Here is a 57,671-nt window from a genome sequence, read left to right on the forward strand (position 1 = left end):
CACCAAACCAGACCGGTTCCGGGCGAAAACCCCCGCGACGAAGAGGGCGGGGTGGGGGGGGGGGATCTCGCGCCGGCGGGGCGGCAAAGAACCAAAAAAGCGGGGGGACCCCCCCCCCTCGCCACAGGATCAGACTGCCAGTCCGTGCCCTTTCAGGAACGCAACAAACGCCTCTTCATCCATCACCTTCACGCCCAGTTCATTGGCTTTGGTCAGTTTCGAACCGGCACCCGGCCCAGCGACCACGCAATGGGTCTTGGCCGACACGGAACCGGCAACCTTGGCGCCAAGGCTTTCCAGATGCGCCTTCGCCACATCACGGCTCATCAGCTCGACCTTGCCGGTCAGTACCCAGGTTTCGCCGGCCAGTGGCAGGCCTTCGACGACTTTTTTCTCGCTCTGCCAGTGCATGCCGAAATCGCGCAACTGCTGCTCGGCAGACTCCGCCAGCTGACGATGCTCAGGCAAGGCGAAAAACTCCCGAACCGAGTTGGCCTGTTTCTCCGGCAATGCCTGACGCATGTCCAACCAGTCGGCGGTCATCACCCCTTCCAGCGTTTCGAACTTGTCAGCCAGCTTCTGCGCCCCGCCCGGCCCGACCGAAGGAATGTGCAGCTTGTCGAGCAAGCCGCCCAATGTGGTACTCGCGGCAAACTCGGCCCCCAGCTCTCCCTGATCCTGAATCTGCAGACCGTGGCCCAACAGTTCGGTGATCACCTGCTGGTTGTGCGCATCCTCAAAGAAGCTGTGGATCTCGTGCGCCACTTCCAGGCCGATGTCCGGCAGGTACGTCAGCACTTGCGGCAAGGCTTGCCGGACACGCTCCAGCGAACCCAGCGAACGTGCCAGCACCTTGGCGGTCTCCTCACCGACATCCGGGATGCCCAGCGCATAGATGAATCGCGCCAGACCCGGCTTCTTGCTGTCTTCGATGGCGGCCAGCAACTTGTTGCTCGACACCTCGGCAAAGCCTTCCAGGTCGACGATGTCTTCGAACTTCAGCGCATAAAGATCCGCTGGCGAGCTGACCAGGCCTTCATCGACCAGTTGCTCGACGCTCTTGTCACCGAGGCCTTCGATGTCCATCGCCCGACGGGAGACGAAGTGAATGATCGCCTGCTTGAGCTGCGCACCGCAGGCCAGTCGGCCTACACAGCGATACACCGCACCTTCGCTGATGGTTTCCTTGCCCTTGCTGCGCTTGACCAGTTGCGTGCGCTCGACGTGAGAGCCGCACACCGGGCAGCTTTCGGGAATCTGCACAGGTCGTGCGTCCTCGGGGCGGCGCTCGATGACCACTTGCACCACTTGTGGAATCACGTCGCCGGCGCGGCGAATGATCACCGTATCGCCAATCATCAGGCCCAGTCGTGCGACTTCGTCCATGTTGTGCAGCGTGGCGTTGGCCACGGTAACGCCGGCAACCTTCACCGGCTTCAGACGTGCCACCGGGGTCACGGCGCCGGTACGGCCGACCTGGAACTCCACGTCGAGCAACTCGGTGAGTTCTTCCATGGCCGGGAACTTGTGCGCGATCGCCCAACGCGGTTCGCGTGCGCGAAAGCCGAGTTCGCGCTGGTCGGCAATGCTGTTGACCTTGAACACCACACCATCGATTTCATAGGCCAGCGCATTCCGGCGCTCACCGATATCGCGGTAGTAATCAAGGCACTCGCCAATGCCTTTGGCCAGTTTCAATTCATGACTGATCGGCATCCCCCAGGCCTGCAGTTGCTTGAGGTTGCCGATGTGGGTGTCGGCGATGTCGTGGGACACCTGGCCGATGCCGTAGCAACAGAACTCCAGCGGACGGTTGGCGGTGATCTTCGAATCCAGCTGACGCAGGCTGCCGGCCGCGGCGTTCCGCGGGTTGGCGAAGGTCTTGCCGCCGACTTCCAGTTGCGACGCATTGAGACGTTCGAAACCGGCCTTGGACATGAACACTTCGCCGCGCACTTCCAGCGTCGCCGGCCAGCCGCTGCCGTGCAGCTTCAACGGAATGTTGCGCACGGTGCGCACATTGACGCTGATGTCTTCGCCGGTGGTGCCGTCGCCGCGTGTGGCGCCACGCACCAGCAGGCCATCCTGATACAACAGGCTGACTGCCAGGCCGTCGAGTTTCGGCTCGCAGCTGTATTCCACCGCCGCGCCACCACCGAACAGATCACCGGCCGGCAGATCCAGGCCCTCGGTCACCCGGCGGTCGAACTCGCGCATGTCGGTTTCTTCGAAGGCGTTGCCGAGGCTGAGCATCGGCACTTCGTGGCGCACCTGCGTGAACGCGGTCAGTGCCACGCTGCCGACGCGCTGGGTCGGCGAATCGTTGGTGACCAACTCCGGATTGGCCGCTTCCAGCGCCTTGAGCTCGTGAAACAACCGGTCGTACTCGGCATCCGGAATGCTCGGCTCATCAAGGACGTGGTAACGGTAGTTGTGCTGATCGAGTTCGGCACGCAGCTCTAGAATGCGGTCTTTGGCGGCAGTCATGGGTGTTCTCTCATAAAGCAAAAGAGCAGCCGAGGCTGCTCAATCTGTTTGCCGATTGCCTCTTTGTCGCGAGGCAACCTTTTCAATCAACGCTTCTGGGTCAGGGCGCGGCGTTCGAATTCGACGATGCGCTGACGATAGTGCTCGATGGTTTGCGCGGTCAGGACGCTGCGCTGGTCATCTTTCAATTCGCCATTCAGTTCCTGGGACAGCTTGCGGGCTGCCGCAACCATCACGTCAAACGCCTGCTTCGGATGGCGTGGACCTGGCAGACCGAGGAAGAAGCTCACCGCCGGCGTGCTGAAATGGTCGATGTCGTCCAGATCGAAGATGCCCGGCTTCACCGCGTTGGCCATGGAGAACAGCACTTCGCCGTTGCCGGCCATGCTTTCGTGACGGTGGAAGATGTCCATCTCGCCAAAACGCAGACCGCTTTCCAGAATGTTCTGCAACAATGCCGGGCCTTTGAAGCCGGCCGGGTCGCGGCAGATCACGCTGATCACCAGCACTTCTTCGGCCTGTGGCTGATCCTTGTCGGCAACGGCCGGCGACGACTTGGCGACAGGCTCGACGAAATCTTCGTCACGACTGCTGAAGCTCGGGCCGCCATCCAGGTCCAGATCAAGGTTCAAATCACCCTGGGCCGGACCGCCGCTGGAACGTTTGCTGCGCTTGGAGCCGGATTCGCGAGGCTCGCGCGGTTCGCGGGCCGGCATGCTCACCGATGGCAGGTCGTGTTCATCCAGCTGCGGCTCTTTATGGGTATCCAGTACGCGGGCCGGGCCCAGCAACTCGGCGCTGGTGTCCTCGTCCGGCAGGTTGGACAGACTTCGGTCAAGACGGAATTTCAGTTTTCCCTTGCCGCCGCGCATACGGCGCCAGCCATCGAAAAGAATACCGGCTATCACAATGATGCCGATGACGATCAGCCACTCGCGCAGACCGATTTCCATGTAATCCCGTGCCTCTATGAAAAATGCTGAAAAATAAGGGGTTTACATTGTGCAAACCGCTTTAAAACGTGGCGCCAACTCTATGTTCTGACAGGCGTTTTGCCCACGTATACGAAAAATTGACATTAAACTAGCACGACCAAAGACAACTTTACACCGTCTGTCGAAATCGCCGCGCAAATTGTGGGCTCGCTTCGTTCAAGCTTCGAGTTGCAGGCTTCGAGCTGACAGCTTGAAGCTCGTCGCGCGAAGCTGAGCCGCTAGGCGTCCACCATCGCCATCGCCTCCTCGACATCCACGGCCACCAGTCGCGAACACCCCGGTTCGTGCATCGTCACGCCCATCAACTGGTCGGCCATTTCCATGGCGATCTTGTTGTGGGTGATATAGATGAACTGCACGGACTGCGACATCTCTTTGACCAATCGTGCGTAGCGTCCAACGTTAGCGTCATCCAGTGGCGCGTCAACCTCATCGAGCATGCAGAACGGCGCCGGATTCAACTTGAAGATCGCAAAAACCAGTGCCAGTGCGGTCAGGGCCTTTTCGCCGCCGGAAAGCAAATGGATGGTGCTGTTCTTCTTTCCGGGCGGTTGCGCCATGATCGTCACCCCTGTATCGAGTAGATCTTCGCCCGTCAGTTCCAAATACGCGCGCCCGCCACCGAAAACTTTCGGGAAAAGCGCCTGTAAACCGCCATTGATCTGATCAAAGGTATCTTTGAAACGATTGCGGGTTTCCTTGTCGATCTTGCGGATGACGTTCTCGAGTGTCTCAAGAGCCTCCACCAGGTCGGCGTCCTGAGCATCCAGATAACGTTTACGCTCTGATTGTTGCGTGTATTCATCGATCGCCGCGAGGTTGATCGCGCCCAGGCGCTGAATGCGTGCGGCGATGCGTTCCAGTTCTTCTTCGGCCTCCTTCTCACTGGCCTCGGCGCTCAAGGTTTCGAGCACGCCGTGCAAATCGTAGCCGTCTTCCAGCAGTTGATCCTGCAAGGCCTTGCGGCGCACGGTCAGGGCCTGCCATTCCATGCGTTGCTGTTCGAGCTGGCCACGGATCAGTTGCGATTGCTGCTCGGCCTGGCTCCGGCGTTTTTCCGCGTCGCGCAGTTCGCGGTCGGCGTCTTCCAGGGCAATCTGGGCGGTCTTGAGTTCATCGTCGACGCTCATGCGCTTTTCAAGCAACTCTTCGAGTTTGAGGCGCAGCTCTTCCAGCGGCGCCTCGCCCTCCTCCAGATTCAGGCTGAGCTGTTCACGTTTTTCAGTCAGGCGCTCGGCCTGCATTTCCAGACGCTCCAGCGCCTGGCGTGTCGAATCATGCTGCGCACGCAACGAGCCGAGGCGCACGGCCAATTGATGGGCATGATCCTTGTGCTGACGCGCTTCCTGACGCACGCGGTCGAGGCGTTCGCGCAGACTGTCACGCTGGGCCAGCAGCAACTCGCGCTGTTCGGTGTCGAGGGCCATGGCGTCGAGAGCGTCCTGCAACTGGATCCGCGCTTCGCCGATGTTTTCGTGCTCCAGCTCGCGCTGCTCGGCGAGCTCGACCAGTTCTTCATCAAGACGAGTACGACGCAGGTTCAACTGCTCGGCTTTGGCTTTGCCGGCAGATAACTGGGCTTTCAGTTCACCCTGCTGACGGGCTTCGTCTTGCAGCAAACGGCGCAAATGTTCGCGGCCGTTTTCCTGCTGACGCTGTTGCGCGCGCAAGGTTTGCAAACGGGCTTCCATGGCCTCGACCGTCGCTTCGCGTTCTTCGCGCTCCAGATGCAGCGCTTCGATTTCCTGACCACGGGCGAGCATGCCGCTTTCGGCTTCGCTGGCACGGCGCACCCGCAGGAAATGCCGGCCGACCCAGTAACCGTCGCGGCTGATCAGGCTTTGCCCGGCGCCCAATTGGCCGCGCAGGGCCAGCGCCTGCTCGAGGTTGTCGACCGGTTTGACCTGAGCGAGCCACGGTGACAAATCAACCAGCGCCTCGACCTTATCCAGCAGGCTGCCGGCCACGCGCACGCCATCGTTGCCGGGGCTGAGCAAACGCAGATCACCCTGGGCAAAACCGGACAGGTCGAAACCAGCGAAATCATCCACCAGCACCGCTTGCAGGTCGGCGCCGAGCACGGTTTCCACCGCCAGCTCCCAACCGGCCTCGACCTTCAGGCCTTCGGCCAGGCGCGGGCGCTCGGCGAGGTTGTGTTCCTTCAGCCATTCGGCAGTGCCGGTGCCTGGATCGAGCGCGGCCTGTTGCAAGGCTTCGAGGGACGCGAGGCGACCGTTGAGGCGCTGCAGATCGCCCTGCGCCTGTTGTTGTGCGGTCAACGCCTGCTGCAACTCCTGGCGCAGTTGCTCAAGTTTTTCGACCTGAGCCTCTTCACTGGTCTGCAAATCTTCGAGAGTGGCTTCGGACTCGGCGAGTTGTTCGCTGAGCTCCATCATCGCCGCGTCTTCCGGGTCGGCCGACAGCAACGCCCGCTCTTCAGCCAGACGCTTTTGCCGATCGGCCAGACGCTCCAGGCTGGTTTCCAGCTGTTGAATGCGTGACTGCTGCACTTCAGCCTGACGACGCGGTTCGGCGGCGGTCAGGTTGAAGGCGTCCCACTGTTCCTGCCAGCCATGCATGACGGATTCGGAATCTTCCAGCGCCGCAGCGGCTTCCTCGGCGGCAGCGTTGGTGACTTCCTGCTCGGGAGTCAGCTGATCGAGTTCTTCACCGAGGGTCAGCAACAGCGTGCGGTCGTGCCCCAGGTGCGATTCGGTTTCGAGGCGTGCACGTTCGGCTTCCTTCAGATCATCCTGCAATTGGCGCAAGCGCTGCTGGCCGTGCTGGATGCTCTGTTCGACCCGGGCAATGTCGCCACCGACCGAATAGAAGCGCCCCTGCACCAGATTGAAGCGCTCGGACAGGTCATGGTGACCGTCGCGCAGGCGCTCAATCGCCGCGTCGGCGTTGCGTTGCTCGGCGACCAGCGCTTCGAAGCTGATTTCCTGGTTGCCGATGATCGATTCGCGCTGGCCGACCTGATCGTTCAGGTCCTGCCAGCGCAAGGCCGACAGTTGTGCCTTGAGCTGGCGCTCTTCGGCCTTGAATTCCTGATACTTCCTGGCCGCCTCGGCCTGACGGTGCAAGCGTTCGAGCTGGCGCTCGAGCTCTTCGCGCAGGTCGGTCAGACGGGCAAGGTTTTCGTGGGTGCGACGGATGCGGTTTTCCGTTTCGCGCCGGCGTTCCTTGTACTTGGAGATGCCGGCGGCTTCTTCGATGAAATTGCGCAGGTCTTCCGGCTTGGATTCGATGAGCTTGGAGATCATCCCCTGCTCGATGATCGAGTAGCTGCGCGGACCGAGGCCGGTGCCGAGGAAAATGTCGGTGATGTCGCGACGACGGCATTTGGCGCCGTTGAGGTAATAAGTCGTCTGGCTGTCGCGGGTCACTTTGCGTCGGATCGAAATTTCCGCATATGCCGCCCACTCGCCCAGCAACGTGCCGTCGGAGTTGTCGAACACCAGCTCGATGCTTGCCTGGCTCACCGGTTTGCGGCTGGTCGAGCCATTGAAGATGACGTCGGTCATCGACTCGCCACGCAGGTTTTTGGCCGAACTTTCGCCCATCACCCAGCGTACGGCGTCGATGATGTTCGACTTGCCGCAACCGTTCGGCCCGACGACTGCCGCCATGTTGCTGGGGAAATTCACCGTGGTCGGGTCGACGAAGGATTTGAACCCCGCCAGTTTGATGCACTTGAGGCGCAAGGTCAGGCAACCGTCAGGGCGGACACCACCAGATCGCAGCTGCGCTGGGCGTAAGCCGTCAGCACGATGCGGATCTGCGGCAGGTCACGGGCGAGGACGGCGGCCAGCAAGCGCTCGAACAGCTCGAGGAACTCGCTCATCTCGGCCTTGCGCTGTTCCAGCGCGAGGAAATACGCACGGCTCATGGCCGGTTGCAGGTTTTCGACGGTTTCCTGCAGGTACGGGTTGTTGGCGAACGGATACGCGGCGCGCATCACGTTGAAGCTGTCATCGACGAAGGTGCGGATGTCCTGACGCTCGTAGCTGGCAGTCAGGCGCTGCTGGATCTGCACGAACGGCGCCATGTCGGCCTGGACTTGCCAGCCGTTGGCTACTGCGTTGCCGAGCAGGATGTACAGCTCGCTCATCAACGTGCACAGGCTCTGCACCTTGTGCGCCGTCAGCTCGGTGACGTGGGCACCGCGGCGCGGCAGGATCGCGATCAGATGACGGCGTTCGAGGATCAGCAAGGCTTCGCGAACCGAGCCGCGGCTGACGTTCAGCGCCAGCGTGACCTTCTGTTCCTGGATGCGTTCTCCCGGCTTCATTTCGCCGCGAATGATCCGTTCGGCGAGGTGGTGAGCGATTTGCTCGGCGAGGCTGTCCGGCGCCTTGAACGTCATGGTTGTCCTTCAAACTCTTCGATCTGCACAAGCGGCGCAGTGTAGCGCAATGCGCGTTCATGGCGGAGTGCCCGCACAGCGGTTTTTGGCACGAATCCCGCAAAAAAGCGCTTGATCCCATGTGGGTCAATACTGAAGAGAACGGTTGTAAAGCGACAAAACGTCTTTTCCTGACCTTTAAGTCAGAAAACCATTGACCGAAAAGTCAGACCTGCTAAATTCGGCTCAAGTCGCTTAACAACAATAATGAGTCTGCGAGGCCTTCCGTGATCCAGTTTTTACTCAACCAGGAACTCCGTAGCGAGCACGCCCTGGACCCGAACCTGACTGTGCTCAACTACCTGCGTGAACACGTGGGCAAACCCGGCACCAAAGAAGGCTGCGCCAGCGGAGACTGCGGCGCCTGTACGGTGGTGGTCGGCGAGTTGCAGACGGATGACGACGGCCGCGAGCATATTCGCTATCGCAGCCTCAACTCCTGCCTGACGTTCGTTTCGTCGCTGCACGGCAAGCAACTGATCAGCGTCGAAGACCTCAAGCACAAGGGCGAATTGCATAGCGTGCAGAAAGCCATGGTCGAGTGCCACGGCTCGCAGTGCGGTTTCTGCACCCCCGGCTTCGTGATGTCGCTGTTCGCCCTGCAAAAGAACAGCGATGCACCGGATCATGCCAAGGCCCACGAAGCGCTGGCCGGCAACCTCTGCCGCTGCACCGGCTACCGGCCGATTCTGGCTGCCGCCGAACAAGCCTGCTGCGGCAAGCAACCGGACCAGTTCGACACCCGGGAAGCGCAAACCATCGCTCGCCTCAAAGCCATTGCCCCGAGCGATATCGGCGAACTCAACAGCGGCGACAAACGCTGCCTGGTGCCGCTGACCGTGGCCGATCTAGCCGACCTCTACGACGCCTATCCACAAGCCCGGTTGCTGGCCGGCGGCACCGATCTGGCGCTGGAAGTCACGCAGTTCCACCGCACCCTGCCGGTGATGATCTACGTCGGCAATGTCGCCGAAATGAAGCGCATCGAGCGTTTTGATGATCGCCTCGAAATCGGCGCGGCCACTGCCCTTTCCGACTGCTATGAAGCGTTGAATGCCGAGTACCCGGACTTCGGTGAACTGCTGCATCGCTTCGCCTCGCTGCAGATCCGCAACCAGGGCACCCTGGGCGGCAACATCGGCAACGCTTCGCCGATCGGGGACTCGCCACCGCTGCTGATCGCCCTCGGCGCGCAGATCGTCCTGCGCAAGGGCGAAACCCGCCGTACGTTGAACCTGGAAGATTACTTCATCGATTACCGGGTCACCGCACGCCAGGAAAGCGAGTTCATCGAGAAAATCATCGTCCCTCGTGCCACTGCCGAGCAGCGTTTCCGAGCCTATAAAGTCTCCAAGCGCCTGGACGATGACATCTCCGCCGTTTGCGCCGCGTTCAACCTGCGCATCGAGAACGGTGTGATCACCGATGCCCGCGTCGCCTTCGGCGGCATGGCCGCGATCCCGAAACGCGCCGCACACTGTGAAGCCGTGCTGCTCGGTCAGCCGTTCAATAACGCCGTTATCGAGCGTGCCTGCACCGCGCTGGGCGAGGACTTCACCCCGCTCTCGGACTTCCGCGCCAGCAAGGAATACCGCCTGCTCAGCGCGCAGAACCTGCTGCGCAAATACTTCATCGAACTGCAAACACCGCACATCGAGACTCGGGTGACCGCTTATGTCTAACCATCACGGCGTAGAGAAAACACAAGCTGAACTGGCTGAACTGTTCGCCAGGGACCTGACCACCGGCGTCGGCCGCAGCGTCAAGCACGACAGCGCCGCCAAGCATGTGTCCGGTGAAGCGCAGTACATCGATGACCGCCTGGAATTCCCCAATCAGCTGCACGTTTACGCACGGCTGTCGGATCGCGCCCACGCGAAAATCATCAGCATCGACACCAAACCCTGCTACGCCTTCGAAGGCGTACGCATCGCCATCACCCACGAAGACGTGCCGGGTCTGAAAGACATCGGCCCGCTGCTGCCCGGCGACCCGCTGCTGGCCATCGATGACGTGCAGTTCGTCGGTCAGCCGGTACTGGCCGTGGCGGCCAGGGATCTGGAAACCGCACGCAAGGCCGCCATGGCCGCGATCATCGAATACGAAGACCTGGAACCGGTGCTGGACGTGGTCGAAGCCCTGCGCAAGCGCCACTTCGTGCTTGAAAGCCACACCCATCAGCGTGGCGACTCGACCAATGCGCTGGCTACGGCTGAACATCGCCTGCAAGGCACGCTGCACATCGGCGGACAGGAACACTTCTACCTGGAGACGCAGATCTCCTCGGTGATGCCGACTGAAGACGGCGGCATGATCGTCTACTGCTCGACCCAGAACCCCACCGAAGTGCAGAAACTGGTGGCCGAAGTTCTTGACGTGTCGATGAACAAGATCGTCGTCGACATGCGCCGCATGGGCGGTGGTTTCGGCGGCAAGGAAACCCAGGCCGCGAGCCCGGCGTGCCTGTGCGCCGTGGTCGCGCACCTCACCGGCCAGCCGACCAAGATGCGTCTGCCACGGGTCGAAGACATGCTGATGACCGGCAAGCGTCACCCGTTCTATGTCGAGTACGACGTCGGTTTCGACAGCACCGGGCGCCTGCACGGGATTGCGATGGATCTGGCCGGCAACTGTGGCTGCTCGCCTGACCTGTCGGCTTCTATCGTCGACCGGGCCATGTTTCACTCGGACAACTCGTACTACCTCGGCGACGCCACTATCAACGGTCACCGTTGCAAGACCAACACTGCGTCGAACACTGCGTATCGTGGTTTCGGCGGCCCGCAAGGGATGGTCGCGATCGAAGAAGTGATGGACGCGATCGCCCGCTATCTGAATCTCGATCCGCTGGCCGTGCGCAAGGCCAACTACTATGGCAAGACCGAGCGCAATGTCACCCATTACTACCAGACCGTCGAGCACAACATGCTCGAGGAAATGACCGCCGAGCTGGAAGAAAGCAGCCAGTACGCCGAGCGCCGCGAAGCGATCCGTCGCTACAACGCCAACAGCCCGATCCTGAAAAAAGGCCTGGCGCTGACCCCGGTGAAATTCGGCATTTCCTTCACCGCCAGCTTCCTCAACCAGGCCGGCGCCCTGGTGCACGTCTACACCGACGGCAGCATTCACCTGAACCACGGCGGCACGGAAATGGGTCAGGGCCTGAATACCAAAGTCGCGCAGGTCGTGGCCGAAGTGTTCCAGGTGGAAATGGACCGCGTGCAGATCACCGCGACCAACACCGACAAGGTGCCGAACACCTCACCGACAGCGGCGTCCAGCGGTGCCGACCTCAACGGCAAGGCCGCGCAGAACGCAGCGGAAACCATCAAGAAACGTCTCGTCGAATTCGCCGCGCGGCACTACAAGGTCAGCGAAGAAGACGTGGAGTTCCACAATGGTCATGTCCGCGTTCGCGACCACATCATGACCTTCGAAGCGCTGATCCAGCTGGCGTATTTCAATCAGGTCTCGCTGTCGAGCACCGGGTTCTACAAGACCCCGAAAATCTACTACGACCGCAGCCAGGCCCGTGGCCGGCCGTTCTACTACTTCGCCTTCGGTGCGGCGTGTTGCGAAGTGATCGTCGACACCCTGACCGGCGAATACAAGATGCTGCGCACCGACATCCTGCACGACGTCGGCGCCTCGCTGAACCCGGCCATCGATATCGGCCAGGTCGAGGGCGGCTTCGTCCAGGGCATGGGCTGGCTGACCATGGAAGAACTGGTGTGGAACAACAAGGGCAAGCTGATGACCAACGGCCCGGCCAGCTACAAGATCCCGGCCGTGGCAGACATGCCGCTGGATTTGCGGGTGAAGCTGGTGGAAAACCGCAAGAACCCGGAAGACACAGTGTTCCACTCCAAGGCTGTGGGTGAGCCGCCGTTCATGCTCGGCATCGCCGCGTGGTGTGCGATCAAGGATGCGGTGGCCAGCCTTGGCGACTACAAGCACCAACCGAAGATCGACGCGCCGGCGACCCCGGAGCGGGTGCTGTGGGGGTGCGAGCAGATGCGTCAGCTCAAGGCGGTCAAGGCCGTCGAGGCTGAAACCGAGCTGGCTCCACTCTAGGACAGAGGCGCGGCCATCGCGAGCAGACTCGCTCCCACATTTGGAATGCATTTCCCTGTGGGAGCGAGCCTGCTCGCGAAGAGGCCCGAACAGACAACGACGTTGTAGGGGTGAACTATGTACAACTGGATCGACGCCCTCGCCGACCTGCAGAACCAGGGCGAACCCTGCGTTCTGGTGACCATCATCGAAGAGCTCGGCTCGACGCCGCGCAATGCCGGCTCGAAAATGGTCGTCAGCGCCCGCCAGACGTTCGACACCATCGGTGGCGGGCACCTGGAATACAAAGCCATGCAGATCGCCCGCGAGATGCTCGCCAGCGGCAGGCAGGACACCCACCTGGAGCGCTTCAGCCTCGGCGCCAGCCTCGGCCAGTGCTGCGGCGGCGCCACGGTATTGCTGTTCGAGCCGATGGGCCAGGTGCAGGCGCAGATCGCCGTGTTCGGCGCCGGTCATGTCGGTCGCGCACTGGTTCCCTTGCTCGCCAGTCTGCCGTGCCGGGTACGTTGGATCGATTCCCGGGAAGAGGAATTTCCCGCACAGATTCCCCACGGCGTGCGCAAGATCGTCGCCGAGGAACCGGTGGACGAAGTCGACGACCTGCCCGCCGGCAGCTACTGCATCGTCATGACCCACAACCATCAGCTGGACCTGGAACTCACCGCCGCGATCCTCAAGCGCAACGACTTCACCTGGTTCGGCCTGATCGGCTCGAAAACCAAGCGCGCCAAGTTCGAACACCGCCTGCGTGACCGTGGTTTCGACGCCAGTGTCGTGCAACGCATGCGCTGCCCGATGGGCATCAGCGAAGTCAAAGGCAAGTTGCCTGTGGAAATCGCCATCTCCATCGCCGGCGAAATCATCGCCACCTATAACGCCAATTTCGGCCAGCACACCGCCAGCGCCGAACCGATTGCCAAACTGCTGCCGGTTTCGCGCCGCAGTCAGGCCGCCACACTCAAAGCCTCAAACTGATTAGAGAAATCTCATGCCTCTGACTCGCAAAGCCTACCGCGCCGCCATCCTGCACAGCATCGCCGACCCCGCCGAGGTCGGCATCGAAGCCTCCTACGAGTATTTCGAGGACGGCCTGCTGGTGGTCGATGGCGGCAAGATCAGCGCCCTCGGCCACGCCAGCGAACTGCTGCCGACCCTGCCGGCGGACATCGAGATTGTTCATCACAAGGATGCGCTGATCACCCCGGGCTTCATCGATACCCACATTCACCTGCCGCAGACCGGCATGGTCGGCGCCTACGGCGAGCAACTGCTGGACTGGCTGAACACCTACACTTTCCCGTGCGAAAGCCAGTTCGGCGACAAGGCCCACGCCGATGAAGTGGCGGACATCTTCATCAAGGAACTGCTGCGCAACGGCACCACCACCGCCCTGGTGTTCGGCAGCGTGCACCCGCAGTCGGTGAACTCGTTCTTCGAAGCGGCCGAGAAACTCGACCTGCGCATGATCGCCGGCAAGGTGATGATGGACCGCAACGCGCCGGACTACCTGACCGATACCGCTGAATCCAGCTACGTCGACAGCAAGGCACTGATCGAGCGCTGGCACGGCAAGGGGCGTCTGCACTACGCCGTGACCCCGCGCTTCGCCCCGACCAGCACCCCGGAACAACTGACCCTCGCCGGTCAATTGCTCACTGAATACCCGGATCTGTACATGCAGACCCACATCAGCGAGAACCTCAAGGAAATCGAGTGGGTCAAGGAACTGTTCCCGGAGCGCAAGGGTTACCTCGACGTCTACGATCACTACCAGTTGCTCGGCGAGCGCTCGGTGTTCGCCCATGGCGTGCACCTGTGCGACGACGAATGCGCCCGCCTGGCGCAAACCGGTTCGGCAATCTCGTTCTGCCCGACCTCGAATTTCTTCCTCGGCAGCGGCCTGTTCAACCTGCCGATGGCCGAGAAGCACAAGCTGAACGTCGGTCTTGGCACGGATGTGGGCGGCGGCACCAGTTTCTCGCTGCTGCAGACCCTGAACGAAGCCTACAAGGTGATGCAGCTGCAAGGCGCGCGCCTGAGCCCGTTCAAGTCGCTGTACCTGGCCACCCTCGGCGGCGCCCGGGCACTGCGTCTGGAAGACAAGATCGGCAACCTGCAACCGGGCTCCGACGCCGACTTCCTGGTGCTGGACTACAACGCCACGCCGCTGCTGAGCTATCGCCTGAAGCAGGCCAACAACATTGCCGAGACGTTGTTCGTGCTGATGACACTGGGCGATGACCGCACGGTTGCCCAGACCTATGCAGCGGGCGCGCTGGTGCATCAGCGCTGAGTTTTCCGCAGACAAAAAAATCCCCCGGTGGCGTTCAGCTCCGGGGGATTTTTATTGCCTGTCAGAAAGTCTTCGCGGGCAAGCCCGCTCCCACAGAGGAATGCATTTCAAATGTGGGAGCGGGCCTGCCCGCGAATGCCGCGACTCGGTGCCAGTTAGAGCTTGGCCGCCGGACGCCCCGGCTTCCGGGTCTGCAACAGGTGCGAGAACACTGCGTGCAGATCATCCGAAGCGCTTTCCTCATCGAGGTTGAGCTTGCTGTCGATGTGATCCATGTGGTGCATCATCAGGTCCACCGCCAGTTCGCCGTTGCGCGCTTCGATGGCGTCGATCAACTGGGTGTGTTCGTCATAGGAACAGTGTGAACGGTTGCCGCTTTCATATTGGGCAATGATCAGCGAGGTCTGCGAAACCAGGCTGCGCTGGAAGCTGATCAGAGGCGCATTCTTCGCCGCTTCGGCCAGTTTCAGGTGGAATTCGCCCGAGAGACGGATGCCGGCGCCGCGATCACCACGGGAGAAACTGTCACGTTCGTCGTTGACCATCTGCCGCAGTTCGGCGATCTGTTCGGCGGTGGCGTGTTGCACCGCCAGCTCGGTGATCGCGCGTTCCACCAGACGCCGGGCGAGGAACACCTGACGCGCCTCTTCGACGCTCGGGCTCGCCACCACCGCGCCACGGTTCGGCCGCAAAAGCACCACGCCTTCGTGAGCCAGACGCGAGAGCGCTCGGCGAATGATGGTGCGGCTGACCCCAAAAATTTCCCCCAGCGCTTCTTCGCTCAACTTTGTACCGGGCGCCAGGCGCTGTTCGAGGATGGCCTCGAAGATATGCGCATAGACAATATCGTCCTGGGTTCCGCTGCGGCCGGCTTTGCCTGCTCGCGGTTGTTTCTTGAGGGGTTGCAACTGTTCGTTCATGGGCACTCGAGTCGGAAGAACTGCGGCGAATTGACCGTGACTGTAATACGGCACAGTGGGTCGCTGGCAAGTATCGCGTAAAAAACAGCGCGATTGTACACAATGGAAGGTGGCAACACGACTGTACGGCTGTTTGTGACTTCGGCTGTATTGCAACGCATCGTTACGTTTGAGTTTAGGCTTAAACCCGAAATCCGTGGCTTGAACAAGGAACGCCGCTGTCATGAACGAAATCACCCACACCCGACTGCGCCCCTTCGCGGACACATCGCCCTCCGCCATCGTCGCCGGATTCATCGCGATGATGACCGGCTACACCAGTTCGCTGGTGCTGATGTTCCAGGCCGGCCAGGCGGCGGGCCTGAGCAGCGGGCAGATTTCTTCGTGGATCTGGGCGATCTCCATCGGCATGGCGGTGTGTTCGATCGGTCTTTCCCTGCGTTATCGCACGCCGATCACCATCGCCTGGTCGACACCCGGCGCGGCCTTGCTGATCACCAGTCTCGGCGGCGTGACCTATGGCGAAGCCATCGGCGCCTACATCACCTGCGCGTTGCTGGTGACGATCTGCGGCCTGACCGGCAGCTTCGAACGGCTGGTGAAAAAGATCCCGGCTTCCCTAGCCGCCGCGTTGCTGGCAGGGATTCTGTTCAAGATCGGCAGCGAAATCTTCGTTGCGGCGCAACATCGTACCGGCCTGGTACTGGGGATGTTCTTCACTTACCTGCTGGTCAAACGCCTGACACCACGCTACGCCGTGCTCGCCGCGCTGCTGATCGGTACTGCGCTTTCGGGCTTCATGGGGCTGCTGGACTTCAGCGGTTTTCACCTGGAAGTGGCGACACCGGTCTGGACGACACCGCACTTCTCGCTTGCCGCGACCATCAGCATCGGTGTTCCGTTGTTCGTGGTGGCGATGACCTCGCAGAACATGCCGGGCGTCGCCGTGCTGCGTGCCGACGGCTACAACGTGCCGGCCTCGCCGCTGATCACCACCACCGGAATCGCTTCGCTGCTGCTGGCGCCGTTCGGCTCCCATGGCATCAATCTGGCGGCGATCAGTGCGGCAATCTGCACCGGCCCCCATGCTCACGAGGATCGCAACAAACGCTACACCGCAGCGGTGTGGTGCGGGATTTTCTACGGGATCGCCGGGGTGTTCGGCGCCACGCTGGCGGCGCTGTTCGCCGCGCTGCCCAAGGAACTGGTGCTGTCGATTGCCGCGCTGGCGCTGTTCGGCTCGATCATCAACGGCTTGAGCATTGCCATGACTGAAGTGAAGGAACGGGAAGCGGCGCTGATCACCTTCATGGTCACGGCATCGGGGCTGACGCTGTTTTCCATCGGTTCGGCCTTCTGGGGGATTGTCGCGGGGGTGTTGACCTTGCTGATCCTGAACTGGCGCAAGGCATAAAAAAACGGCGACCCTCGGGTCGCCGTTCTTCATGTCGGAATCAAGCCTTGTTGATCGGCTTTTCCGGGTACCACACGTCCAGCAGCGGGCTGATTTCAGTATTGGTCAGCTCGGTGCGGGTTTTCAGCCAGGCTTCCACGGCAGCGCGCTGCTCTTCGGTAACCGAGCCACGCTTCTGCAGGCAAACCAGACCGAAGCCTTCGCCGCCGACATAGCCCAGACCGTTGGCGTCCAGAGCTTTGATGAAGGCTTCGAGGAAAGCATCAATGGCTTCTTCGGACAGATCTTCTTTGAAGTCCAGGTTCAGTTCGAAACCCAGCTCCTGGAATTCATCGACGCACAGTTTTTTGCGCAGACGCTGGGAACGGTTAGTCGCCATTGGAACAATCCTCTCAATAAATAACGGCCGGCACTTTACCAGTTTAAGCCGGCGATTGCCTGCCTATCCGGGACGAGCGTGCGACCACCCGTAAAAAAATAACCCGTTGGCCGCTTCGGGAAAGGCACAAGCCGTTACACCTTGGGGCATAATGCCGACACTTTCATGACCACTGAGGGCCTTTTCATCCATGTCCTCATCTTTTTTCCCCTCGACTGCAGGGTTTTATTTCATATGATCAAATCGTTGCGTCCTCTTTTCCTGGCCGGCCTTATTTTGCCTCTGGCCCTGCCCGTCTCCGCCGCTACCCTCAACACATCCCTGACGCCCAATGTCGAAAAAGCCCTGAAGGCCAGCAAACTGCAGCCCAGCGCCTTGTCGCTGGTGATGCTGCCGCTGGAAGGCCCGGGCACCCCGACCGTGTACAACGCCGACGTATCGGTCAACCCGGCCTCGACCATGAAACTGGTGACCACTTATGCGGCGCTGGAAATGCTCGGCCCCAACCATCAGTGGAAAACCGAGTTCTACACCGACGGCGACCTGAGCGGCGGCATTCTCAACGGCAACCTCTACCTCAAAGGTGGCGGCGATCCGAAGCTGAACATGGAAAAACTCTGGCTGCTGATGCGCGACCTGCGCGCCAACGGCGTAACCCAGGTCACCGGCGACCTGGTGCTGGACCGCAGCTTCTTCATTCAACCGCAGCTGCCTGAATTCAACGATGACGGCAACGACGAAAACAAGCCGTTCCTGGTCAAGCCGGACTCGCTGCTGGTCAACCTCAAGGCCCTGCGCTTCGTGGCCCGCAACGACAATGGCCGGGTGCTGGTTTCGGTGGAACCGCCAATCGCCAGCATCAAGATCGAGAACACCGTCAAGGCGCTCAACTCCAAGCAATGCACCGGTGGCGTGCGCTACAACCCGGTGACGCAGGCCGATGGCAGCGTGACCGTGACCGTTGCCGGTCAATTGGGTGAAGGCTGCAGCTCCCAGACTTATCTGTCTCTGCTCGACCACGCAACCTACACCGCTGGCGCCGTGCGGGCGATCTGGAAGGAGCTGGGCGGCAGCATCCAGGGCAAGGATCGTCTGGCGCCGACACCGAGTGGCGCCAAAGTGCTGGCCCGCGCGTTCTCGCCGGATCTGGCGGAAATCATCCGTGACATCAACAAATACAGTAACAACACCATGGCCCAGCAGTTGTTCCTGAGCCTCGGCCAGAAATACCGCAACGAGGCCGACGGCGATGACGCCAAGGCCGGGCAGCGTGTAGTGCGTCAGTGGCTGGCGAGGAAAGGCATCACCGCGCCGCATCTGGTGATGGAGAACGGTTCCGGCCTGTCCCGTGCCGAACGGGTCAGCGCCCGGGAAATGGCTGCCATGCTGCAAGCTGCGTGGCACAGCCCTTACGCGGCCGAGTACATCAGTTCGCTGCCGATCGCCGGCATGGACGGCACCATGCGCAAGCGCCTGAAAACCACCGCCGTGCGCGGCGAGGCCCACGTCAAGACCGGCACCCTGAACACCGTGCGCGCTATCGCCGGTTTCAGCCGCGACGTCAACGGCAACACCTGGGCGGTGGTGGCGATCCTCAATGACAAGGCGCCGTTCGGTGCATCATCGGTGCTGGATCAGGTGCTGCTGGATCTCTACAAGCAGCCGAAACTGCCGCAGACTGCTTCGGTTCTGTAACCACCGCCCGAACCTGTGGGAGCGAGCAGGCTCGCTCCCACAGGCGGTCAGCGGCAAACCGGATCAGTTCATCTGCCGCTCGACCCGATCCCGCCCGGCCTGCTTCGCCGCGTAGACGCCCGAATCCGCCCGCAGCAACAACGAATCGGCACCCTCCCCCGGCCGCCAGCTGGCAATCCCGAAACTGGCCGTCACCACACCGACCACATCCACCGGCGCCCCGCGCAGGCCTTGCCATAGTTCCACGGCCAGCATGTACGCGTGATCGCCATCGATGTCCGGACACAGCACCATGAATTCTTCACCGCCCAGGCGGCAGAACACATCCGTTCGCCGCAGGCGATGACCGATCCGCTCGCAAACGGCTTGCAATACCCGGTCACCGACAGCATGCCCGAACTGATCGTTGATCCGTTTGAAATGGTCGATATCGAGCATGATCACCGACAGTTCACCGCCACCGCGCTCGACCCGGGCCATTTCGGTGGTCAGGCGCTCCTGGAAATAGCGCCGGTTGTGGATACCGGTCAGGGCATCGGTCACCGACAGTGCGCGCAGTTCTTCCTCCACGCGCTTGAGGTCGGAGATGTCCGAGATGTAGCCATGCCACAACACGCCACCGCCCGGCAGTTCCTCGGGGGTCGCTTCGCCGCGTACCCAGCGCAGACCGCGCTCGGGCAATTGCACGCGGTACTCTTCACGCCACGGGCTGAGGTTGTCCGCCGAGGCACGGATCGACTTGCGCACGCGGCTGACATCCTGCGGATGAATCCGGGTAAAGATGGATTCGGCATTGAGCAACAGCACGTCGGGTTCCAGCTCGTAGATCTCGCGGATGCCGTCGCTGGCGTAGATCACGCTGAAGCGCCCGTCGAATTCCATTTTGAACTGGTAGATGCCGCCGGGAACGTGGGCACTGAGTTTCTTCAGCAGGACATCCCGCGCCGCCAGCGCTTCATGGACGCGCTTGCGCTCGGTGATATCGATGCAGATCGCCAGGTGCCCGACCCACAGCCCCTGCTCGTCCAGCACCGGCGTGGCCAGCATGTTGACCGGCAGATGACTGCCATCCTTGCGCACCAGCGTCCACTCACGCGCCTCATGCCCGCCAACTTCCCCACCCTCCACCAGCATGGCCTGGCAGGTCGGGATGCTCTTGCCGTAACGGGTGCTCAGTTCCGCCGCCCGGGTGATCAGTTCCCGGGGGAAATGCAGGTTTTCCAGAGTCATGTGACCGACGACTTCGGCACTGCGGTAACCGAGCATTTGCTCCGCGCCTGGGTTGAAGGTGCTGATGACACCGCGCAGGTCAGTGGCAATGATCGCCACTTGTGTTGCCGCGTTGAGCACCCCGCGCAACTGGCCGTGGGTGCCGCGCAGTTCCTGTTCGCGCTCGTGCAGCTCCTGAGTACGCAACTCGACCAGGCGCAAGGCCCGCTGGCGCTGACTGACCAGCACATACAGCAGCGCACTGAGCAACAGGCTGAGCAGACCGCCAAGTATGACCACGCTGCCGACCGACGAATGGTTGGCCTGTAGAAAGGCTTCGCTGGGCGAGATATCGACCTGATAGTCATGGTCGGCCATGCGCACCAGCCGCGTGGTCGACAGATCGCTGGGGGCCGGATTATTGCTCGACTCGAACAGTACCTCGTGCTGATCGCTGGTCGACAGATCGAGGATGCGCACCGAAAGGTAATCATGCAGGGCGTCCGGCAGCCCGTCGGCCAGCAACTGGCGCATGCTGATCACCGCCATCACATAACCGAAGGATTTGGGTTCCCCCTCGCGCCGCACCGGCGCCACCAGCAATACACCACGCGCATAGGCCGGTTCGATACTGACCAGATGCATCGGTTGTGAAACCGCCAGCCCGCCCAGTTGATCGGCACGCTCCAGAGTCGAGCGGCGCAGCGGCTGGGCCAGCAAGTCATACCCCAGTGGGGAACCGAGGCGGCTCTGGGTCTGGCTGTAGACCACCACGACGTATTCATCCCGGGCGGCGGCCAGTTGCAGCTCGCCGCGGGCATTGAGTTCACGCACGCTGAACGTGCTCAGGCCTTCGTCGCGCACCCGTTGTTCGAAGGCGGCGCGCTCGGCACCACTCACCCGCAAGGCGAACGAATAGGCCTGGGTACGCAGCAATAAAGGTTGGGTGTAGCCATCGAATTCGGCACGGGACACCGATTCGGAGTTGGCGAAGAAACGCCGAAGGCCGTCGAGGCGTTGCTCCTGATCCTGAAAACGTTCTTCGATGCGGCTGTAGCGCTCGTTGGCCAACAACTGAAAACGCTGACGCAACTGGCTGTGAAACTGATTGAGGGTGGCCCAGGCCAGCAGCCCCGTGAGAATCCCGCCGGCGAGCAATACCAGCAGCGCGACCAGCCAGGCCGAAACTTCTTCGCTGATGAAACCCAGAATCTTGGGGCGCACGGGGTGCAACGACATAAGGGCCACTCACTACGCCAGTACTTACGGGATAACCCCATTGGTCGTGTGTGAGTTATAGCTATTAGCCACTAATTTGGCTAGCTCTGATGGGATCCAAGAGCCTTTAAAATCAAGGCTCTGTGGATCCAATCAGGCAGAGCGTCAACGAGCCGTGATTTTCCAGGCGCGGTGGATCTTGCCGTTGCGGGCGAAATCCGGATCGATGGTGCTGGCGGTGATTTCCTCCACCGCATAGCGCTCGGCCAGGTTGTCTTCGAGCTGGAACTTGCGGAAGTTGTTCGAGAAGTACAACACCCCGCCCTTGGCCAGACGGGCCATGGCCAGGTCAATCAACTGCACCTGGTCACGCTGCACGTCAAAAACACCTTCCATGCGCTTGGAATTGGAGAAAGTCGGCGGGTCGATGAAGATCAGGTCGTATTCTTCCCGGTTGCTTTCCAGCCATGCCATCACGTCGCCCTGCTCCAGACGGTTCTTGTCGGAGAAACCATTGAGCGACAGGTTACGACGGGCCCAGTCGAGGTAGGTTTTCGACAGGTCGACGCTGGTGGTGCTGCGTGCGCCGCCCTTGGCGGCGTGCACGCTGGCGGTCGCGGTGTAGCAGAACAGGTTGAGGAAGCGCTTGCCGGCCGCCTCCTTCTGAATCCGCATGCGCATCGGCCGGTGATCGAGGAACAGACCGGTGTCGAGGTAATCGGTGAGGTTCACCAGCAACTTCACGCCGCCTTCGCTGACTTCGTTGAACTTGCCCTGAGCCGCCTGACGCTCGTACTGTTTGGTGCCGCTCTGACGCTCGCGGCGTTTGACCACCACGCGGCTCTTGTCGATGTCGAGCGCCTGCGGGATGGCCGCCAGGGCGTCGAACATGCGGATCGAGGCCTTTTCCGGGTCGACCGACTTCGGTGCGGCGTATTCCTGGACGTGCACCCAGTCGTGATAGAGGTCGATGGCCATGGCGTATTCCGGCATGTCCGCATCGTAGACACGGTAGCAATCGATGCCTTCGCGCTTGACCCACTTGCCCATCGCCTTGAGGTTTTTCTGCAGGCGGTTGGCAAACATCTGCCCGCCTTCGCTCAGGCGCGGCTGCTCGATTACTGGCGCCGGGGCCGGCGTCGGTTTGATCGGGTTACCGTTCTTGTTGTACTTGCGCTCTTGTGGCTCGTTCGGCGCCTGATCATAGGCAGCCTGCTCACGCTCGGCCTGGCGTTGCTCAGGAGTGCGACGCTCGCCGGTGACAAACTGCTCCGGCAGCACTTTGATCAACAGCAGCTTGCACGGCAACGCGCCGTTCCAGAACGAATACTGCTTGTGGCTGCGGATACCCATGCGCTTGCCCAGATCCGGCGCGCCGGTGAACACCGCCGCTTCCCAGTTCAGGCAGGCCTGACGCAGGCGTTCACCGAGGTTCTGGTAGAGGTACAAGAGGCTGGCTTCGTCGCCCAGACGCTCGCCGTACGGCGGGTTGCAGATAACCAGACCTTTCTGGTTCTGGTCCGGACGCGGTTCGAAGGTTGCCACCTCGCCCTGATAGATCTTTATCCACTCGCTCAGGCCGGCGCGCTCGACGTTGTTGCGACCGGGCTGGATCAGACGCGGATCGGCTTCATAACCACGGATCCACAGCGGCGGTCTGGCCAGACCGGCGGCAGCACGCTCGACGGCTTCTTCGTGCAGTTTCTTCCACAGTGCCGGTACGTGACCCAGCCACGCGGTGAATCCCCACTGCTCGCGGCGCAGGTTCGGCGCCATGTCGGTGGCGATCATGCCAGCTTCCACCAGGAAGGTACCGACACCGCACATCGGGTCAGCCAGCGCACCGCCTTCGGCAGCAATGCGCGGCCAGCCGGAGCGGATCAGGATTGCAGCGGCGAGGTTTTCCTTCAGTGGCGCCGCACCCTGCTGCAAGCGGTAACCGCGCTGATGCAAGCTGTGGCCGGAGAGGTCGAGGGACAGGATCGCTTCGCCGCGATCCAGGCGCAGGTGAATGCGCAGGTCCGGGTTGAGCTTGTCGATGCTTGGGCGGTCGCCCTGCGGCGTGCGCAGTTTGTCGACGATGGCGTCCTTGACCTTCAAGGCGCCGAAATGGGTGTTGTCGATGCCCGAGCCATGCCCGCTGAACTCAACTGCCAACGTGCCGTCGGGAAGCATGTGATCCTGCCAGTCGACGTCGAGTACGCCGTGATACAGATCCTCGGCATTTTTCATCGGGAAGCGCTTGAGCACCAGCAACACGCGGTTGGCCAGACGCGACCAGAGGCACAGGCGATAAGCGGTTTCCATGGTTGCCATGCCACGCACGGCGGAGGTGTGCTCACGGGCTTCTTCAAGGCCAAGCCCGACGGCTTCCTCGATGAGCAGGCCTTCAAGGCCTTTGGGGCAAGTGAGGAAGAGTTCGAAACGGTCGGACATGGTTTTTCCAGAGCCTTTGGCTGATGAACCGGCAACGCATTGCCGATCCGGTTTTCAATCAGGCGCTTTTCGACAAGAGCGCCCGCGTGGCACGAAGGTGTGCCGTTCCATCCCCGCTGCTCGGGTTAAAGGAGCTTAGATGCCGGGACAGATAATAAAGTTGATGCAACAAAATGATTCAGGACAACCCTTCGTCGAATAGTACCCAAGCGTAAACGTGGGTCATTCTCACTAAAGGATTAAACCCGTCATGCAGCGCAGGGCCGATCATACCGGGGTTTGCTGAATAAACGTTCATGAAACCTGGCGTTACTTATCGCCATAGCACCCTTTTCGTTACGTCCTTATGACAAAACGGTCATTCCCTCGATGTGACTCATTGGTTAGAACTGGACACAGGTTGACGTCGCAACGGCGTCAACACCTTGGCTCGCCACGCCGGCAGCGAGCCGCCAACGGCAGAGTTTTTCTGCCAGACCTCGATTGAGGTCAACGCGACAAAAACAGTCAACAAGTGAGGGAAACACCCTATGAGAAGACTTAAGCGTGATCCGTTGGAAAGAGCATTTTTGCGCGGGTATCAATATGGCGTTGGTGGCAAGTCCCGTGAGCTTTGCCCATTTACTCTACCGTCGGTACGTCAAGCCTGGATCAACGGCTGGCGAGAAGGACGCGGCGACAACTGGGACGGTATGACCGGCACTGCGGGAATCCACAGACTCAACGAACTTCACGCCGTCGGCTGACACAGGGCATTAATTCCGACACGACAATCTGATTTCGCAACACCCATGATCACCATGCACGTCCTTCCCGGACGGCGGGCTACGGCCCAGGGGCTCCTTCGGAGCCCTTTTTTATGCCTGCCCTTTCATACCCCGAGTTCAGCGCCTGGCGGCAATGGCGTCCACGGATTCGCGAATCAGCGCCGGGCCCTTGTAGATGAAGCCGGAGTAGATCTGCACCAGGCTCGCGCCGGCAGCGATCTTCTCGGCCGCATGCTTGCCCTCGGTGATACCGCCCGCCGCGATGATCGGCAACTTGCCCCCCAGTTCGGACGCCAGCACCTTCACGGTGTGGGTGCTCTTCTCACGCACCGGCGCGCCAGAAAGACCGCCCGCCTCGTCACCATGCTCCATGCCTTCGACGCCCACGCGGCTGAGGGTGGTGTTGGTGGCGATCACCGCGTCCATCCCGGTTTCGATCAGTGCTTGCGCGACTTGTGCGGTTTCTTCGTCAGTCATGTCCGGCGCGATCTTGATCGCCAGCGGTACATGTTTGCCGTGGCGCAGGGCCAATTCGGCGCGGCGCGTGGCCAGGTCCGCCAGCAATTGCTTGAGCGAGTCGCCGAATTGCAGGCTGCGCAGACCCGGGGTGTTCGGCGAACTGACGTTGACCGTGACGTAACTGGCGTGGGCGTAGACCTTGTCCAGGCAAATCAGGTAATCATCCACCGCACGCTCGACCGGGGTGTCGAAGTTCTTGCCGATGTTGATCCCCAGCACGCCCTTGTATTTGGCCGCTGCCACCCGCGCCAGCAAGTTATCCACACCGAGGTTGTTGAACCCCATGCGGTTGATGATCGCCTCGGCTTCCGGCAGGCGAAAAATCCGGGGTTTCGGGTTGCCCGGCTGCGGGCGTGGGGTCACGGTGCCGATTTCGACGAAACCGAAACCCAGTTGCGAAAAACCATCGATGGCCGCGCCATTCTTGTCCAGACCGGCCGCCAGACCCACCGGATTCGGGAACTGCAGCCCCATGACGTTCACCGGCAGCGACGCCGGCGCCTTGCACAACAAGCCGTTGAGGCCCAAACGCCCGCCCGCGCCGATCAGATCCAGCGACAGATCGTGGGAGGTTTCCGGGGAAAGTTTGAACAACAGCTGACGGGCCAGGGTGTACATGGGCGGCTTTGACTCAAGGCGGCGAAAAGAGGCGGCGATTATAGCCGGGCAACGTCCCGCCGCGCGAGGCGCACGCGCAAATCCGCTGTGCTGGCATATGCCTTGCACCTGCTCGTGCATCAGCCCGCTGGCCAATACCGGCAGGCGGGCAAGGACAATGGCGTCGTCTTCGGGATTTGCCTCGACAAAACCCGGGGCGACGCTTTTTTTGAGGGTTGCTTTTCATGACTCAAACCTCTGTCGGGCCACTGGCCTGGGTCAACGGCAGCGATGCCCCGGAAAAAAGCACGATTAACCTTGGCTTCATGGCCCTGAGCGATTGCGCTTCGGTGGTGGTCGCCGCCACGCAGGGCTTTGCCCAGCCTTACGGATTGACCCTGAATCTCAAGCGCCAGAGTTCATGGGCCAACCTGCGGGACAACCTGGTCAGCGGTGAACTCGATGCCGCCCACAGCCTCTACGGCCTGATCTACGCGGTGCATCTGGGCATCGGTGGCGTCGCGCCGACCGACATGGCGGTGCTGATGGGCCTGAACCAGAACGGCCAGAGCCTCAACCTGTCCCACGGCTTGCAAGGGCTGGGCGTGACCGGCCCTGAGGCGCTGGATCGTCACGTGCACCAAACCCGCGCAAGGCTGACCTTTGCCCAGACCTTCCCGACCGGAACTCATGCCATGTGGCTTTATTACTGGCTGGCAAGCCAGGGCATCCATCCGCTGCAGGATGTCGATAGCGTGGTAGTGCCACCTCCGCAAATGGTCGCGCACCTGCAGGCCGGCCGCATTGACGGTTTCTGTGTCGGCGAGCCGTGGGCGGCCAGCGCCGTGCAGAAGGATCTCGGTTTCACCCTGGCGACCAGCCAGACCATCTGGCCCGACCATCCGGAAAAAGTCCTGGGCTGCACCCGCACCTTTGTCGAGCAATATCCCAATACCGCCCGGGCGCTGGTGAAGGCGATCCTCGAAGCCAGCCGTTTTATCGAAGAAAGCCCGGAAAACCGCCGCAGCACCGCGCATCTGCTCAGCGCCGCCGAGTACCTCGACGCTCCGGTTTCCTGCATCGAGCCACGTTTTCTCGGCGCCTACGACGACGGTTTGGGCAACCGCTGGCAAGACCCGCACGCCCTGCGCTTTCACGGCGATGGCGCGGTGAATCTGCCGTATCTGTCGGACGGCATGTGGTTCATGACCCAATTCCGCCGCTGGGGTCTGCTGCGCGACGACCCGGATTACCTCGCCGTCGCCCATCAGGTGCAACAACTGGAGATCTATCGCGACGCGGCGACAGCCGTGGGCGTCGCGGCCTGGGGCAAGGACATGCGCAGCAGCCAGTTGATCGACGGCAAAATCTGGGACGGCAGCGACCCGGCCGCCTATGCCCGGAGCTTCAAGCTGCACGCGCTGAGTGACAGCGCGCCCCTTCTCGCCCAGCGCTGAGAGGAGACCGCGAACATGTTGCGTATTCTGCTGATCAACGACACCGCGAAAAAAGTCGGCCGCTTGAAAGCTGCGCTGACCGAGGCCGGTTTCGAGGTAATCGACGAGTCCGGCCTGACCATCGACCTGCCGGCGCGCGTCGAAACGGTGCGCCCGGATGTGATCCTGATCGATACCGAGTCACCGGGCCGCGATGTAATGGAGCAAGTGGTACTGGTCAGCCGCGACCAGCCCCGGCCAATCGTGATGTTCACCGACGAGCACGACCCTGGCGTGATGCGCCAGGCGATCAAGTCCGGAGTCAGCGCCTACATCGTCGAAGGCATTCACGCACAGCGCCTGCAACCGATTCTCGACGTGGCCATGGCCCGCTTCGAAAGCGACCAGGCCTTGCGTGCCCAGCTCCAGGCCCGCGATCAGCAACTGGCCGAACGCAAGCGCATCGAGCTGGCCAAGGGGCTGTTGATGAAAATGAAGGACTGCAACGAAGAAGAGGCGTACACCCTGATGCGCCGCCAGGCCATGAGCCGCCAACAGAAACTGATTCAGGTGGCGGAGCAGATTATTGCCATGAGCGAGTTGCTTGGCTGAGCTGGCACAGATCTCGCTAAGCAATCGCTACAGGTAACCAACGGCGGTTGCCCCACCCACGACAAAGACGTCGCTCACCTTCTTCGCCCTTTCGGCGATCCGGGTAGCGGCGTTTTTGCGTTTTGGCCCCATTGACCGGGGCCGGTGGTGCGGCCGTGGCGGCGCCCCACTGTGCTGGTTCTGACTCCTTCTCGAGACTCTCTACCGCTGAGGTGCGCAATGAATAAAAGCTTCTGGAAATCCGGCCACACCCCGACCCTGTTCGCGGCCTTCCTGTATTTCGACCTGAGCTTCATGGTCTGGTATCTGCTCGGCCCGTTGGCGGTGCAGATTGCCGCCGACCTGCATCTGACTACCCAACAGCGCGGGCTCGTGGTGGCCACTCCGATTCTGGCCGGCGCCGTGTTGCGCTTTGCGATGGGCATGCTCGCCGATCGCCTGTCGCCGAAAACCGCCGGGCTGATCGGCCAGGTGATCGTGATCGGCGCGCTGTTCGGTGCCTGGAAACTCGGCATCCACAGCTACGAACAAGCCCTGCTGCTGGGCTTGTTCCTCGGCATGGCCGGCGCTTCATTCGCCGTGGCCCTGCCACTGGCCTCGCAGTGGTATCCACCGCAGCATCAGGGCAAGGCGATGGGCATTGCCGGCGCCGGCAACTCCGGCACCGTATTTGCCGCACTGATCGCCCCGGTATTGGCCGCGGCGTTCGGCTGGAACAACGTGTTCGGTTTCGCCCTGATTCCACTGATCCTGACACTGGTGCTGTTTGCCTGGCTGGCGAAAAACGCACCGGAGCGTCCAAAAGCCAAATCCATGGCCGACTACTTCAAAGCCCTGGGCGACCGCGACAGTTGGTGGTTCATGTTTTTCTACAGCGTCACTTTCGGTGGCTTCATCGGCCTGGCCAGCGCCCTGCCCGGCTACTTCAACGATCAATACGGTTTGAGTCCGGTCTCCGCCGGTTACTACACCGCCGCCTGCGTGTTCGGCGGTAGTCTGATGCGGCCTTTGGGCGGTGCGCTGGCCGACCGATTCGGCGGGATTCGCACGTTGCTGGCGATGTACACGGTGGCGGCAGTCTGCATCGCGGCCGTCGGCTTCAATCTGCCGAGTTCCTACGCGGCGCTGGCACTGTTCGTCTGCACGATGCTCGGCCTCGGCGCGGGTAATGGTGCGGTTTTCCAACTGGTGCCGCAGCGCTTTCGCCGGGAGATCGGCGTGATGACCGGGCTGATCGGCATGGCCGGCGGCATCGGCGGTTTTGCCCTCGCCGCCGGTATGGGCGCAATCAAACAGAGCACCGGCAGCTATCAACTGGCGCTGTGGTTGTTCGCCAGTCTGGGCGTGCTGGCATGGTTCGGCCTGCACGGCGTCAAACGTCGCTGGAGAACAACCTGGGGGTCGGCGGCCGTGACCGCAGCCCGAATCTGAGGCCCGCATGGCCCTGCAACTGAGCTTCGCTGAAGCCAGCGCCACCGGCCCGCGCGCGGAGAATCAGGACGCCCTGCGCCTGGTCACTCCGGCCCCGGCGCTGGCCGCCAGCAAGGGTTTCCTGTTTGCCATCGCCGACGGCGTCAGCCAGTGCGCCGATGGGGGTCTGGCAGCGCGTTCGACCTTGCAGGCATTGGCGCTGGACTACTACGCCACCCCGCAGACCTGGAGCGTGGCCCAGGCGCTGGATCGCCTGTTACTCGCGCAAAACCGCTGGTTGCAGGCCAATGGCGGTGGCCAGCCGTTGCTCACCACCGTCAGCGCGCTGGTCCTGCGCGGCAGACGCTTCACGCTGGCGCATGTGGGGGATTGTCGGGTCTATCGCTGGCATGCCGACAGCCTGCAGCGGATCACCGAGGATCACGTCTGGGAGCAGCCGGGCATGCAGCACGTGCTCAAGCGTGCACTGGGCCTGGATCAGCATCTGGTGCTGGATTTTCTCGACGGCGAGTTGCGCGAAGGGGAAAGCTTCGTGCTGCTCAGTGATGGCGTGTGGGCCGCGCTCGGCGACACGGCCATCGCCGGGATCTTGCGTGACCAGCCGGATCTGTCCGGCGCTGCACAAACGCTGGTCAACGCCGCGCACCTGGCTGGCAGTCAGGACAACGCCAGCGTCTTGCTGGCGCGGGTGGATGCCTTGGGGGAAGCAAGCATCGGCGATGCGCTGATCCAGTTGCAGCAATGGCCGCTGCCCCCGACGCTCAAACCGGGCCAGACCTTCGAGGGCTGGCAGGTGCAAGGCATCGTCGGCCAGAGCCAGCAATCGTTGCTGTATCGCGTGCTTGATAGCCAAGGTCAGGCATGGCTGCTGAAGACCTTGCCCACACGGCTGGCGGACGATGCCCACGCAGGTCAGGCCTTGCTGGCGGAAGAATGGTTTCTCAAACGTGTGGCCGGGCGACATTTCCCTGAAGTCCATGGCGCCAGTCAGCGTCAGCATTTGTACTACGTGATGCGCGAATACTCGGGGATTACACTGGCGTGTCTGTTCGAGCAAAGCGGCCCGCTGCCCTTGCCTCAGTGGCAGAACGTGGCCGAACGCCTGTTGCGGACCGTCGGCCTGCTGCACCGGCGACAAATTCTGCACCGCGACATAAAACCGGAAAACCTGCATCTGGGGGACGACGGCGAGTTGCGCCTGCTGGATTTCGGCCTGGCGTATTGTCCCGGTCTTTCGCAAGACACGCCGTCGACACTGCCGGGAACCCCGAGTTATATCGCCCCGGAGTCTTTTCGGGGCGGTGCGCCCGAGGCTCGGCAGGATCTGTATGCGGTGGGCGTGACGTTGTATTTCCTGCTCACCGGGCACTTTCCCTACGGTGAAATCGAAGCCTTCCAGCGTCCGCGTTTCGGGATGCCGGTGAGTGCGGCGCGTTATCGGCCGGATCTGCCGGAATGGCTGGCGCAGAGTCTGGAACGTGGCGTCTCGGCCGATCCCCTGCAACGCTATGAAACCGCCGAGGAATGGCTGCTGACACTGGAACAGGGTGAACGCCGCAGCCTGAATGTACGCCCTCGCCCGTTGCTCGAGCGGGAGCCGCTGAAGGTCTGGCGGACATTGGCGTTACTGGCGCTGCTGGGCAACCTGGTGCTGCTGTTTCTGTTGTTTCATGGCTGACTCGTCGCTCCATTAACGGGCAAGCCGCATCCAATCGGTGCAAAAACCACAATGACTCTCCGGCCAATGTCTGCGCCACCTCAATGAATTCAACGCTCAGCGCAACTTGGCACAACCACTGCATTATCGTTTTCAACTGACATAAAGCCCGACCTTCAACGACGAAGGCCAGGCTTCCCGAGAGAACGGGACAAGGACAAAGGCGTCCTCGCCAGGTAACTGGCGGGACGCCTTTTTTGTTTGCGCCATTTTTGTCGAGCAAGGCCTGACTGCCCACAAGAGGCAAGCCCGAAGCTCCCCGGAGAACCCGATGAAAAAACTCAAACTGGTGATGATCGGCAATGGCATGGCCGGGGTCCGCACCCTGGAAGAACTGCTCAAACTGAGCAACGAGCTGTACGACATCACAGTCTTCGGCGCCGAACCCCACACCAACTACAACCGCATCCTGCTGTCGCCGGTATTGGCCGGCGAACAGACCTTCGAAGAGATCGTGCTCAACGACCTCGACTGGTACCTGGAAAATGGCATCAAACTGCTGCTCAACCGCAAAGTGGTCGAGATCGACCGGGTCAAACGCCGGGTGATCGCCGAGGATGGCACTGAAGCCGAATACGACCGCCTGCTGATCGCCACCGGCTCGACCCCGTTCATTTTGCCGATTCCCGGCAACACCTTGCAGGGTGTGATCGGTTACCGCGACATCGCCGATACCCAGGCCATGATCGACACCGCCAAGACCCACAGGCACGCCGTGGTGATCGGCGGCGGCCTGCTCGGCCTCGAAGCCGCCAACGGCCTGATGCTGCGCGGCATGCACGTCACCGTGGTGCACCTCGGTGAATGGCTGCTGGAACGGCAACTGGACAAGACCAGCGGCCAGCTCCTGCAAACCGCCCTCGAATCCCGTGGCCTGCACTTTCGCCTGTGCGAACAGACCCAGGCCCTGCACGACGCCGGCAACGGTCGCGTGGGTTCGGTGCAATTCAAGAACGGCGACATCATTCCTGCCGATCTGGTGGTCATGGCCGCCGGTATCCGCCCCAATACCGAACTGGCGGAAAAGGCCGGCATCCCGTGCAACCGCGGAATTCTGGTCAACGACACCCTGCAGACCTACGACCCGCGCATCTATGCCATCGGCGAATGCGCCAGCCACCGTGGCATTGCCTACGGCCTGGTCGCACCGCTGTTCGAACAGGCCAAGGTCTGCGCCAACCACCTGGCACAACTGGGCTTCGCCCGTTATCAGGGCTCGGTGACGTCGACCAAATTGAAAGTCACCGGCATCGACCTGTTTTCCGCCGGCGACTTCATGGGCGGCGAAGGTACCGAAACCATCACCCTCTCCGACCCGATCGGCGGGGTGTACAAAAAACTGGTGATCAAGGATGACGTTTTGGTCGGTGCCTGTCTGTACGGCGATACGGCAGATGGCGGTTGGTATTTCCGGCAGATTCGTGAGAATCACCCCATCGGCGAGATCCGCGATCACTTAATGTTCGGAGAAAACGCAATTGGCGACGTAGGACATCAGGGCCAGGACAAAGCCATGAGTATGGCCGACAACGCCGAAGTCTGCGGCTGCAACGGCGTGTGCAAGGGCACCATTGTCAAGGCGATTCAGGAACACGGCCTGTTCAGCGTCGACGAAGTGAAGAAACACACCAAGGCCGCCAGTTCCTGCGGCTCCTGCGCCGGGCTGGTCGAGCAGATCCTGATCAATACCGTCGGCGGCGCGGCGGACGTTAAACCGAAAAGCGAAAAAGCCATCTGCGGCTGCAGCGACCTCAACCATGGCCAGATCCGCCAGGCCATTCGCGAGCAGCATTTGCTGACCATCGCCGGCACCATGAGCTACCTCAACTGGCGCACTCCGAATGGTTGCGCTACCTGCCGCCCGGCCCTCAACTACTACCTGATTTCCACCTGGCCCGGTGAGGCCAAGGACGATCCGCAGTCGCGCCTGATCAACGAGCGGGCCCACGCCAACATCCAGAAGGACGGCACCTACTCGGTGGTGCCACGGATGTGGGGCGGCGTGACCAACCCCTCGGAACTGCGGCGGATCGCCGACGTGGCGGACAAATATCAGGTGCCGATGGTCAAGGTCACCGGTGGCCAGCGCATCGACTTGCTGGGGATCAAGAAACAGGACTTGCCCGGTGTGTGGAAAGACCTCGACATGCCGTCCGGCCACGCCTACGGCAAATCGATCCGCACCGTGAAAACCTGCGTCGGCAGCGAGTTCTGCCGCTTTGGCACGCAGAATTCGACCCAGCTGGGCATCGACCTCGAACATGACCTGTTCAACATGTGGTCGCCGCACAAAGTGAAACTGGCGGTCTCCGGATGCCCGCGCAACTGTTCGGAAGCGGGGATCAAGGACGTAGGAATCATCGGTGTCGATTCCGGCTGGGAGATGTACATCGGTGGCAACGGCGGGATCAAGACCGAAGTCGCCGAGTTCTTCGTCAAGCTCAAGACCGCCGAGGAAGTGCGCGAATACAACGGCGCGTTCCTGCAGCTGTACCGCGAAGAAGCCTTCTACCTCGAACGCACTGTGCACTACCTGCAACGGGTCGGCATGGAGCACATCAAGAAAGCCGTGCTGGAAGATCCCGAGCGCCGCAAGGCCCTGAACGAACGCCTGCAATTCTCCCTGTCGTTCGAACAGGACCCGTGGAAAGAGCGCCTCGCGCAGCCGCAACTGAAGAAGGAATTTGACGTGATCCCCGTGAAAAACCTGGAGGTGCCGGCATGAACTGGCTCGATATCTGTGCCCTGGAAGAGATAAATGCCCTCGGTTCGCGGATCATCGCCGGGCCCAAAGGTGACATCGCGATCTTTCGCACAAGCGACGATGAGGTTTTCGCACTCGACGATCGCTGCCCGCACAAGGGCGGCCCTCTGTCCCAGGGGCTGATTTACGGCAAGCGCGTAGCCTGCCCGCTGCACAACTGGCAGATCGACCTGCAATCGGGCGAAGCACAGGCACCGGATATCGGCTGCGCGCATCATCACCCGGCCCGGGTCGAAAACGGTCGCGTACAACTGGCCCTGCGGGACGCCGTCTGATGAATCGTCAGACGACCGCCTCGACCTGCTGTTATTGCGGGGTCGGCTGCGGTGTGCTGATCGAGCATGACGGCGAGCGCATTCTCGGCGTCAGCGGCGATCCTGCGCACCCGGCCAACTTCGGAAAATTGTGCAGCAAAGGCTCGACCCTGCACCTGACCGGTGACTTGGCTGCGCGGGCGTTGTACCCGGAATTGCGCCTGGGTAAAGGCCTGGCGCGCAGCCGCTGCGACTGGGACACCGCGCTGGAACACACCGCCAACGTGTTTGCCGAAACCATCGCCGAACACGGCCCGGACAGCGTGGCGTTCTACATCTCGGGGCAGTTGCTGACCGAGGACTACTACGCCTTCAACAAACTGGCGCGGGCGCTGGTCGGCACCAACAACATCGACAGCAACTCGCGGCTGTGCATGTCCTCGGCGGTGGTCGGTTACAAGCGCAGCCTCGGCGCCGACGCACCACCTTGCAGCTACGAGGACGTGGAACTGAGCGATTGCGTGATGATCGTCGGCAGTAACATGGCCTACGCCCATCCGGTACTGTTTCGTCGACTCGAAGAGGCCAGATCCCGCCGCCCGCAGATGAAAATCATCGTCATCGACCCACGGCGCACCGACACCTGTGACCTCGCCGACCTGCACCTGGCGATTCTGCCGGGCACCGATGTCGCCTTGTTCCATGGGATTTTGCATCTGTTGTTGTGGGAAGACTGGATCGACCGCGACTTCATCAAGGCACATACCGAAGACCTCGCCGAGCTGAAAAGCCTGGTGCGTGACTACACGCCGGCCATGGTGTCGCAGTTGTGCGGGATCAGTGTCGAGCTGTTGCAGCAATGTGCAGAATGGATCGGCACCGCGCCGAGCTTTCTGTCGCTGTGGTGCATGGGCCTGAACCAGTCCACCGCCGGCAGTGCGAAGAACAGCGCCCTGATCAATCTGCACCTGGCCACCGGGCAAATCGGCCGGCCCGGTGCAGGACCTTTCTCCCTGACTGGTCAGCCTAATGCCATGGGCGGGAGGGAAACCGGCAGCCTTTCCAACCTGTTGCCCGGGCATCGTGAGGTAGCCAACCCGGAGCACCGTGCCGAAGTGGCGGCGTATTGGGGTGTGGATTCGCTGCCGGAAAATGCCGGTCTCAGTGCCATCGAACTGTTTGAACAGGTGCGCAACGGCAAGATCAAGGCGTTGTGGATTGCCTGCACCAACCCGGCGCAATCGATGCCGGACCAGAATGCTGTGCGGGCTGCGCTGCAGGCTTGTCCGTTCGTGGTTTTGCAGGAGGCGTTTCGCAGCACCGAAACCGCAGCGTTTGCCGACCTGCTGTTGCCGGCGGCCAGCTGGGGCGAGAAGGAAGGTTCGGTGACCAACTCCGAGCGGCGCATTTCCCACGTCCGCAAAGCCATTGCCGCACCGGGTGAAGCGCGACCGGACTGGGCGATCACCGTAGATTTCGCACAACGACTGGAGAAACGTCTGCGCCCGCAACAGCCGAGTCTGTTTGCGTTCGAGCGTCCCGCGCAGTTGTTCGATGAATTCAAGGCACTGACCCGTGGCCGCGATCTGGACTTGTCCGGCATCAGCCACGAGTTGATCGATGAAACTGGTCCGCAGCAATGGCCGTTTCCTCAAGGCGCCCGGCAAGGCACGCCACGGCTGTACTGCGATGGCATATTTCCTACGGCCAGTGGTCGCGCCCAGTTCGTTGCCGACCCCTACCGCGCTGCCAGGGAGCAACGCGACGCGCGCTTTCCACTGACGCTGATCACCGGTCGCCTGCGCGATCAATGGCACGGTATGAGCCGTACCGGCACGGCGGCCCAGTTGTTCGGGCATGTCAGCGAAGCCGTACTGAGCTTGCACCCGGACGAATTGCGCCGGCACCGTTTGCAACCGGGGGATCTGGTGAGCCTGAAAAGTCGTCGTGGTGCAGTGGTTGTGGCGGTCGCCAGCGATGACAGCGTGCGTCCGGGCCAAGCGTTTCTGCCGATGCACTGGGGTGACCGTTTTCTCAAGGGCGGCGTGAACTGCCTGACACTGCCCGCCTTCGATCCATTGTCGAAACAACCGGAACTCAAGCACAGCGGTGTACGCCTGGAACCGGTGCATCTGCCCTGGCAGCTTTTCGCACTGATCGAGGGCGATGTTCAACGGCACTTTGAGGCGCTTCGACCGCTGTGTGAGGCGTTTTCCTACGTCAGCCTCAGCCTTGCCGGTCGCGACCGCCCGGCTTTGCTGATACGCGCTGCCAGCGCCGCCGCGCCCGATCCGCAATTGCTGCGTGACATCGACCAATGCCTGGCCCTTATCAACGGCCCGGTACTGGCCTACGACGATCCGCGCCGGGCCATCGGCAAACGGGTACGTATCGAGAACGGGCGAATCACGGCGATCCGCCTCGCCGGTGAAACCCTCGCCCAGCATTGGCTGCAAGGCCTGTGGCTGGAGGGCCGCGCAGACGAACAATTGCGACGCTGGCTGCTGGCGCCGATGAGCGCGCCGCCGGGCAATGCCGATGTGCGGAGCGTTGCCGACAAGACCTTGTGCAATTGCAGGAACGTCAGCCATAGCGCGGTCTGCGCCGGGATTCGTGAAGGTCTGGATTTGCAGGGTTTGAAAAACACACTGGGCTGCGGCACGCAATGCGGTTCCTGTGTCCCGGAAATCAAGCGTTTGCTGGCCGCCGAAGCGCCGCCGGTCGCCGTTATCTGAAGAGGAAAACACCATGAACGCAAAAGTCTGGCTGGTGGGCGCAGGTCCCGGCGACCCTGAATTGCTGACGCTCAAAGCCGTGCGTGCCCTGCGCGAAGCGGATGTGGTACTGATCGACGATCTGGTCAATGACGCAGTGCTGGAGCACTGCCCTGGCGCGCGGATCATTCCGGTCGGCAAGCGCGGCGGCTGCCGCTCGACGCCTCAGGCATTCATTCATCGGCTGATGCTGCGTTATACGCGTCAGGGCAAATGCGTGGTTCGCCTCAAGGGCGGCGATCCCTGCATCTTCGGCCGTGGCGGCGAGGAAGCGCAGTGGCTGCGTGAACACGGGGTTGAAGTGGAGCTGGCCAATGGCATCACTGCCGGGCTGGCCGGGGCGACACAGTGTGATATTCCGCTGACTTTACGCGGCGTGGCGCGGGGTGTGACGCTGGTCACCGCGCACACTCAGGACGACAGCCAATTGAACTGGCAGGCGCTGGCGCAAGGCGGAACGACCTTGGTGATCTACATGGGAGTGGCCAGGCTCAGCGAGATTCGTGAACAGTTATTGGCAGGTGGGATGGCGATGGGGACGCCGGTGGCAATGATCGAGAACGCATCCCTGCCGCAGCAGCGGGAATGCCGGAGCGATCTGACGGGAATGGAGGAGGCGGCCAGCAGGTTCCAGCTCAAGAGCCCCGCCATTCTGGTGATTGGTGCGGTGGCAGCCTCTGCGGCCCAAACCGGTTTGCTCGTCAGGTCAGCCAATCAGTCGGCCTGATCATTACGGTTTTTCACCAAATCGCAGACAAAGAAAAGCCCGGCCTGAGCCGGGCTTTTCTCAAAGCAGCGAGCTAATTACTTAGCCTGAGCTTCAACCTGAGCTTCTACGCGACGGTTAACGGCGCGGCCAGCTTCGGTTTTGTTGTCAGCAACTGGACGGGTTTCGCCGTAGCCAATCGACTGAACGCGGGACGATTCAACACCGTACTGGTTAACCAGAACTTGCTTAACGGCGTTTGCACGACGCTCGGACAGTTTCTGGTTGTAAGCGTCAGGACCGACGGAGTCAGTGTGACCTTCAACAGTGGTGTGAGTCGATGGGTACTGCTTCATGAAGTCAGCCAGGTTCTTGATGTCAGCGTAGCTGTTTGGCTTGACGACCGACTTGTCGAAGTCGAACTTCACGTCCAGCTCTACACGAACAACTTCAGCAACTGCCGGGCAGCCATCAGCGTCAACAGTTACGTTGGCCGGGGTGTTCGGGCACTTGTCAACGTTGTCGCAAACGCCATCGTTGTCGCTGTCGGAGCAGACTTCAGCCGGAGCTGGAACTGGAGCAGCAGCAGGCTTGTTGCCGCCACCGAAGTTCACGCCCAGACCGATTACTGGAGCATAGTTCCAGCGACCGTTGTCCAGTTTGTAGTCAGCGTCTACACCAGCACGGGCGTAGAAGTTTTCAGCGAAGTAGTACTTAACGCCAGCGCCAGCGTTCAGGTAGGTCGACTGGTCGCGACCGGTGTGGCCGTCAGCGGCTACGTTGGTCAGGCTGCCGTGCTTCACACCGCCAGCAACGTAAGGACGCAGAGCGTCACCAGCGTTGTTGAAGTGGTACTGAGCGATCAGGCCGAAGTTGTCGCCATCCAGCTTCTGGCTGCCAGTGCCGTCGTTCGAACGGGTGTGGTTGTTCTTGTCGTAGGTGAAGTTCAACGACACGTCGTCGGTCAAGAAGTAACCGATAGAGGCGCCTGGGTTGAAGCCGTCTTCGACATGGTTAACGCTGTCGTTGTACTGCTTCTTGTAGAACAGTTCGCCTTCAACTGCGCCTTGGCCTTGTGCCAGTGCGCCGAACGAAGTAGCGGCAATCAAAGAACCAATGGCCAAGCCCAAGGTGTTTTTCAGTTTCATCCGTTAAATCCCCATCTGGTGATTGTGAAGCAGTCCCGCAAACCGGGGGACAACTCGGCGGCAAGTCTATCAGAACTTGCCTACACGTAAGAGATATTTGCGCCGAACTAAGTTTCAGCAATGCCTGCAAATTTCTCACGCAATTTATCAAGAGCGCGTTTGTACCGCATTTTTGTCGCACTCAAGCCCATGTGCATGATGTCTGCGATCTCCTGGAATTCCAGCTCTGCGACAAAACGTAGCACCAGAATTTCCCGGTCGATCGGGTTCACATACACCAGCCAGCGATCGAGTCCGCCCTTCTCCTCGGGTTTCGGCGCCTTTTCTTCGGACGCTTCCTCGAGGGGGTCAAGACTCAAAGCGTCCATCAAGCGACGCTTTCGCCGTTCCTTCCGATACTGCGTGATGCATTCGTTGTACGTGATGCTGTAGAGCCATGTCTTGAACTTCGATTTCCCCTCGAAGTTCTTCAGGCCGTACAGCACCTTCAGCATCACTTCCTGACAGACATCGTCTGCATCGCGATCGTTCCCAAGATATCGTGCACAGACGTTAAATAATGTCCGCTGGTAACGCCGCATCAATTCTTCATAGGCGCGCGTCACGTGAAACAGCTCGGTATGCGAGCGCGCGACCAACTCCTCGTCAGAGAGCTCGCGGGGGTCGTAGCGCGTGGTTTGGGCTTTATTCAAAACAAGTCGTGCCGACAGTCAGGTCAATGTCCACCGCAGCCAGCATCAGCTGGCATTTTGCGGCGGCATACATTAGCAGGGTTTGCCGGATTAGCGGCTACTCACATGCTGTTCCAGCAGGATCCGATTGGAGAGAGAGACTAGCTCACCCTCATCGGTCAGCAATGTGGTTTTAACCGTGCCGATCTCTTCGATCTGGCCTTCGACCTCGCCAACACGCACTTGTTGCCCAACCTGATACAACTCACGCACATAGATTCCCGCAAGAATCTGACCGGCAATTTCCCGGCTTCCCAAACCCATGGCCAGCGCAACCGCCAGACCAACGGTAATCAATACGATGACAATCACATGGTTCAGCAGGTCGGTCTTGACCTCGAGCTGACTGATCGCGACCGAGATGCTGATGATGATCACCAGCCCCTGGGCAATACGCCCGAGTCCTGAAGCGTAGTCCAGTCCGACGCCTTCTGCCGCACCACGCACCAGACCGTTGGCCAATTGCGCCAGCAAAACCCCCACCAGCAGCACCAGTGCAGCGCCGAAAACCTTCGGCACATACAGCGCCAACATGTCCAGCGTAGCTGATACTCGCTCAAGTCCAAGAGATTCTGCTGCAGAAACCAGGAAAATCAGCAGAACGAACCAATAGACGATTTTTCCGATCAACGTCGAGATCGGCACCTGCAGTCCCGCACGGGACATCAGTTTGGTCAGGCCGGTGCCGCCCATCAGACGGTCAAGGCCGAGTTTGGCGAGCAGCTTCGACAGCAAGGTATCCAGCAGCTTGGCCACGACGAAGCCCAACAGCAGCACCACCAGTGCGCCGAACAGGTTCGGGATGAAATTAGCGACTTTGGTCCACAACGCAGTCATTGCCGTGACGAGGCTCTGAGTCCAGAGATCAAGTTCCATATTCAATCAGCCTTATCAGCAGTGCGAGCGTTAGGTTTACGGAGACGGGAAACCGGCGCGACATGAGCCGAGCCGTTGTTCAGGGCGATCATCAGCGCGGGCAACCAGCGGCCCAGCAGGCTGAACAGATCACCGGCGCCGACCTGGCGGTTGGCGGTTTTGAGTACGCGGCCCAGGCAGGCATCGTCGTCGCGGCCGGACGGCGAGGCGTTGAGCATGTCGCGCAGAGACTGTTCAAACGGATCGTGCATACGCACCTCTCGTGATGTCTGTGGAAGACGCGGGCAAATTTGGTCGGGTCACATGGCCCATCGTCAAACCCAGCGCAACCGGCGGAACAACCACCATTGTCCGAGGGCCACCAGAACCATCAGCAGGCATGCCACCAGGAAGCCGTAAGGGTTTCCGGAGAGTGGAATTCCGCCGACGTTGATCCCCAGCAAGCCGGTGAGAAAACTCATCGGCAAGAAGATCCCGGTGATGATCCCGAAGCGGTACATGGTGCGGTTCATGCGTACGCTCAAACGCCGGTCTTCGGTGTCCAGCACAAGCCCCACGCGCTCCCGGGTCAATTCGAGCTCTTCGAGATAGCGGGTCAGGCTGTTGTTCAATTCATTCCAGTAGTCCGCGTCGTCATCGACGAACCATGGCAGTTTTATCCGTGTCAGCTGTCCGAAAATTTCCCGCTGCGGCGCAAGAAAACGCTTCAGTCCGGCTGCCCGGCGACGGATGTGCAAAACCGCTCCGTGTTCGGGGGTATACCGTTCGTCGGCATCCAGCTTTTCTTCCTCTTCATCGACCACTTCCGAGAGGCAAGTGACCAGATCCTGCACCTTGTTGGTGAGGTATTGCGCCAGATAAAGAATGAGTTCGGACGAGGTTTTCGGGCCCTTGCCCTCCCCCAGCATCGCCAGCAGCTCATCGGTGGCGCGCAAGGGGCGCAGACGCAGGGAAATCACGCGCTGGGCCGAAGCGAAAATCCGTACCGAAACCATATCTTCAGGCTCGGCACCGGGATTGAGGTTGACCCCGCGCAAGAACAGCAGCAACTCGGACTCGGGCAACGGCAGCAGGCGAGGACGAGTGTTCTCTTCCAGCAGCAGATCGCAGGTGAATTCGTTGAGCCCGCTGGATTTGCGCAGCCAGGTCTGGGTCTGCGGATGACTGCGATCCCAGTGCAGCCACAGGCTTTCATGGGCCAGCAGCTGCAAGTCGTCGAGTTCAGTCCGGGCTATCGAACGCGCACCGCCTTTACCGTCCAGCACCAGGGCATGCACCAGCCCCCATTGCGCGTTTTCTTCCTCGAACATCCTCACCCCGGTTCCTGCCGCGATTTATTCAGGCATTTTCAGCGGACTTGGCGAGATGATCACGCCGTTGTTGTCCGCATAAATGTACTCACCCGGCTTGAACGTCACGCCGGCAAACGTCACGGGGACGTTGAGATCGCCGATGCCACGCTTGTCGGTCTTCATCGGATGGCTGGCCAGTGCCTGCACGCCGAGATCGGTCTGAGCAATGACATCCACATCACGGATGCAACCGTAGATCACCAGCCCTTCCCAACCGTTTTTCGAGGCCTTCTCAGCCAGCATGTCACCCAGCAGCGCACGCCGCAGGGATCCGCCGCCATCGACCACCAGCACTTTGCCGTTGCCCTTGAGTTCGACCTGTTCCTTGACCAGCGAGTTGTCTTCGAAGCATTTGATGGTCACGATTTCGCCGCCGAAGGAATCACGGCCGCCGAAATTGCTGAACATCGGTTCCAGCACCTGCACCAGCTCCGGATAGGCGTCGCACAGGTCAGGCGTGAGGTAATGGTTCATTGAATAACTCCTGTAACAAGGAAGACGATCAAGGATGTCGCACTCGTTGGAAACGAGATCCGGCGGTCGCTGTTTACCTTGGTTCAGGCAATGGTCGCTGAGCGAACCTGAACACAAGCTGAAACGTAATCGCGAAACAGCCACCAAATATGACCGGAACCATCCAATGCGTCATATATTAGCCGCAAGCCGACTCGAACGAAATGCCCTTTTCAGAGCCTTCCGCTCATCCCGCTGCCGCCAGATCCACCTTTTCGCCAAGTAATGGCGTTTGCTGGTCAGTCAACCAGCGCGCCACCAGCGGCCAGACTTCGGCCTGGGCGGCCTTGCTCACCAGCATCTCGACATGACCGAAGTTTTCGCTGAAGCCCTGTTCGCGCCCCAGATTGATGAACTGCTTGTGCTCGGAACCGATCTGCTCGAACAGTTTGCGGCAGGCCCATGCCGGATCCTGATGATCCCCGGACGCCGTTACGGCCAGTACGGGCACCTGAACATTGGCCAGTCCCGCCCACCAATCCTTGTCCTTGTCGCCGAAACGCCCGAACAGGCCGTACCAGCGCATGCTTTCCAGCGCCAGACCGATCGGTTCGTCTTCCGGGCCACGCTTGAGCCGCGAGCCGGACAACTGGGCAAAACGTTTGAGAATGAAGCGTCCGCTCCACTCCACCGGCGGTATTTTCAGCGGCCAGTAGGTGCGGCTGACCTGGGTGCCGAAAAACGCTGCCGACGCCACGGCAGGCTCCCCGAGGTATTCGCCGCCCAGCGCTGCGGCGAGCGTAATCCCGCCCAACGAATGGCCGATCCAGTGCGGAACCTGCCCGCTCTGTTCACGCACGAACGCGGCAATGGCCGGCAAGTCGTAACGGGCGTAGTCGGCAACACGGTTGCGGCGATAGTCTTCGTTGCGCTGGGACATGCCGTGGCCGCGCATCTCCGGGATCCACACATCAAACCCCAGACGTGTCAGATAAGCGCCCAGCCCCAGGCCTTTGGGGGAAAACCAGAAGCGCCGGTTGGAAAAGCTGCCATGCAGCAAAATCACCGGCACACCGCGTGACGCCGGTTCATCGGCCATGCCGAGACGGGTCACCGCGATTTCAACGGACCAGTCAGGGCTGTTGCCCGGCTTCAAACGGTAGATGTCTTCGCTCAGATCACCGCGACGTTCGGCGCTGATCAGGGCGACAGGAAAAAGGTTGCTGCTGCTTTGCATGATGCTCTTGCACAAAAAAGGGCGGCATCCGGAGAGCCCGCCCTGTTTCAATCTTAAAGCCCCGGCCCGGTTAAACGGACCGAGGCTTCATTCACGGCTTATTCCGCCTGACCTTCAGCCAGGAAGAACCAGGTTTCCAGCACGGTGTCCGGGTTCAGCGACACGCTTTCGATGCCCTGCTCCATCAGCCATTTGGCCAGATCCGGATGGTCCGAAGGGCCCTGACCGCAGATGCCGATGTACTTGCCAGCCTTGTTGCACGCGGCAATCGCGTTGGCCAGCAGCTTCTTGACCGCCGGATTACGCTCGTCGAACAGGTGGGCGATGATTCCGGAGTCACGGTCCAGCCCCAATGTCAGTTGGGTCAGGTCGTTGGAACCGATCGAGAAACCGTCGAAGAATTCGAGGAATTCTTCAGCCAGGATCGCGTTGGACGGCAGTTCGCACATCATGATCACGCGCAGGCCATTGTCGCCGCGCTTCAGGCCGTTTTCGGCCAGCAGATCGACCACCTGGCTCGCTTCGCCCAGGGTCCGTACGAACGGCACCATGATTTCGACGTTGGTCAGGCCCATCTCGTTGCGCACGCGTTTCAGTGCGCGGCACTCGAGTTCGAAGCAGTCACGGAACGATTCGCTGATGTAACGCGAAGCGCCACGGAAGCCCAGCATCGGGTTTTCTTCTTCCGGCTCGTACAGCTTGCCGCCGATCAGGTTGGCGTATTCGTTGGACTTGAAGTCCGACAGACGCACGATGACCTTCTTGGGAGCGAATGCAGCCGCCAGGGTGCTGATGCCTTCGACCAGTTTCTCGACGTAGAAACCGACCGGATCGTCGTAACCGGCGATGCGCTTGTCGACGCTTTCCTTGATGTCCTGCGGCAGGCCGTCGTAATTCAACAGCGCTTTCGGGTGGACACCGATCATGCGGTTGATGATGAATTCCAGGCGAGCCAGACCCACACCGGCGTTCGGCAGTTGCGCGAAGTCGAAGGCGCGGTCCGGGTTGCCGACGTTCATCATGATCTTGAACGGCAGCTCCGGCATGGCGTCCACGGAGTTCTTCTTGACGTCGAAGCCCAGTTCGCCTTCGAAGATGTAACCGGTGTCGCCTTCGGCGCAGGAAACGGTCACGCCCTGACCATCCTTCAGCAGCTGGGTGGCGTTGCCGCAACCCACGACAGCCGGGATACCCAGCTCACGGGCGATGATCGCCGCATGGCAGGTACGGCCGCCGCGGTTGGTGACGATGGCGCTGGCGCGCTTCATCACCGGCTCCCAGTCCGGATCGGTCATGTCGGAGACCAGCACGTCGCCCGGCTGGACCTTGTCCATTTCCGATACGTCGCGAATGATCCGCACCTTGCCGGCGCCGATGCGCTGACCGATGGCACGGCCTTCCACCAGCACGGTGCCGGTTTCCTTCAGCAGGTAACGTTCCATGACGTTGGCCTGGGTACGGCTCTTCACGGTTTCCGGACGGGCCTGCACGATGTACAGCTTGCCGTCGTCACCGTCCTTGGCCCATTCGATGTCCATCGGGCAGCCGTAGTGCTTCTCGATGATCATCGCCTGCTTGGCCAGCTCGCTGACTTCGGCGTCGGTCAGGCAGAAACGTGCGCGATCGGCCTTGTCGACATCGACGGTCTTCACGGAACGACCGGCCTTGGCCTCGTCGCCGTAGATCATCTTGATGGCCTTGCTGCCCAGGTTGCGGCGCAGGATCGCCGGACGACCGGCTTCCAGCGTGCCTTTGTGGACATAGAATTCGTCCGGGTTCACCGCGCCCTGTACGACGGTTTCACCCAGGCCGTAGGCGCCGGTGATGAACACCACGTCACGGAAACCGGACTCGGTATCGAGGGTGAACATCACGCCGGCGGTGCCGGTTTCCGAACGCACCATGCGCTGCACGCCGGCGGACAGGGCGACCAGTTTGTGGTCGAAGCCCTGGTGGACGCGGTAGGAGATGGCGCGATCGTTGAACAGCGATGCGAACACTTCCTTGGCCGCGCGGATCACGTTGTCGACGCCGCGGATATTGAGGAAGGTTTCCTGCTGACCGGCGAACGAAGCGTCCGGCAGGTCTTCGGCGGTGGCGGAGGAACGCACGGCCACGGCCACGTCAGGATTGCCGGCCGACAGCGCAGCGAATGCGGTGCGGATCTCGGTGTTCAGTTTTTCAGGGAATTCGGCTTCCATGATCCATTGACGGATCTGGGCGCCGGTCTTGGCCAGGGCATTGACATCATCGACGTCCAGGGCGTCGAGCGCCTGGTGGATCCGCTCGTTGAGGCCGCTCAGTTCGAGAAAGTCGCGATAGGCCTGCGCGGTGGTGGCGAAACCGCCGGGGACCGACACACCGGCACCGGCCAGGTTGCTGATCATCTCGCCCAGGGATGCGTTCTTGCCCCCCACATGCTCAACATCGTGTTTGCCGAGCTTATCGAGGGAAACTACGTACTCTACCAAGGTGATCTCTCCACTAACTGTGTTGGAAAAGCTCAGAAACCGGCGGCTCGGGGGAGCGTCGGCCGGTTGTATGGCCTGGACCTGGAAAATAAGTGAGAATGCGGGCCATCGGCGGCCGACAAATCGCGCCTATCATATCCAGAAATGCTCATTAGCTTAAGGCCCAGGGTGCAAATGAAACGATCTGCTTTCTTTATCTCCGATGGCACCGGCATCACGGCCGAAACCCTGGGTCAAAGCCTTCTGGCGCAGTTCGAAAACATTACCTTCACCAAGCTCACGCGACCTTACATCGACAACGCGGACAAAGCGCGGGCCATGGTACAACAAATCAACAAAGCCGCTGAAACCGATGGTTTCCGGCCGATCATCTTCGACACCATCGTCAATCAGGACATCCGTGAGATTCTCGCAACCTCCAATGGTTTCATGATCGACATCTTCTCGACGTTCCTCGCCCCTCTCGAACAGGAACTGACCGAGCATTCTTCCTACACCGTCGGCAAGTCCCATTCGATCGGCCACAACTCCAACTACATGGAGCGGATCGAGGCGGTGAACTTCGCCCTCGACAACGACGACGGCGCACGCACCCACTATTACGACAAGGCCGACCTGATACTAGTGGGCGTGTCGCGATGTGGTAAGACGCCGACGTGTCTGTACATGGCGATGCAGTTCGGCATCCGCGCGGCCAACTATCCGCTGACCGAAGACGACATGGAACGTCTGCAACTGCCGTCCGCCCTGCGCGCCCACCAGCACAAGCTGTTCGGCCTGACCATCGACCCGGACCGCCTTACCGCGATCCGCAACGAACGCAAACCCAACAGCCGCTATTCAAGCTACGCCCAGTGCGAGTTCGAAGTGCGCGAGGTGGAGAACCTGTTCCGCCGCGAGAACATCCCGCACATCAACTCCACGCATTTTTCCGTGGAAGAGATTTCGGCAAAGATTCTGGTGGAAAAAGGCGTGGAGCGGCGGTTCAAGTAACCCCCGATGCGCCCAACCTGTCCGCAGGCTGAATGAACGCTCGCTAGTGCGCCGTCTTCGGCTTTTTTTACGCTTCTGTCACATTCCGAAATATACAATCCGCGCAAGTTGCGTAGCCGACCGCCAGCCGGCTACGCCAACCCTTCCGGCCCGCTGAATTCAACGGGCCCACAGCATCCAGCCTTCCCATTGAAGTCAAGGAATGAGCGTCCGTTCATTCCCGGGTGTGCCGTGCAGACTGAAGCTACGCTCAGACTGCCGCGCCTCCATTCAGAGCACTGCAGGAATCACTGCTTATGAATAAAGTGTTCCGTCACTACATCCCGGCCTCGACACGGCGCCTGCTGCCCAATCGCTGGGACCTGATCGCCATGCCGTTGGTGATCGGCTTTCTGCTTTTTTTCTCCATCGCTGCCCGGGAAACCTGGGCCCCGATCGGCACCCTGCAAAGTGAAGTGGTTTCGCTCGACCCGGCCAACCTGCCGGAATACGCCATGCGCACCACCCTGCGCATGCTCGCGGCAATGGTCGCGGCGCTGATGTTCACCCTCCTCTACGGCACGCTGGCCGCGAAAAGCCGACGCGCCGAAAAGCTGCTGGTGCCGGTGCTGGACATCCTGCAATCGGTGCCGGTGCTGGGCTATATCTCGTTCACCGTGACCTTCTTTCTGTTGCTGTTTCCCGGCCGGGTTCTGGGCGCGGAGTTCGCCGCCATCTTTGCCATTTTCACCAGCCAGGCATGGAACATGACCTTCAGCTTCTACCAATCGCTGCGCATGCTGCCGCGGGACCTGGTGGAAGTGTCGACCAACCTGCAACTGTCCGGCTGGCAGAAGTTCTGGAAGCTCGACGTGCCCTTCGCCATGCCGGGGCTGGTCTGGAACATGATGATGAGCATGTCCGGCGGCTGGTTTTTCGTGGTGGCCTCAGAGGCGATCACCGTGGGTGACCAGACCATCACCCTGCCCGGGATCGGCTCGTTCCTGGCCTTGGCCATCGCGCAAAAAGACCTGCACGCAGTGGGCTACGTCATTCTGACGATGGTCGTGGTCATCCTGATCTACGACCAGTTCCTGTTCCGCCCGCTGGTGGCCTGGGCCGACAAGTTCCGCATGGAAAACACCGCATCGCAGACCACGGCACCGGAATCCTGGGTACTGAACCTGATCCAGCGCACGCGGATGGTTCAGCGCATTCTGCGTCCCATCAGTCGCGCCATCAGCCGCCTCGGCAGCATGCGCCTGAACCTGCCGCGCACGGCGCGCAAGGTCATGGTTTCGGAAAGTCCCGCCACCACCAAGGCGATTGACTGGATCTGGGGCTCGTTCATCGCGCTGCTGACGGCGTATGCGCTGTATCACATCGTGCTGTATGTCGGCACCGAAGTGACTTTTGCCGAGGTCGGGCATGTGTTGCTGATGGGGTTGTTTACCTTGCTGCGAGTGGCCGTGCTGATCTTCATCGCCTCGCTGATCTGGGTACCGCTGGGCGTGATGATCGGCCTGCGTCCGGCGCTGGCGGAGAAGATCCAGCCGCTGGCGCAGTTCCTCGCGGCGTTCCCGGCGAACCTGCTGTTCCCGGTGTTCGTGATCGTGATCCTGCGTTACCAGTTGAACCCGGACATCTGGCTGAGCCCGCTGATCGTGCTGGGTACCCAGTGGTACATCCTGTTCAACGTGATCGCCGGGGCCAGCGCCTTTCCCAATGATTTCAAGGAAGCCGCCGCCAATTTCCGCATTCGCGGCTGGCTCTGGTGGCGCAAGGTGATGCTGCCGGGAATTTTCCCGTATTACGTGACCGGCGCCATCACTGCCTCGGGCGGCGCGTGGAACGCCAGCATCGTTTCCGAATGGGTTTCATGGGGACAGGACAAGGTCGTCGCGCATGGACTGGGGGCCTACATCGCACAAACCACGGCCGCCGGCGACTTCCCGAAAATCACCCTCGGCGTGGTGGTCATGGCGTTCTTTGTCGTGGCCTTCAATCGCCTGGTCTGGCGGCCGATGTACGCCATGGCCGAAAACAGACTTCGCCTGAACTGACGGGATTCGACGTGATGAATACCTATACCGCACACACTGGCGCCACACCCGAAATCTACTCGCTCACCGACGTGAACCGAGTGTTCGGCAAGGGCAAGGAAGAACTGCAAGTGCTCAGCGGGGTCAACCTGGCCCTGCACGAAGGCGAAATCGTCGGCATGCTTGGCCGCTCCGGCTCGGGCAAGTCCACCCTGCTGAGGATTATTGCCGGCCTGATCGAACCGTCGTCCGGCGAAGTCCTGTACAACGGCAAGCCACTGCACGGCCCGGCCGAAGGCGTGGCCATGGTGTTCCAGACCTTCGCCCTGTTCCCGTGGCTGACAGTGCTGGAAAACGTCGAGGCCGGCCTGCAGGCGTTGCAGGTCGAACGCAAGGAGGCGCGCAAACGGGCGCTGGCGGCCATTGACCTGATCGGCCTGGACGGCTTCGAAAACGCCTACCCTCGTGAACTGTCCGGCGGCATGCGTCAGCGCGTGGGATTCGCTCGCGGGCTGGTGGTCAACCCGACGCTGCTGTTGATGGACGAACCCTTCTCGGCGCTGGACGTGCTGACCGCCGAAACCCTGAGAAACGATCTGCTGGACCTGTGGAGCGGCAAGCAACTGCCGATCAAGTCGATCCTGATCGTCACCCACAACATCGAAGAAGCGGTGCTGATGTGCGACCGGATTCTGGTGCTGTCATCCAACCCTGGACGGCTGGTGGCCGAGATCAAGGTGCCGTTCGCCCATCCGCGCAATCGCCTGGATCCGGCCTTCCGGCAGATGGTCGATGACATTTATGCGCAGATGACCGACCGCCGCAGCGCCGACGCCAGCACCGGCAAACCCGAACTGAAGATCGGCAGCCCGCTGCAGGAAGTGTCCACCAACCTGATGGCAGGCCTGATCGAAACGCTGGCGGCCGAGCCCTACAACGGTCACGCCGGCCTGCCCACCGTGGCCGAGCGGCGTTTGCTGGAAGTGGACGACCTGTTCCCGGTGGCAGAAATGCTCGAATACCTGGGCTTCGCCGACCTCAAGGGCGCCGATATCACCCTGACCGAAGCCGGCAGACTGTTCGCCGATTACGGCACCCAGGAACGCAAGACCCTGTTCGCCGAACACCTGATCCGCTACATACCGCTGGCCGCACGCATCCATCAGGTGCTGCTGGAGCGCAACGGCCACCGCGCGCCACGGGTGCGTTTCGAGCAGGAGCTGGAAGATTCGCTGACTGAAGCCTTTGTCGAAAAAAACCTGGAAATCGTGATTGCCTGGGGGCGTTACGCCGAAATCTTCTCCTACGACGACCACACCGAAACGTTCAGCCTGGAGGACGTCGAGGGCAGCCTGTAACCCTCGACGTTCCTGGCGCTTCAGATCACGAAAAGATCGACGAAACGGTTCACCGGCATCGCCTCCAGCCGCACCTGATCCTTGCACAGCGCAAGGATCTCGGCGCTGCGCTGACCGGTGAAGCGCGTAGCCAGGTTCGCTTTGAACTTGTCCTCCAGCAACGGAATGCCCTCGGACCGGCGCCGACGGTGACCGATCGGATATTCCACCACCACGTTTTCGGTGCTGGAACCGTCCTTGAAAAACACCTGCACCGCGTTGGCAATCGAGCGTTTGTCGGCTTCGAGATATTCGCGAGTGAAGCGTGAATCTTCGACGATGACCATTTTCTCGCGCAGCACATCGATGATCGGGTGGGCCGCGTGGAATTCATCTTCGTACTGCTCCGCCACCAGCTTGCCGAACGCCAGCGGCACGGCGGTCATGTACTGGAGGCAGTGATCGCGGTCGGCGGCGTTGGCCAGCGGACCGACCTTGGAAATGATGCGGATCGCCGATTCGTGGGTAGCGATGACGATGCGGTCGATTTCATGCAGGCGATTGCGCACCTGAGGGTGCAGGGTCACGGCGGCTTCGCAGGCGGTTTGTGCATGGAATTCGGCCGGGAAGCTGATCTTGAACAGCACGTTTTCCATTACGTAACTGCCGAACGGGCGCGAGAAGCTGAAGACGCGTTTCTCTTCAGGTTTGAGCGCCAGATCATTGTTGGTGTGGCTGAACAACACGTCGTAGAAGCCCCACTGCTTCGCCGTCAACACACCGGGAATGCCCATCTCGCCGCGCATGGCGATATCGGCCAGGCGAACCCCGCGACTGGACGCATCTCCCGCGGCCCAGGATTTGCGCGAACCGGCGTTCGGTGCATGGCGATACGTGCGCAACGCCTGGCCGTCGGCAAACGCATGGGACAACGCCGACAGCAACTGCTCGCGATTGGCCCCCATGAGTCTGGCGACAACGGCCGTCGAAGCCACTTTCACCAGAATCACATGGTCCAGACCTACACGGTTGAAGGAATTTTCCAAGGCGATCACGCCTTGAATCTCGTGAGCCATGATCATCGCTTCAAGCACATCACGTACGGTCAGCGGCGCCTCGCCATTGGCCAGACGCTTTTGCGACAAGTGATCGGCCACCGCGAGAATCCCGCCGAGGTTGTCCGACGGATGCCCCCATTCGGCGGCGAGCCAGGTGTCGTTGTAATCCAGCCAGCGCACGATACAGCCGATGTCCCACGCGGCTTTCACCGGGTCCAGGCGATAGGATGTGCCCGGCACCCGGGCGCCGAACGGCACGACCGTGCCTTCGACGATAGGGCCAAGGTGCTTGGTGCATTCAGGGAAACGCAAGGCCAGCAGGCCGCAGCCCAATGTGTCCATCAGACAGTTGCGTGCGGTGTCGAGGGCTTCGGCGGATTCAATTTTATAGGTGAGGACGTAATCGGCGATGTCCTGCAGGACACGGTCGTAGTCGGGGCGGTTGTTCAGGTCGACGTTGGCGCTCATGTTCGATCACTCTTGACAGTGGTTCGTTGATGGGACCTCGGTTCAGGGCTGATTTTTCTTGTTATTGAAATGCGCAAAGCGCTGAGAGCGATCAGACTCGCTCTCAGCGACTGTTTTTCAGAACGAATCTCCAGGCACGCGGACGAAGCCCTCCATCAGTACCCGCGCACTACGGCTCATGATCGCCTTCTTCACAACCCACTCACCGTTTTCCAGGCTGGCCTCGGCCCCGACGCGCAACGTGCCGGACGGATGCCCGAAGCGCACCGCGTTACGCTCGACACCACCAGCGGCCAGATTTACCAACGTGCCGGAGATGGCCGCCGCCGTACCAATCGCCACCGCCGCCGTGCCCATCATTGCGTGGTGCAGCTTGCCCATCGACAGCGCCCGCACCAGCAGATCCACATCCCCGGCGGCAATCGCCTTGCCACTGGACGCCACGTAATCCGCAGGTTTGGCCACGAAAGCCACCTTCGGCGTGTGCTGACGTTTGGCCGCTTCGTCGATGTTGGAAATCAGCCCCATACGCAAAGCACCGTAGGCGCGGATGGTTTCGAACATCTGCAAGGCTTTCGGATCGCTGTTGATCGCGCTCTGCAGTTCGGTGCCGGTGTAGCCGATGTCTTCGGCGTTGACAAAAATCGTCGGAATGCCCGCGTTGATCATGGTGGCCTTGAACGTGCCGACACCCGGCACTTCCAGCTCATCGATCAGGTTGCCGGTAGGGAACATCGAACCGCCGCCCCCCTCTTCTTCCGCCGCCGGATCCATGAATTCGACCTGGACTTCGGCAGCCGGGAAGGTCACGCCGTCGAGTTCGAAATCACCGGTTTCCTGGACTTCACCGTTGGTGATCGGCACATGGGCAATGATCGTTTTGCCGATGTTGGCCTGCCACACGCGAACCACCGCCACGCCGTTGTGCGGAATGCGGCTGGCGTCCACCAGACCGTTGCTGATGGCGAAAGAGCCGACCGCCGCCGACAGGTTGCCGCAGTTGCCGCTCCAGTCCACGAACGGCTTGTCGATCGACACCTGACCGAACAGGTAATCGACGTCGTGATCGGCCTTGATGCTTTTCGACAGGATCACGGTTTTGCTGGTACTCGACGTGGCGCCGCCCATGCCGTCGATCTGTTTGTCGTAAGGGTCGGGGCTGCCGATCACCCGCAGCAAAAGCGCATCGCGGGCCGGGCCGGGAATCTGCGCGGCTTCGGGCAGATCCTTGAGGCTGAAAAACACGCCTTTGCTGGTGCCGCCGCGCATGTAGGTGGCGGCGATTTTGATTTGCGGTGCGTGAGCCATGGTGCTCCTTAATCAGCGAATGCGGGTCATCCGACCCGCATTCGCAAAGCGTGGTTTAAACGGCAACCGCCGATTCTTCGAGGAAGTCCTGGGCGAAGCGTTGCAGCACGCCGCCGGCCTCGTAGATCGACACTTCTTCGGCGGTGTCGAGGCGGCAGGTCACCGGCACCTCGACGCGTTCGCCGTTCTTGCGATGGATCACCAGCGTCAGGTCGGCGCGCGGCGTGCGTTCGCCGATCACGTCGTAGGTTTCGCTGCCGTCGATGCCCAGTGTTTTACGATTGGTGCCCGGTTTGAACTCCAGCGGCAACACGCCCATGCCCACCAGGTTGGTGCGGTGAATGCGCTCGAAGCCTTCGGCGGCAATCGCTTCCACACCCGCCAGACGAACGCCTTTGGCCGCCCAGTCCCGGGACGAACCCTGACCATAGTCGGCCCCGGCGATGATGATCAGCGGCTGCTTGCGTTCCATGTAGGTTTCGATGGCTTCCCACATGCGCATCACTTTACCTTCCGGTTCTACACGGGCCAGCGAACCCTGCTTGACCTTGCCGTTTTCAACGACCATTTCGTTGAACAGTTTCGGGTTGGCAAAGGTGGCGCGCTGGGCGGTCAGGTGGTCGCCACGGTGGGTCGCGTAAGAGTTGAAGTCCTCTTCCGGCAGGCCCATTTTCGCCAGGTACTCACCGGCGGCGCTGTCGAGCATGATTGCGTTCGACGGCGACAGGTGATCGGTGGTGATGTTGTCCGGCAGCACCGCCAGCGGGCGCATGCCCTTGAGCGGCCGCGCCCCGGCCAGCGCACCTTCCCAGTACGGCGGACGGCGGATGTAAGTGCTCATTTCGCGCCAGTCGTACAGCGGCGCGACTTTCGGCCCGGTGTCTTCATGGATGGCGAACATCGGAATGTAGACCTGACGGAACTGCTCGGGCTTGACCGAGGATTTCACCACCGCGTCGATTTCCTCGTCGCTCGGCCAGATGTCCTTCAGGCGAATTTCCTTGCCGTCGACCACACCCAGCACGTCCTTTTCGATGTCGAAGCGGATGGTGCCGGCAATCGCGTAGGCCACCACCAGCGGCGGCGAAGCGAGGAACGCCTGCTTGGCGTACGGGTGAATCCGTCCGTCGAAGTTGCGGTTGCCGGACAGCACGGCGGTGGCGTACAGGTCGCGGTCGATGATCTCTTGTTGAATCACCGGATCCAGCGCCCCGGACATGCCGTTGCAGGTGGTGCAGGCAAAGGCGACGACGCCGAAACCGAGTTGCTCCAGCTCCGGGGTCAGCCCCGCTTCATCGAGATACAGCGCCACGGTTTTAGAGCCCGGCGCCAGCGACGACTTGACCCACGGCTTGCGGGTCAGCCCAAGCCGGTTGGCGTTGCGCGCCAGCAGGCCGGCAGCGATCACGTTGCGCGGGTTGCTGGTGTTGGTGCAACTGGTGATGGCCGCGATGATCACCGCGCCATCGGGCATTTGCCCCGGCACCTCTTCCCACTGCCCGGAGATGCCTTTGGCCGCCAGATCCGCCACCGCCACGCGGGCGTGCGGGTTGCTCGGGCCGGCCATGTTGCGTACCACCGAAGACAGATCGAAGGTCAGACCGCGCTCGTATTGCGCACCTTTCATGCTGTCGGCCCAGAGGCCGATTTGTTTGGCGTACTGCTCGACGAGCTGCACTTGCTGGTCTTCACGACCGGTGAGTTTCAGGTAATCGATGGTCTGCTGGTCGATGTAGAACATCGCCGCCGTGGCGCCGTATTCCGGGGCCATGTTGGAAATGGTCGCGCGGTCGCCGAGGGTCAGTGCCGAGGCACCTTCGCCGAAGAACTCCAGCCACGCACCCACGACTTTCTCTTTACGCAGGTATTCGGTCAGCGCCAGCACCATGTCGGTGGCGGTGATGCCCGGTTGCAGCTTGCCGGTCAGTTCGACGCCGATGCTTTCCGGCAGGCGCATCCAGGAAGCGCGGCCGAGCATCACGCTCTCGGCTTCAAGGCCACCGACGCCGATGGCAATCACGCCCAGCGCATCGACGTGCGGGGTGTGGCTGTCGGTACCGACGCAGGTGTCCGGGAATGCCACGCCGTCGCGCACCTGGATCACCGGAGACATTTTCTCCAGGTTGATCTGGTGCATGATGCCGTTGCCCGGCGGGATCACGTCGACGTTCTTGAACGCCTTTTTGGTCCAGTTGATGAAGTGGAAACGGTCTTCGTTGCGACGGTCCTCGATGGCACGGTTCTTCTCGAACGCCTGCTTGTCAAAACCGCCCGCCTCGACCGCCAGCGAGTGGTCGACGATCAGTTGCGTCGGCACCACCGGGTTGACCTGCGCCGGGTCGCCACCCTGTTGTGCAATCGCGTCGCGCAGGCCGGCCAGATCCACCAGCGCGGTCTGGCCGAGAATGTCGTGGCACACCACACGAGCCGGGAACCACGGGAAGTCGAGGTCGCGCTTGCGCTCGATCAGTTGCTTCAGGGAATCGGTGAGCGTGGCCGGGTCACAGCGACGCACGAGGTTTTCCGCCAAAACGCGAGAGGTGTACGGCAGGGTGTCGTAGCTGCCGGGCTGGATCGCCTCGACCGCTGCGCGGACATCGAAAAAGTCCAGCGGCGTGCCGGGCAGGTTCTTGCGAAATTCTGTGTTCATCGGTCGGGACTCGGTCACGGTGATAACAAAAAGGTGGGGCCAGACGCAGCCTTTGAACTCAACACACTCCACTGTGGGAGCGAGCTTGCTCCGGGCGGCGTTCCGACGATAGCGGTTAATCAGTCGACATCTTTGTTGAATGTCTGTCCGTCATCGCGAGCAGGCTCGCTCCCACAGGGTTTATCGGTGTTCTCAAGCTCCGGAGCAGCCCACCACTCAGCGACGTTCGATTGGCACGAACTTGCGCTGCTCAACGCCGACATACTCGGCGCTTGGACGGATGATGCGGTTGTTGGCGCGCTGTTCGAACACGTGTGCCGCCCAGCCGGTCAGGCGCGAGCAGACGAAGATCGGGGTGAACAGCTTGGTCGGGATGCCCATGAAGTGGTACGCCGAGGCATGGTAGAAGTCGGCGTTGGGGAACAGTTTTTTCTGCTCCCACATGGTCTTGTCGATGGCTTCCGAAACCGCGAACAACACCTTGTCGCCCACTTCGTCGGCGAGTTTTTTCGACCAGCCCTTGATCACCTCGTTGCGCGGATCGCTGTCCTTATAGATCGCGTGGCCGAAGCCCATGATCTTGTCCTTGCGCTCGAGCATGCCGAGGGTGCCTTTGATCGCCTCTTGCGGCGACGAGAAGCGCTCGATCATTTCCATCGCCGCTTCGTTGGCGCCGCCGTGCAGCGGGCCGCGCAGCGAGCCGATGGCCGCCGTGATGCAGGAATACAGGTCGGACAGGGTCGAAGCGCACACCCGGGCGGTGAAGGTCGAGGCGTTGAATTCGTGTTCGGCGTAGAGGATCAGCGACACGTTCATCACTTTCACGTGCAGCTCGCTCGGCTTCTTGTCGTGCAGCAGGTGCAGGAAATGTCCACCGATGGACGGCTCGTCCGTCACGCAGTTGATGCGTTTGCCGTCGTGGCTGAAGCGATACCAGTAGCACATGATCGCAGGGAACGCGGCCAGCAGGCGGTCGGTCTTGTCGCGTTGTTCGGAGAAGTCTTTCTCCGGCTCGATGTTGCCCAGGAACGAGCAACCGGTGCGCATAACGTCCATCGGGTGGGCATCGGCGGGAATGCGCTCCAGCACTTCTTTCAGCGCTTGCGGCAGGTCGCGCAACTTGCTCAGTTTGCCTTGATACTCGGCGAGCTGGGCCTTGGTCGGCAGCTCTCCGTAGAGCAGCAGGTACGCCACTTCTTCGAATTGTGCATCTGCCGCCAGTTCGCGCACATCGTAGCCGCGATAGGTCAGCCCGGCACCGGCCTGGCCCACGGTGGACAGTGCGGTTTGCCCGGCAACCTGGCCCCGGAGCCCGGCGCCACTGAGTACTTTTGCTTCGGCCATTGTTGTCTCCAGTCTTGTATTTGTCAGGGAGTACGGTTGCGGCTTACTTCTTCGCCGCAAACAGCGCGTCGAGCTTCTGCTCGAAGGTGTGGTAATCGATGCGATCGTAGAGCTCCATGCGAGTCTGCATGGTGTCGATGACATTCTGCTGGGTGCCGTCGCGGCGGATCGCGGTGTAGACATTTTCCGCGGCCTTGTTCATCGCGCGGAACGCCGACAGCGGGTACAGCACCAGCGACACATCGGCACCGGCCAGTTGTTCGGTGGTGTACAGCGGCGTCGAGCCGAATTCGGTGATGTTGGCCAGGATCGGCGCCTTCACGCGGTTGGCGAACAGCTTGTACATCTCCAGTTCGGTGATGGCTTCCGGGAAGATCATGTCGGCACCGGCCTCGATGCACGCGGCGGCTCGCTCCAGTGCCGACTCCAGACCTTCAACGGCCAGCGCGTCGGTGCGGGCCATGATCACGAAGCTGTCGTCGGTGCGGGCATCCACGGCCGCCTTGATGCGGTCGACCATTTCCTGCTGGGTCACGATCTCTTTGTTCGGGCGGTGGCCGCAGCGTTTGGCGCCGACCTGGTCTTCGATATGGATCGCCGCCGCGCCGAACTTGATCATCGACTTCACGGTGCGGGCCACGTTGAACGCCGAGGCACCGAAACCGGTGTCCACGTCCACCAGCAGCGGCAGGTCGCAGACATCGGTGATGCGGCGCACGTCGGTCAGCACGTCATCCAGGCCGGTGATGCCCAGATCCGGCAGGCCGAGGGAGCCAGCGGCTACCCCGCCACCCGAAAGGTAGATCGCCTTGAAACCGGCACGCTTGGCCAGCAGCGCATGGTTGGCGTTGATCGCGCCGACCACTTGCAACGGATGTTCGCTGGCGACCGCATCGCGGAATCGCTGGCCTGGAGTGCTCTTGTTGGAACTCATGACTCACCTCGTTCAGTGGCTGTCTGGTTGTCGGCGCCGTCCTGGTAATGACGGGCGATGTTGCGTTTCGAGGCGCCGATGTGGCGGCGCATCAACAATTCCGCGAGCTCGCCGTCACGGTCGGCGATGGCATCGAGAATCCGGTGGTGTTCGGCAAAGGCCTGGCGCGGGCGGTTGGGCGTGGT

Annotated in this window: 41 protein-coding genes (1 of these 41 running past the window's edge); 18 read left to right on the plus strand and 23 right to left on the minus strand. The window is 61.2% G+C overall.

Annotated features, from left to right (window positions below):
- Positions 1 to 129: 129 nt before the first annotated feature.
- The 4 genes from ligA to ACK6BI_RS20915 all read right to left on the minus strand — a co-directional run bounded on the left by ligA (position 130) and on the right by ACK6BI_RS20915 (position 7,851).
- Positions 130 to 2,487, minus strand: a complete 2,358-nt coding sequence (gene ligA, locus ACK6BI_RS20900; RefSeq protein WP_409318546.1) for an NAD-dependent DNA ligase LigA — start codon at positions 2,485 to 2,487, stop codon at positions 130 to 132.
- An 86-nt stretch (positions 2,488 to 2,573) separates the two neighbouring features.
- On the minus strand, positions 2,574 to 3,440 hold the full coding sequence (gene zipA / locus ACK6BI_RS20905) for a cell division protein ZipA (RefSeq protein ID WP_260522860.1): 867 nt from the start codon (positions 3,438 to 3,440) through the stop codon (positions 2,574 to 2,576).
- Between the two features lie 260 nt (positions 3,441 to 3,700).
- Positions 3,701 to 7,189 (minus strand): chromosome segregation protein SMC, encoded by a 3,489-nt coding sequence (gene smc / locus ACK6BI_RS20910; protein ID WP_409318547.1) that lies wholly within the window; start codon positions 7,187 to 7,189, stop codon positions 3,701 to 3,703.
- Between the two features lie 2 nt (positions 7,190 to 7,191).
- Positions 7,192 to 7,851, minus strand: coding sequence for a GntR family transcriptional regulator (locus ACK6BI_RS20915; RefSeq protein ID WP_065259722.1), 660 nt, complete (start codon positions 7,849 to 7,851; stop codon positions 7,192 to 7,194).
- A 266-nt stretch (positions 7,852 to 8,117) separates the two neighbouring features.
- Between ACK6BI_RS20915 and xdhA the strand changes: the two genes are divergently transcribed.
- The 4 genes from xdhA (at position 8,118) to guaD (ending at position 14,257) form a co-directional block, all read left to right on the plus strand.
- Complete coding sequence (gene xdhA / locus ACK6BI_RS20920) at positions 8,118 to 9,572, plus strand: xanthine dehydrogenase small subunit (protein ID WP_409318548.1); 1,455 nt, start codon at positions 8,118 to 8,120, stop codon at positions 9,570 to 9,572.
- Positions 9,565 to 11,964 carry a xanthine dehydrogenase molybdopterin binding subunit gene (gene xdhB, locus ACK6BI_RS20925; protein WP_409318549.1) on the plus strand — a complete coding sequence of 800 codons (2,400 nt, stop codon included), beginning with the start codon at positions 9,565 to 9,567 and terminating at the stop codon, positions 11,962 to 11,964. The genes xdhA and xdhB overlap by 8 nt, the downstream gene beginning before the upstream one ends.
- Positions 11,965 to 12,081: 117 nt before the next feature.
- Positions 12,082 to 12,939, plus strand: a complete 858-nt coding sequence (gene xdhC, locus ACK6BI_RS20930; RefSeq protein WP_409318550.1) for a xanthine dehydrogenase accessory protein XdhC — start codon at positions 12,082 to 12,084, stop codon at positions 12,937 to 12,939.
- Between the two features lie 13 nt (positions 12,940 to 12,952).
- Complete coding sequence (gene guaD / locus ACK6BI_RS20935) at positions 12,953 to 14,257, plus strand: guanine deaminase (protein ID WP_409318551.1); 1,305 nt, start codon at positions 12,953 to 12,955, stop codon at positions 14,255 to 14,257.
- 155 nt (positions 14,258 to 14,412) lie between these two features.
- On the opposite strand, the gene ACK6BI_RS20940 is transcribed toward guaD, so the two are convergent.
- Entirely contained in the window at positions 14,413 to 15,177 is a 765-nt protein-coding gene (locus ACK6BI_RS20940) for a GntR family transcriptional regulator (protein ID WP_065259727.1), read from the minus strand.
- 223 nt (positions 15,178 to 15,400) lie between these two features.
- Here ACK6BI_RS20940 and ACK6BI_RS20945 point away from each other — a divergent pair, with 223 nt between their 5' ends.
- A complete protein-coding gene (locus ACK6BI_RS20945; RefSeq protein ID WP_409318552.1) occupies positions 15,401 to 16,591 on the plus strand; it encodes a benzoate/H(+) symporter BenE family transporter in 1,191 nt (396 codons plus the stop codon).
- A 40-nt stretch (positions 16,592 to 16,631) separates the two neighbouring features.
- Here the strand turns inward: ACK6BI_RS20945 and ACK6BI_RS20950 are convergent, their stop codons facing one another.
- Complete coding sequence (locus tag ACK6BI_RS20950; RefSeq protein ID WP_065259729.1) at positions 16,632 to 16,970, minus strand: YggL family protein; 339 nt, start codon at positions 16,968 to 16,970, stop codon at positions 16,632 to 16,634.
- Positions 16,971 to 17,204: 234 nt separating this feature from the next.
- On the opposite strand from ACK6BI_RS20950, the gene dacB reads away from it, so the two are divergent.
- Positions 17,205 to 18,665 carry a D-alanyl-D-alanine carboxypeptidase/D-alanyl-D-alanine-endopeptidase gene (dacB, locus tag ACK6BI_RS20955; protein ID WP_409318553.1) on the plus strand — a complete coding sequence of 487 codons (1,461 nt, stop codon included), beginning with the start codon at positions 17,205 to 17,207 and terminating at the stop codon, positions 18,663 to 18,665.
- Between the two features lie 63 nt (positions 18,666 to 18,728).
- Here the strand turns inward: dacB and ACK6BI_RS20960 are convergent, their stop codons facing one another.
- Entirely contained in the window at positions 18,729 to 21,113 is a 2,385-nt protein-coding gene (locus ACK6BI_RS20960; protein ID WP_409318554.1) for a diguanylate cyclase, read from the minus strand.
- Positions 21,114 to 21,257: 144 nt separating this feature from the next.
- On the minus strand, positions 21,258 to 23,528 hold the full coding sequence (rlmKL, locus tag ACK6BI_RS20965) for a bifunctional 23S rRNA (guanine(2069)-N(7))-methyltransferase RlmK/23S rRNA (guanine(2445)-N(2))-methyltransferase RlmL (protein ID WP_409318555.1): 2,271 nt from the start codon (positions 23,526 to 23,528) through the stop codon (positions 21,258 to 21,260).
- 530 nt (positions 23,529 to 24,058) lie between these two features.
- On the opposite strand from rlmKL, the gene rmf reads away from it, so the two are divergent.
- On the plus strand, positions 24,059 to 24,274 hold the full coding sequence (gene rmf, locus ACK6BI_RS20970; RefSeq protein ID WP_003223300.1) for a ribosome modulation factor: 216 nt from the start codon (positions 24,059 to 24,061) through the stop codon (positions 24,272 to 24,274).
- A 138-nt stretch (positions 24,275 to 24,412) separates the two neighbouring features.
- Here the strand turns inward: rmf and ACK6BI_RS20975 are convergent, their stop codons facing one another.
- Positions 24,413 to 25,432 (minus strand): quinone-dependent dihydroorotate dehydrogenase, encoded by a 1,020-nt coding sequence (locus ACK6BI_RS20975; RefSeq protein WP_065259733.1) that lies wholly within the window; start codon positions 25,430 to 25,432, stop codon positions 24,413 to 24,415.
- Between the two features lie 224 nt (positions 25,433 to 25,656).
- On the opposite strand from ACK6BI_RS20975, the gene ACK6BI_RS20980 reads away from it, so the two are divergent.
- From ACK6BI_RS20980 to cobA, 8 genes are all read left to right on the plus strand, one after another.
- Positions 25,657 to 26,868, plus strand: a complete 1,212-nt coding sequence (locus ACK6BI_RS20980; protein WP_409318556.1) for a CmpA/NrtA family ABC transporter substrate-binding protein — start codon at positions 25,657 to 25,659, stop codon at positions 26,866 to 26,868.
- 15 nt (positions 26,869 to 26,883) lie between these two features.
- Positions 26,884 to 27,459 (plus strand): ANTAR domain-containing response regulator, encoded by a 576-nt coding sequence (locus ACK6BI_RS20985; RefSeq protein WP_134826004.1) that lies wholly within the window; start codon positions 26,884 to 26,886, stop codon positions 27,457 to 27,459.
- Between the two features lie 219 nt (positions 27,460 to 27,678).
- Positions 27,679 to 28,890, plus strand: coding sequence for a nitrate/nitrite transporter (locus ACK6BI_RS20990; protein WP_409318557.1), 1,212 nt, complete (start codon positions 27,679 to 27,681; stop codon positions 28,888 to 28,890).
- A 7-nt stretch (positions 28,891 to 28,897) separates the two neighbouring features.
- On the plus strand, positions 28,898 to 30,568 hold the full coding sequence (locus tag ACK6BI_RS20995; RefSeq protein ID WP_409318558.1) for a protein kinase domain-containing protein: 1,671 nt from the start codon (positions 28,898 to 28,900) through the stop codon (positions 30,566 to 30,568).
- 310 nt (positions 30,569 to 30,878) lie between these two features.
- Positions 30,879 to 33,332, plus strand: a complete 2,454-nt coding sequence (gene nirB, locus ACK6BI_RS21000) for a nitrite reductase large subunit NirB (protein ID WP_409318559.1) — start codon at positions 30,879 to 30,881, stop codon at positions 33,330 to 33,332.
- Positions 33,329 to 33,646: a nitrite reductase small subunit NirD gene (nirD, locus tag ACK6BI_RS21005; RefSeq protein WP_064586764.1), complete on the plus strand. Its 318-nt coding sequence runs from the start codon at positions 33,329 to 33,331 to the stop codon at positions 33,644 to 33,646. Before nirB ends, nirD begins: the two co-directional genes overlap by 4 nt.
- Entirely contained in the window at positions 33,646 to 36,360 is a 2,715-nt protein-coding gene (locus ACK6BI_RS21010; RefSeq protein ID WP_409318560.1) for a molybdopterin-dependent oxidoreductase, read from the plus strand. The genes nirD and ACK6BI_RS21010 overlap by 1 nt, the downstream gene beginning before the upstream one ends.
- A gap of 13 nt (positions 36,361 to 36,373) precedes the next feature.
- Complete coding sequence (gene cobA / locus ACK6BI_RS21015) at positions 36,374 to 37,126, plus strand: uroporphyrinogen-III C-methyltransferase (protein WP_409318561.1); 753 nt, start codon at positions 36,374 to 36,376, stop codon at positions 37,124 to 37,126.
- 77 nt (positions 37,127 to 37,203) lie between these two features.
- Here the strand turns inward: cobA and ACK6BI_RS21020 are convergent, their stop codons facing one another.
- The 8 genes from ACK6BI_RS21020 to ppsA all read right to left on the minus strand — a co-directional run bounded on the left by ACK6BI_RS21020 (position 37,204) and on the right by ppsA (position 45,373).
- The gene (locus ACK6BI_RS21020; RefSeq protein ID WP_085711904.1) at positions 37,204 to 38,253 is read right to left on the minus strand and encodes an OmpA family protein; all 1,050 of its coding nucleotides are present in this window, start codon (positions 38,251 to 38,253) and stop codon (positions 37,204 to 37,206) included.
- Positions 38,254 to 38,360: 107 nt separating this feature from the next.
- Positions 38,361 to 38,945, minus strand: a complete 585-nt coding sequence (sigX, locus tag ACK6BI_RS21025; protein WP_065259735.1) for an RNA polymerase sigma factor SigX — start codon at positions 38,943 to 38,945, stop codon at positions 38,361 to 38,363.
- A gap of 90 nt (positions 38,946 to 39,035) precedes the next feature.
- The gene (locus ACK6BI_RS21030) at positions 39,036 to 39,860 is read right to left on the minus strand and encodes a mechanosensitive ion channel family protein (protein ID WP_065259736.1); all 825 of its coding nucleotides are present in this window, start codon (positions 39,858 to 39,860) and stop codon (positions 39,036 to 39,038) included.
- Between the two features lie 2 nt (positions 39,861 to 39,862).
- The gene (locus ACK6BI_RS21035; RefSeq protein ID WP_065259737.1) at positions 39,863 to 40,111 is read right to left on the minus strand and encodes a CrfX protein; all 249 of its coding nucleotides are present in this window, start codon (positions 40,109 to 40,111) and stop codon (positions 39,863 to 39,865) included.
- A 63-nt stretch (positions 40,112 to 40,174) separates the two neighbouring features.
- On the minus strand, positions 40,175 to 41,170 hold the full coding sequence (locus ACK6BI_RS21040) for a zinc transporter ZntB (protein WP_409318562.1): 996 nt from the start codon (positions 41,168 to 41,170) through the stop codon (positions 40,175 to 40,177).
- A gap of 24 nt (positions 41,171 to 41,194) precedes the next feature.
- Entirely contained in the window at positions 41,195 to 41,686 is a 492-nt protein-coding gene (gene rraA / locus ACK6BI_RS21045; RefSeq protein ID WP_260522842.1) for a ribonuclease E activity regulator RraA, read from the minus strand.
- 226 nt (positions 41,687 to 41,912) lie between these two features.
- On the minus strand, positions 41,913 to 42,902 hold the full coding sequence (locus tag ACK6BI_RS21050) for an alpha/beta fold hydrolase (RefSeq protein ID WP_409318563.1): 990 nt from the start codon (positions 42,900 to 42,902) through the stop codon (positions 41,913 to 41,915).
- 98 nt (positions 42,903 to 43,000) lie between these two features.
- Positions 43,001 to 45,373: a phosphoenolpyruvate synthase gene (gene ppsA / locus ACK6BI_RS21055; RefSeq protein ID WP_065259741.1), complete on the minus strand. Its 2,373-nt coding sequence runs from the start codon at positions 45,371 to 45,373 to the stop codon at positions 43,001 to 43,003.
- Positions 45,374 to 45,547: 174 nt separating this feature from the next.
- Here ppsA and ACK6BI_RS21060 point away from each other — a divergent pair, with 174 nt between their 5' ends.
- The 3 genes from ACK6BI_RS21060 (at position 45,548) to ACK6BI_RS21070 (ending at position 49,745) form a co-directional block, all read left to right on the plus strand.
- Positions 45,548 to 46,366, plus strand: coding sequence for a pyruvate, water dikinase regulatory protein (locus tag ACK6BI_RS21060; protein WP_065259742.1), 819 nt, complete (start codon positions 45,548 to 45,550; stop codon positions 46,364 to 46,366).
- Positions 46,367 to 46,662: 296 nt separating this feature from the next.
- A complete protein-coding gene (locus ACK6BI_RS21065) occupies positions 46,663 to 48,408 on the plus strand; it encodes an ABC transporter permease (protein WP_409318564.1) in 1,746 nt (581 codons plus the stop codon).
- A 14-nt stretch (positions 48,409 to 48,422) separates the two neighbouring features.
- Entirely contained in the window at positions 48,423 to 49,745 is a 1,323-nt protein-coding gene (locus ACK6BI_RS21070) for an AAA-associated domain-containing protein (RefSeq protein ID WP_409318565.1), read from the plus strand.
- Between the two features lie 20 nt (positions 49,746 to 49,765).
- Here ACK6BI_RS21070 and prpD read toward each other — a convergent pair whose 3' ends face one another.
- The 6 genes from prpD to ACK6BI_RS21100 form a co-directional block, all read right to left on the minus strand.
- The gene (gene prpD / locus ACK6BI_RS21075) at positions 49,766 to 51,250 is read right to left on the minus strand and encodes a 2-methylcitrate dehydratase (RefSeq protein ID WP_409318566.1); all 1,485 of its coding nucleotides are present in this window, start codon (positions 51,248 to 51,250) and stop codon (positions 49,766 to 49,768) included.
- A 117-nt stretch (positions 51,251 to 51,367) separates the two neighbouring features.
- The gene (gene prpF / locus ACK6BI_RS21080; RefSeq protein ID WP_409318567.1) at positions 51,368 to 52,558 is read right to left on the minus strand and encodes a 2-methylaconitate cis-trans isomerase PrpF; all 1,191 of its coding nucleotides are present in this window, start codon (positions 52,556 to 52,558) and stop codon (positions 51,368 to 51,370) included.
- A 55-nt stretch (positions 52,559 to 52,613) separates the two neighbouring features.
- Complete coding sequence (gene acnD / locus ACK6BI_RS21085; protein ID WP_409318568.1) at positions 52,614 to 55,208, minus strand: Fe/S-dependent 2-methylisocitrate dehydratase AcnD; 2,595 nt, start codon at positions 55,206 to 55,208, stop codon at positions 52,614 to 52,616.
- A 216-nt stretch (positions 55,209 to 55,424) separates the two neighbouring features.
- Positions 55,425 to 56,552: a 2-methylcitrate synthase gene (gene prpC / locus ACK6BI_RS21090; protein WP_409318569.1), complete on the minus strand. Its 1,128-nt coding sequence runs from the start codon at positions 56,550 to 56,552 to the stop codon at positions 55,425 to 55,427.
- Positions 56,553 to 56,595: 43 nt separating this feature from the next.
- Positions 56,596 to 57,486, minus strand: a complete 891-nt coding sequence (gene prpB / locus ACK6BI_RS21095; RefSeq protein ID WP_065258025.1) for a methylisocitrate lyase — start codon at positions 57,484 to 57,486, stop codon at positions 56,596 to 56,598.
- A protein-coding gene (locus ACK6BI_RS21100; protein ID WP_176704423.1) for a GntR family transcriptional regulator crosses the window boundary here: on the minus strand, positions 57,483 to 57,671 show its 3' portion. It continues 534 nt past the right edge of the window; only the last 189 of its 723 coding nucleotides appear in the window; its start codon lies beyond the right edge, outside the window; its stop codon occupies positions 57,483 to 57,485. Before ACK6BI_RS21100 ends, prpB begins: the two co-directional genes overlap by 4 nt.

This window comes from Pseudomonas sp. KCJK9016, assembly GCF_046231795.1.
In the GTDB taxonomy this organism is placed as follows: Bacteria; Pseudomonadota; Gammaproteobacteria; order Pseudomonadales; family Pseudomonadaceae; genus Aquipseudomonas; species Aquipseudomonas bananamidigenes.

Bases quoted from the DNA above. Each gene is read 5' to 3' on its own strand.
- prpB (WP_065258025.1), bottom strand. From the start codon at position 57,486: ATGAGTTCCAACAAGAGCACTCCAGGCCAGCGATTCCGCGATGCGGTC.
- ACK6BI_RS21030 (WP_065259736.1), bottom strand. From the start codon at position 39,860: ATGGAACTTGATCTCTGGACTCAGAGCCTCGTCACGGCAATGACTGCG.
- ACK6BI_RS20950 (WP_065259729.1), bottom strand. From the start codon at position 16,970: ATGGCGACTAACCGTTCCCAGCGTCTGCGCAAAAAACTGTGCGTCGAT.
- rmf (WP_003223300.1), top strand. From the start codon at position 24,059: ATGAGAAGACTTAAGCGTGATCCGTTGGAAAGAGCATTTTTGCGCGGG.
- dacB (WP_409318553.1), top strand. From the start codon at position 17,205: ATGATCAAATCGTTGCGTCCTCTTTTCCTGGCCGGCCTTATTTTGCCT.
- ACK6BI_RS21050 (WP_409318563.1), bottom strand. From the start codon at position 42,902: ATGCAAAGCAGCAGCAACCTTTTTCCTGTCGCCCTGATCAGCGCCGAA.
- ACK6BI_RS20915 (WP_065259722.1), bottom strand. From the start codon at position 7,851: ATGACGTTCAAGGCGCCGGACAGCCTCGCCGAGCAAATCGCTCACCAC.
- ACK6BI_RS21065 (WP_409318564.1), top strand. From the start codon at position 46,663: ATGAATAAAGTGTTCCGTCACTACATCCCGGCCTCGACACGGCGCCTG.
- ACK6BI_RS20940 (WP_065259727.1), bottom strand. From the start codon at position 15,177: ATGAACGAACAGTTGCAACCCCTCAAGAAACAACCGCGAGCAGGCAAA.
- prpD (WP_409318566.1), bottom strand. From the start codon at position 51,250: ATGAGCGCCAACGTCGACCTGAACAACCGCCCCGACTACGACCGTGTC.
- xdhC (WP_409318550.1), top strand. From the start codon at position 12,082: ATGTACAACTGGATCGACGCCCTCGCCGACCTGCAGAACCAGGGCGAA.
- ACK6BI_RS21020 (WP_085711904.1), bottom strand. From the start codon at position 38,253: ATGAAACTGAAAAACACCTTGGGCTTGGCCATTGGTTCTTTGATTGCC.
- guaD (WP_409318551.1), top strand. From the start codon at position 12,953: ATGCCTCTGACTCGCAAAGCCTACCGCGCCGCCATCCTGCACAGCATC.
- nirB (WP_409318559.1), top strand. From the start codon at position 30,879: ATGAAAAAACTCAAACTGGTGATGATCGGCAATGGCATGGCCGGGGTC.
- xdhB (WP_409318549.1), top strand. From the start codon at position 9,565: ATGTCTAACCATCACGGCGTAGAGAAAACACAAGCTGAACTGGCTGAA.
- zipA (WP_260522860.1), bottom strand. From the start codon at position 3,440: ATGGAAATCGGTCTGCGCGAGTGGCTGATCGTCATCGGCATCATTGTG.
- ACK6BI_RS21035 (WP_065259737.1), bottom strand. From the start codon at position 40,111: ATGCACGATCCGTTTGAACAGTCTCTGCGCGACATGCTCAACGCCTCG.
- rraA (WP_260522842.1), bottom strand. From the start codon at position 41,686: ATGAACCATTACCTCACGCCTGACCTGTGCGACGCCTATCCGGAGCTG.
- acnD (WP_409318568.1), bottom strand. From the start codon at position 55,208: ATGAACACAGAATTTCGCAAGAACCTGCCCGGCACGCCGCTGGACTTT.
- ACK6BI_RS20975 (WP_065259733.1), bottom strand. From the start codon at position 25,432: ATGTACACCCTGGCCCGTCAGCTGTTGTTCAAACTTTCCCCGGAAACC.
- ACK6BI_RS20945 (WP_409318552.1), top strand. From the start codon at position 15,401: ATGAACGAAATCACCCACACCCGACTGCGCCCCTTCGCGGACACATCG.
- prpF (WP_409318567.1), bottom strand. From the start codon at position 52,558: ATGGCTCACGCACCGCAAATCAAAATCGCCGCCACCTACATGCGCGGC.
- ACK6BI_RS21010 (WP_409318560.1), top strand. From the start codon at position 33,646: ATGAATCGTCAGACGACCGCCTCGACCTGCTGTTATTGCGGGGTCGGC.
- nirD (WP_064586764.1), top strand. From the start codon at position 33,329: ATGAACTGGCTCGATATCTGTGCCCTGGAAGAGATAAATGCCCTCGGT.
- ACK6BI_RS21070 (WP_409318565.1), top strand. From the start codon at position 48,423: ATGAATACCTATACCGCACACACTGGCGCCACACCCGAAATCTACTCG.
- cobA (WP_409318561.1), top strand. From the start codon at position 36,374: ATGAACGCAAAAGTCTGGCTGGTGGGCGCAGGTCCCGGCGACCCTGAA.
- rlmKL (WP_409318555.1), bottom strand. From the start codon at position 23,528: ATGTCCGACCGTTTCGAACTCTTCCTCACTTGCCCCAAAGGCCTTGAA.
- prpC (WP_409318569.1), bottom strand. From the start codon at position 56,552: ATGGCCGAAGCAAAAGTACTCAGTGGCGCCGGGCTCCGGGGCCAGGTT.
- ACK6BI_RS20985 (WP_134826004.1), top strand. From the start codon at position 26,884: ATGTTGCGTATTCTGCTGATCAACGACACCGCGAAAAAAGTCGGCCGC.
- ACK6BI_RS20960 (WP_409318554.1), bottom strand. From the start codon at position 21,113: ATGTCGTTGCACCCCGTGCGCCCCAAGATTCTGGGTTTCATCAGCGAA.
- ligA (WP_409318546.1), bottom strand. From the start codon at position 2,487: ATGACTGCCGCCAAAGACCGCATTCTAGAGCTGCGTGCCGAACTCGAT.
- ACK6BI_RS21060 (WP_065259742.1), top strand. From the start codon at position 45,548: ATGAAACGATCTGCTTTCTTTATCTCCGATGGCACCGGCATCACGGCC.
- ACK6BI_RS20980 (WP_409318556.1), top strand. From the start codon at position 25,657: ATGACTCAAACCTCTGTCGGGCCACTGGCCTGGGTCAACGGCAGCGAT.
- ACK6BI_RS20995 (WP_409318558.1), top strand. From the start codon at position 28,898: ATGGCCCTGCAACTGAGCTTCGCTGAAGCCAGCGCCACCGGCCCGCGC.
- ACK6BI_RS20990 (WP_409318557.1), top strand. From the start codon at position 27,679: ATGAATAAAAGCTTCTGGAAATCCGGCCACACCCCGACCCTGTTCGCG.
- ACK6BI_RS21040 (WP_409318562.1), bottom strand. From the start codon at position 41,170: ATGTTCGAGGAAGAAAACGCGCAATGGGGGCTGGTGCATGCCCTGGTG.